The organism is Halosimplex carlsbadense 2-9-1 (assembly GCF_000337455.1).
GTDB classification, from domain to species: domain Archaea; phylum Halobacteriota; class Halobacteria; order Halobacteriales; family Haloarculaceae; genus Halosimplex; species Halosimplex carlsbadense.
The window spans coordinates 227,389-281,944 of the sequence record NZ_AOIU01000031.1 but is presented as its reverse complement, the minus strand read 5'-3'; the positions used below and the strand labels follow the sequence as shown (position 1 = coordinate 281,944).

58 protein-coding genes and 1 tRNA gene (2 of these 59 running past the window's edge) are annotated in these 54,556 nt (G+C 67.9%); 25 read left to right on the top strand and 34 right to left on the bottom strand.

The genetic code is table 11. The features are described 5' to 3' along the window. Together C475_RS13580 and C475_RS13575 are read right to left on the bottom strand one after the other, a co-directional pair. Positions 1-736 carry the 5' portion of an outer membrane protein assembly factor BamB family protein gene (locus C475_RS13580; RefSeq protein ID WP_049930592.1) on the bottom strand. It extends 566 nt beyond the left edge of the window, so only the first 736 of its 1,302 coding nucleotides appear in the window; it begins with the start codon at positions 734-736; its stop codon lies beyond the left edge, outside the window. Between the two features lie 165 nt (positions 737-901). Then, positions 902-2,431: an aldehyde dehydrogenase family protein gene (locus C475_RS13575; RefSeq protein ID WP_006884418.1), complete on the bottom strand. Its 1,530-nt coding sequence runs from the start codon at positions 2,429-2,431 to the stop codon at positions 902-904. 201 nt (positions 2,432-2,632) lie between these two features. Here C475_RS13575 and C475_RS13570 point away from each other — a divergent pair, with 201 nt between their 5' ends. Beyond that, positions 2,633-3,475, top strand: coding sequence for a hypothetical protein (locus C475_RS13570; protein WP_049930590.1), 843 nt, complete (start codon positions 2,633-2,635; stop codon positions 3,473-3,475). 40 nt (positions 3,476-3,515) lie between these two features. Here the strand turns inward: C475_RS13570 and C475_RS13565 are convergent, their stop codons facing one another. The 7 genes from C475_RS13565 to C475_RS13535 form a co-directional block, all read right to left on the bottom strand. Next, entirely contained in the window at positions 3,516-5,705 is a 2,190-nt protein-coding gene (locus tag C475_RS13565) for an AAA family ATPase (protein WP_006884416.1), read from the bottom strand. Positions 5,706-5,955: 250 nt separating this feature from the next. Beyond that, complete coding sequence (locus tag C475_RS13560) at positions 5,956-7,092, bottom strand: universal stress protein (RefSeq protein WP_049930587.1); 1,137 nt, start codon at positions 7,090-7,092, stop codon at positions 5,956-5,958. A 2-nt stretch (positions 7,093-7,094) separates the two neighbouring features. Further along, positions 7,095-7,760, bottom strand: a complete 666-nt coding sequence (locus tag C475_RS13555) for a potassium channel family protein (RefSeq protein ID WP_006884414.1) — start codon at positions 7,758-7,760, stop codon at positions 7,095-7,097. Between the two features lie 122 nt (positions 7,761-7,882). Further along, complete coding sequence (locus C475_RS13550) at positions 7,883-9,412, bottom strand: TrkH family potassium uptake protein (RefSeq protein WP_006884413.1); 1,530 nt, start codon at positions 9,410-9,412, stop codon at positions 7,883-7,885. Positions 9,413-9,527: 115 nt separating this feature from the next. Then, the gene (locus tag C475_RS13545; protein ID WP_006884412.1) at positions 9,528-10,214 is read right to left on the bottom strand and encodes a potassium channel family protein; all 687 of its coding nucleotides are present in this window, start codon (positions 10,212-10,214) and stop codon (positions 9,528-9,530) included. 55 nt (positions 10,215-10,269) lie between these two features. Next, positions 10,270-10,713: a universal stress protein gene (locus C475_RS13540; protein WP_006884411.1), complete on the bottom strand. Its 444-nt coding sequence runs from the start codon at positions 10,711-10,713 to the stop codon at positions 10,270-10,272. Position 10,714: 1 nt separating this feature from the next. Continuing rightward, on the bottom strand, positions 10,715-11,065 hold the full coding sequence (locus C475_RS13535) for a hypothetical protein (RefSeq protein ID WP_049930586.1): 351 nt from the start codon (positions 11,063-11,065) through the stop codon (positions 10,715-10,717). Between the two features lie 403 nt (positions 11,066-11,468). On the opposite strand from C475_RS13535, the gene C475_RS13530 reads away from it, so the two are divergent. Both C475_RS13530 and C475_RS25165 read left to right on the top strand, forming a co-directional pair. After that, a complete protein-coding gene (locus C475_RS13530) occupies positions 11,469-12,212 on the top strand; it encodes an Lrp/AsnC family transcriptional regulator (protein ID WP_006884408.1) in 744 nt (247 codons plus the stop codon). 124 nt (positions 12,213-12,336) lie between these two features. Next, positions 12,337-12,471 (top strand): DUF7128 family protein, encoded by a 135-nt coding sequence (locus tag C475_RS25165; RefSeq protein ID WP_006884407.1) that lies wholly within the window; start codon positions 12,337-12,339, stop codon positions 12,469-12,471. Between the two features lie 69 nt (positions 12,472-12,540). Here the strand turns inward: C475_RS25165 and C475_RS13520 are convergent, their stop codons facing one another. Then, on the bottom strand, positions 12,541-12,969 hold the full coding sequence (locus tag C475_RS13520) for a DUF5796 family protein (RefSeq protein ID WP_006884406.1): 429 nt from the start codon (positions 12,967-12,969) through the stop codon (positions 12,541-12,543). Between the two features lie 187 nt (positions 12,970-13,156). Here C475_RS13520 and C475_RS13515 point away from each other — a divergent pair, with 187 nt between their 5' ends. The 6 genes from C475_RS13515 (at position 13,157) to C475_RS13490 (ending at position 19,912) form a co-directional block, all read left to right on the top strand. Next, positions 13,157-14,011: a shikimate kinase gene (locus tag C475_RS13515; protein WP_006884405.1), complete on the top strand. Its 855-nt coding sequence runs from the start codon at positions 13,157-13,159 to the stop codon at positions 14,009-14,011. After that, positions 14,008-14,313 (top strand): chorismate mutase, encoded by a 306-nt coding sequence (locus C475_RS13510; protein WP_006884404.1) that lies wholly within the window; start codon positions 14,008-14,010, stop codon positions 14,311-14,313. Before C475_RS13515 ends, C475_RS13510 begins: the two co-directional genes overlap by 4 nt. 66 nt (positions 14,314-14,379) lie before the next feature. Continuing rightward, entirely contained in the window at positions 14,380-15,048 is a 669-nt protein-coding gene (locus C475_RS13505) for an SdpI family protein (protein WP_006884403.1), read from the top strand. An 85-nt stretch (positions 15,049-15,133) separates the two neighbouring features. Continuing rightward, positions 15,134-15,598: an Lrp/AsnC family transcriptional regulator gene (locus C475_RS13500; RefSeq protein ID WP_006884402.1), complete on the top strand. Its 465-nt coding sequence runs from the start codon at positions 15,134-15,136 to the stop codon at positions 15,596-15,598. Positions 15,599-16,023: 425 nt separating this feature from the next. Next, positions 16,024-17,508 carry a proton-conducting transporter transmembrane domain-containing protein gene (locus tag C475_RS13495; RefSeq protein WP_006884401.1) on the top strand — a complete coding sequence of 495 codons (1,485 nt, stop codon included), beginning with the start codon at positions 16,024-16,026 and terminating at the stop codon, positions 17,506-17,508. Next, positions 17,498-19,912, top strand: coding sequence for a DUF2309 domain-containing protein (locus C475_RS13490; protein ID WP_006884400.1), 2,415 nt, complete (start codon positions 17,498-17,500; stop codon positions 19,910-19,912). Before C475_RS13495 ends, C475_RS13490 begins: the two co-directional genes overlap by 11 nt. 33 nt (positions 19,913-19,945) lie before the next feature. Here C475_RS13490 and C475_RS13485 read toward each other — a convergent pair whose 3' ends face one another. The 4 genes from C475_RS13485 to surE all read right to left on the bottom strand — a co-directional run bounded on the left by C475_RS13485 (position 19,946) and on the right by surE (position 23,946). Continuing rightward, positions 19,946-20,626, bottom strand: coding sequence for a carbonic anhydrase (locus tag C475_RS13485; protein WP_006884399.1), 681 nt, complete (start codon positions 20,624-20,626; stop codon positions 19,946-19,948). A 142-nt stretch (positions 20,627-20,768) separates the two neighbouring features. Next, positions 20,769-21,584, bottom strand: coding sequence for an aminoglycoside N(3)-acetyltransferase (locus C475_RS13480; protein ID WP_006884398.1), 816 nt, complete (start codon positions 21,582-21,584; stop codon positions 20,769-20,771). Positions 21,585-21,659: 75 nt separating this feature from the next. Then, complete coding sequence (locus C475_RS13475) at positions 21,660-23,060, bottom strand: hypothetical protein (protein ID WP_049930583.1); 1,401 nt, start codon at positions 23,058-23,060, stop codon at positions 21,660-21,662. A gap of 91 nt (positions 23,061-23,151) precedes the next feature. Continuing rightward, complete coding sequence (gene surE, locus C475_RS13470) at positions 23,152-23,946, bottom strand: 5'/3'-nucleotidase SurE (RefSeq protein ID WP_006884396.1); 795 nt, start codon at positions 23,944-23,946, stop codon at positions 23,152-23,154. Positions 23,947-24,081: 135 nt separating this feature from the next. Between surE and C475_RS23900 the strand changes: the two genes are divergently transcribed. Then, positions 24,082-24,249 carry a hypothetical protein gene (locus C475_RS23900; RefSeq protein ID WP_204366170.1) on the top strand — a complete coding sequence of 56 codons (168 nt, stop codon included), beginning with the start codon at positions 24,082-24,084 and terminating at the stop codon, positions 24,247-24,249. 255 nt (positions 24,250-24,504) lie between these two features. On the opposite strand, the gene C475_RS13460 is transcribed toward C475_RS23900, so the two are convergent. Next, on the bottom strand, positions 24,505-25,986 hold the full coding sequence (locus C475_RS13460) for a small ribosomal subunit Rsm22 family protein (RefSeq protein ID WP_006884395.1): 1,482 nt from the start codon (positions 25,984-25,986) through the stop codon (positions 24,505-24,507). Further along, positions 25,983-26,765, bottom strand: a complete 783-nt coding sequence (locus C475_RS13455) for an NAD(P)-binding domain-containing protein (RefSeq protein ID WP_006884394.1) — start codon at positions 26,763-26,765, stop codon at positions 25,983-25,985. The genes C475_RS13460 and C475_RS13455 overlap by 4 nt, the downstream gene beginning before the upstream one ends. Before the next feature lie 117 nt (positions 26,766-26,882). Here C475_RS13455 and C475_RS13450 point away from each other — a divergent pair, with 117 nt between their 5' ends. Both C475_RS13450 and C475_RS13445 read left to right on the top strand, forming a co-directional pair. Continuing rightward, positions 26,883-27,662, top strand: a complete 780-nt coding sequence (locus C475_RS13450; RefSeq protein ID WP_006884393.1) for a fumarylacetoacetate hydrolase family protein — start codon at positions 26,883-26,885, stop codon at positions 27,660-27,662. A gap of 66 nt (positions 27,663-27,728) precedes the next feature. After that, positions 27,729-28,085 (top strand): hypothetical protein, encoded by a 357-nt coding sequence (locus tag C475_RS13445; RefSeq protein ID WP_006884392.1) that lies wholly within the window; start codon positions 27,729-27,731, stop codon positions 28,083-28,085. A 28-nt stretch (positions 28,086-28,113) separates the two neighbouring features. On the opposite strand, the gene C475_RS13440 is transcribed toward C475_RS13445, so the two are convergent. Further along, positions 28,114-29,475 carry an NAD(P)/FAD-dependent oxidoreductase gene (locus C475_RS13440; protein ID WP_006884391.1) on the bottom strand — a complete coding sequence of 454 codons (1,362 nt, stop codon included), beginning with the start codon at positions 29,473-29,475 and terminating at the stop codon, positions 28,114-28,116. 162 nt (positions 29,476-29,637) lie between these two features. On the opposite strand from C475_RS13440, the gene C475_RS13435 reads away from it, so the two are divergent. Beyond that, a complete protein-coding gene (locus tag C475_RS13435; RefSeq protein ID WP_049930579.1) occupies positions 29,638-30,090 on the top strand; it encodes an acyl-CoA thioesterase in 453 nt (150 codons plus the stop codon). 93 nt (positions 30,091-30,183) lie between these two features. Continuing rightward, complete coding sequence (locus tag C475_RS13430; RefSeq protein ID WP_006884389.1) at positions 30,184-30,645, top strand: hypothetical protein; 462 nt, start codon at positions 30,184-30,186, stop codon at positions 30,643-30,645. Positions 30,646-30,670: 25 nt separating this feature from the next. On the opposite strand, the gene C475_RS23165 is transcribed toward C475_RS13430, so the two are convergent. Then, the gene (locus C475_RS23165) at positions 30,671-30,814 is read right to left on the bottom strand and encodes a rubrerythrin-like domain-containing protein (protein WP_006884388.1); all 144 of its coding nucleotides are present in this window, start codon (positions 30,812-30,814) and stop codon (positions 30,671-30,673) included. Positions 30,815-30,904: 90 nt separating this feature from the next. Continuing rightward, complete coding sequence (locus C475_RS13425) at positions 30,905-31,480, bottom strand: YbhB/YbcL family Raf kinase inhibitor-like protein (RefSeq protein ID WP_006884387.1); 576 nt, start codon at positions 31,478-31,480, stop codon at positions 30,905-30,907. 90 nt (positions 31,481-31,570) lie between these two features. Here C475_RS13425 and C475_RS13420 point away from each other — a divergent pair, with 90 nt between their 5' ends. Further along, entirely contained in the window at positions 31,571-31,756 is a 186-nt protein-coding gene (locus C475_RS13420; protein ID WP_006884386.1) for an HEWD family protein, read from the top strand. Between the two features lie 31 nt (positions 31,757-31,787). Here C475_RS13420 and C475_RS13415 read toward each other — a convergent pair. Together C475_RS13415 and C475_RS13410 are read right to left on the bottom strand one after the other, a co-directional pair. Continuing rightward, positions 31,788-31,861, bottom strand: a tRNA-Thr gene (locus C475_RS13415). Between the two features lie 11 nt (positions 31,862-31,872). Then, the gene (locus C475_RS13410) at positions 31,873-32,355 is read right to left on the bottom strand and encodes a GNAT family N-acetyltransferase (protein ID WP_006884385.1); all 483 of its coding nucleotides are present in this window, start codon (positions 32,353-32,355) and stop codon (positions 31,873-31,875) included. A 236-nt stretch (positions 32,356-32,591) separates the two neighbouring features. On the opposite strand from C475_RS13410, the gene C475_RS13405 reads away from it, so the two are divergent. Genes C475_RS13405 through C475_RS13390 form a run of 4 tightly spaced genes read left to right on the top strand, consistent with a single transcriptional unit; the run spans position 32,592 to position 37,063 of the window. Next, complete coding sequence (locus C475_RS13405) at positions 32,592-33,866, top strand: branched-chain amino acid ABC transporter permease (RefSeq protein ID WP_006884384.1); 1,275 nt, start codon at positions 32,592-32,594, stop codon at positions 33,864-33,866. After that, on the top strand, positions 33,863-35,374 hold the full coding sequence (locus C475_RS13400; RefSeq protein ID WP_006884383.1) for a branched-chain amino acid ABC transporter permease: 1,512 nt from the start codon (positions 33,863-33,865) through the stop codon (positions 35,372-35,374). The genes C475_RS13405 and C475_RS13400 overlap by 4 nt, the downstream gene beginning before the upstream one ends. Beyond that, entirely contained in the window at positions 35,367-36,284 is a 918-nt protein-coding gene (locus C475_RS13395; protein ID WP_006884382.1) for an ABC transporter ATP-binding protein, read from the top strand. Before C475_RS13400 ends, C475_RS13395 begins: the two co-directional genes overlap by 8 nt. Further along, on the top strand, positions 36,281-37,063 hold the full coding sequence (locus C475_RS13390; RefSeq protein ID WP_006884381.1) for an ABC transporter ATP-binding protein: 783 nt from the start codon (positions 36,281-36,283) through the stop codon (positions 37,061-37,063). Before C475_RS13395 ends, C475_RS13390 begins: the two co-directional genes overlap by 4 nt. Positions 37,064-37,095: 32 nt before the next feature. On the opposite strand, the gene C475_RS13385 is transcribed toward C475_RS13390, so the two are convergent. The 4 genes from C475_RS13385 to C475_RS13370 form a co-directional block, all read right to left on the bottom strand. After that, positions 37,096-38,466, bottom strand: coding sequence for an ABC transporter substrate-binding protein (locus C475_RS13385; RefSeq protein ID WP_006884380.1), 1,371 nt, complete (start codon positions 38,464-38,466; stop codon positions 37,096-37,098). A gap of 231 nt (positions 38,467-38,697) precedes the next feature. Continuing rightward, positions 38,698-39,291: a CBS domain-containing protein gene (locus C475_RS13380; RefSeq protein ID WP_006884379.1), complete on the bottom strand. Its 594-nt coding sequence runs from the start codon at positions 39,289-39,291 to the stop codon at positions 38,698-38,700. A gap of 112 nt (positions 39,292-39,403) precedes the next feature. Continuing rightward, positions 39,404-40,192 (bottom strand): GTP cyclohydrolase III, encoded by a 789-nt coding sequence (locus tag C475_RS13375; protein ID WP_006884378.1) that lies wholly within the window; start codon positions 40,190-40,192, stop codon positions 39,404-39,406. Between the two features lie 58 nt (positions 40,193-40,250). Beyond that, positions 40,251-40,673, bottom strand: coding sequence for a DUF7344 domain-containing protein (locus C475_RS13370; protein WP_006884377.1), 423 nt, complete (start codon positions 40,671-40,673; stop codon positions 40,251-40,253). 176 nt (positions 40,674-40,849) lie between these two features. Between C475_RS13370 and glmU the strand changes: the two genes are divergently transcribed. The 4 genes from glmU (at position 40,850) to C475_RS13350 (ending at position 44,294) form a co-directional block, all read left to right on the top strand. After that, a complete protein-coding gene (gene glmU / locus C475_RS13365) occupies positions 40,850-42,034 on the top strand; it encodes a bifunctional sugar-1-phosphate nucleotidylyltransferase/acetyltransferase (RefSeq protein WP_006884376.1) in 1,185 nt (394 codons plus the stop codon). Between the two features lie 64 nt (positions 42,035-42,098). Continuing rightward, the gene (locus C475_RS13360) at positions 42,099-42,281 is read left to right on the top strand and encodes a DUF7576 family protein (RefSeq protein ID WP_006884375.1); all 183 of its coding nucleotides are present in this window, start codon (positions 42,099-42,101) and stop codon (positions 42,279-42,281) included. Positions 42,282-42,342: 61 nt separating this feature from the next. Further along, entirely contained in the window at positions 42,343-42,879 is a 537-nt protein-coding gene (locus C475_RS13355; RefSeq protein ID WP_049930577.1) for a response regulator transcription factor, read from the top strand. Between the two features lie 173 nt (positions 42,880-43,052). Further along, positions 43,053-44,294 (top strand): mandelate racemase/muconate lactonizing enzyme family protein, encoded by a 1,242-nt coding sequence (locus C475_RS13350; protein WP_006884373.1) that lies wholly within the window; start codon positions 43,053-43,055, stop codon positions 44,292-44,294. 111 nt (positions 44,295-44,405) lie between these two features. Here C475_RS13350 and C475_RS13345 read toward each other — a convergent pair whose 3' ends face one another. Next, positions 44,406-45,044: an NUDIX domain-containing protein gene (locus tag C475_RS13345; RefSeq protein WP_006884372.1), complete on the bottom strand. Its 639-nt coding sequence runs from the start codon at positions 45,042-45,044 to the stop codon at positions 44,406-44,408. 44 nt (positions 45,045-45,088) lie between these two features. Continuing rightward, the gene (locus C475_RS13340) at positions 45,089-45,952 is read right to left on the bottom strand and encodes a hypothetical protein (protein ID WP_006884371.1); all 864 of its coding nucleotides are present in this window, start codon (positions 45,950-45,952) and stop codon (positions 45,089-45,091) included. Between the two features lie 117 nt (positions 45,953-46,069). On the opposite strand from C475_RS13340, the gene C475_RS13335 reads away from it, so the two are divergent. Both C475_RS13335 and C475_RS13330 read left to right on the top strand, forming a co-directional pair. Beyond that, positions 46,070-46,810 (top strand): HFX_2341 family transcriptional regulator domain-containing protein, encoded by a 741-nt coding sequence (locus C475_RS13335; RefSeq protein ID WP_006884370.1) that lies wholly within the window; start codon positions 46,070-46,072, stop codon positions 46,808-46,810. A gap of 497 nt (positions 46,811-47,307) precedes the next feature. Further along, positions 47,308-48,171: an alpha/beta fold hydrolase gene (locus C475_RS13330; protein ID WP_049930575.1), complete on the top strand. Its 864-nt coding sequence runs from the start codon at positions 47,308-47,310 to the stop codon at positions 48,169-48,171. Between the two features lie 114 nt (positions 48,172-48,285). On the opposite strand, the gene gfo6 is transcribed toward C475_RS13330, so the two are convergent. The 7 genes from gfo6 to C475_RS13295 form a co-directional block, all read right to left on the bottom strand. Next, complete coding sequence (gfo6, locus tag C475_RS13325; protein ID WP_049930573.1) at positions 48,286-49,353, bottom strand: D-xylose 1-dehydrogenase Gfo6; 1,068 nt, start codon at positions 49,351-49,353, stop codon at positions 48,286-48,288. A gap of 126 nt (positions 49,354-49,479) precedes the next feature. Then, a complete protein-coding gene (locus tag C475_RS13320) occupies positions 49,480-50,496 on the bottom strand; it encodes a 3-oxoacyl-ACP synthase (protein WP_006884367.1) in 1,017 nt (338 codons plus the stop codon). Further along, positions 50,493-51,704 carry a branched-chain amino acid ABC transporter permease gene (locus tag C475_RS13315; protein ID WP_006884366.1) on the bottom strand — a complete coding sequence of 404 codons (1,212 nt, stop codon included), beginning with the start codon at positions 51,702-51,704 and terminating at the stop codon, positions 50,493-50,495. The genes C475_RS13320 and C475_RS13315 overlap by 4 nt, the downstream gene beginning before the upstream one ends. A gap of 79 nt (positions 51,705-51,783) precedes the next feature. After that, on the bottom strand, positions 51,784-52,785 hold the full coding sequence (locus C475_RS13310; RefSeq protein WP_049930636.1) for a branched-chain amino acid ABC transporter permease: 1,002 nt from the start codon (positions 52,783-52,785) through the stop codon (positions 51,784-51,786). An 80-nt stretch (positions 52,786-52,865) separates the two neighbouring features. Next, a complete protein-coding gene (locus tag C475_RS13305) occupies positions 52,866-53,564 on the bottom strand; it encodes an ABC transporter ATP-binding protein (protein ID WP_049930635.1) in 699 nt (232 codons plus the stop codon). A 31-nt stretch (positions 53,565-53,595) separates the two neighbouring features. Next, a complete protein-coding gene (locus C475_RS13300) occupies positions 53,596-54,414 on the bottom strand; it encodes an ABC transporter ATP-binding protein (protein WP_006884363.1) in 819 nt (272 codons plus the stop codon). Positions 54,415-54,416: 2 nt separating this feature from the next. Continuing rightward, positions 54,417-54,556: the 3' portion of an ABC transporter substrate-binding protein gene (locus C475_RS13295; protein ID WP_006884362.1), read on the bottom strand. The gene runs 1,333 nt beyond the window's last position; 140 of the gene's 1,473 nt are visible here — the last part of the coding sequence; its start codon lies beyond the right edge, outside the window — the gene reads right to left on this strand; the stop codon is at positions 54,417-54,419.

The window sequence follows — 54,556 nt, the reverse complement described above, 5'->3', positions numbered from 1 at the left end:
GAACGAAGACGCCGCCGTCGCCCACTGCCGCCGAAGCCGTTCGCGATCCCGGTTCAGCCACGTCGGTCTGCCACTCGACGGAGCCGGTGTCGGCGTCGAGCGCGGTCACCGCTCCGGTCTCGGCGGCGCCACCGATATACACCGTTCCGTCGCGGACCGTCGGGAGGGTCTCCGGCAGGCCGACGCTCGGTTTGAGCAACTGCCGACTCGGTGCGCGCCACTGGCGCTCGCCGGTCTCGGCGTCGAACGCGGTGACGCCGCGCCAGGCACGGCCGACCACGAACCGCGAGGCGACGAAGACGGTCCCGTCCGCGACCGTCGGGGACGTGAGCTCGCGCGGTCCGGGGTCGGCGCACCAGGCCAGCGTCCCGTCGGACCGGTTCAGCGCGTAGAGCCGGCGGTCGGAGACGTAACAGTACTCCCCCGAGACGACGGGTGCGGCGAAGCTCCCGACGCCAAGACTATTCGGTCCTGATCCGATATCCGTCCGCCAGTACTCGTCTCCAGTCCCCGTCTCGGACGTGCCCGAGACGTGTCCCGACATGCGATGGTCTGCGCGTGGATGCGGGAATGACCCCTCGACAGGTGCTTCGGTGGATCGGTCGCTTTCCTCGATGGTGCAGTCCTCGGGGTCGGGATTCCACTGCGTGGCGTACCGCATGGCGCCGTAGCCGCCGGCGCCGACAGCGCCGAGGCCGAGCGAAGCGAGGACCGACCGTCTGGATATCGAGGGCATCTATCCGCCGTTCAGGAACTAATAGGATAAGTGTCACGACAACGGACCGGAAATCGCGCGGTCCTCCGATCCGCCCGTCGCCTCGGACGGATTGCGCTCACTGTTTCCCACGACGACCGCTCGAATTCGGGCGGTCGATGTGGAACTGACTGAGAGCGATCCGTGTCAGTCCTCGTCGGTCGTGATGTCCGCCGAGAGGCCCTGTGCCATCTCGATCTCTTTCGAGTTGTTGAGCGTCCAGGCGGTGCGCTCGGTGACGGCTTCGATGACCTCGCGGGCGCTGGGGGCGCCCTTGCCCGACTTCTTCACGCCGCCGAAGGGGAGTTGGACCTCGGCGCCGATGGAGGGGAGGTTGCCGTAGGCGAGGCCGACCTCGGCGTGGTCGCGGTAGTAGTTGAGCTGGCGGTAGTCCTCGGAGACGATCGCGCCGGCGAGGCCGTAGTCGGTGTCGTTGTGGATCTCGACGGCGCGCTCAACGGCGCCCTCGTACTCGATCAGGGCGACGTGGGGACCGAACACCTCCTCGTGGATACACCGCAGGTCGGGGTCGTAGTCGACCTCGTAGACGAACGGGCCGACCCAGTGGCCGTCCTCGTGGCCCTCGGGGATCTCGGCGTCGTCCAGTTCCTCGCGGTCGACGAGGACGGTGGCACCTTCCTCGCGAGCGAGATCGTTGTACGTGCCGAACTTCTCCACCTGGCCCTCGTCGACGACGGGACCCATGAAGGTGTCCTCGTCGAGGGGGTCGCCGACGGCCACATCCGATGCGAGGTCGACGAACCGTTCCTTGAACTCGTCGTACACGTCGGTGTGGACGATGAGGCGCTCGCTGGAGACGCAGCGCTGGCCGGTCGTCTTGAACGAGGACATGACCGCCGAATGCAGGGCGATGTCCAGATCGGCTTCCTCGGTGACGACGATAGCGTTCTTGCCGCCCATCTCAAGGGCGGCGTCGCGGCCCGGGACGCCGCCGAGTTTCTCGTCGATCTTGTGGCCCACTTCGGCGGACCCAGTAAAGAGGACCGTCGAGACGCGTTCGTCCTCGACGATGGCGTTGCCGGCGTCGCCGAAGCCCTGGACGACGTTGAACACGCCCGGCGGGACCCCCGCGTCGATCATCATCTCCGAGATAATCTGGCCGCAGTAGGGGGTCTGCTCGGCGGGCTTCCAGACGACGGTGTTGCCCTCGACCAGGGCGACGGCCATGTGCCAGAACGGGATGGCGACCGGGAAGTTCCACGGCGTGATGCAGCCGACGACGCCCCGGGGTTTGCGCCGCATGTAAGCGTCCTTCGCGGCGATCTCGGAGGGGACCACGTCGCCGTGGGGGTGGCGGGCGTTGCCGGCGGCCCACTCGACCATGTGGGCGGCCTCGACCACGTCCGCGCGGCCCTCGCTGATCTCCTTGCCGCACTCGCGGGTGACGATCTCGCCGAGTTCGTCCGTGCGGTCCCGAAGTTCGTGGTACACCTCCCAGAGCACCTCCGCGCGGTCGATGTATGACAGCCGACGCCACTCCTCGAAGGCCTCCTCGGCCGCATCGACGGCTCGCTCCACGTCCGCCGGGGTCGCGCGGTAGAACTCCCCGAGCGTCTCGCCCGTCGCCGGATTCGCGCTCTCGAAGGTCTCCTCGCTCGATCCGGTCGTCCACTCGCCGTCGACGTAGTGCCTGAAGGGGTCCTCGGGCTGGCTCATACGTAACTGTTCGACCGCAACGGTCAAAAAGTCCCTGCGCCCCCACGAACTTCCGCCGCCGTACCGCTCGGCCGCGTCCCAGCGCTTCCCAACATCCCTCCGGCGCCGACCGCTGCCGAAGCCTCGCGATATCATCGCCGATACCTCACGGAAAAGTTTAATTATAGTTGATTATAAATACGGAGATGGGCAAGTAAACAGATGGCTACCGCAACAGGGCCGCCCGGGAGTGCGGAGGCCGACGACGGGGCCGATCCGCCCCGGGTGCGCGACGGCGACGGGCCGACCGTCGCGGTGTTCGACGACTCGACACGGTCGGCACTGTACCGACGATGGCTCCCCGACGCCATCGAGGTGGTCACCGTCCAGTCCATCGGAGAGGGACGCCGAGTCGTCGACGGTTCGACGGCGGTCGCGCTGGTGCGCCACGAGCTGTCGGAGTCCAAACGGGGCGCCGTAGCCGACCTGCTCGACGAGCAGTCGCCGCTCGTACGGACGGTACTCACCACGAGTCGGCACGAACCGGTCGCCGATCGGGTCCTCGACGAGAACGCCACGCTGTGCGAGCCGATCGACAGGGACTCGCTCCGGCAGGTCGTCAGTCGACAGGTCGCGATGGCCTCCTACGGCCGCCTGCTCGTCCAGTACTACGAGTGTACGACCCGGCTGTCGTCCAGGGAGGTCGAACTCCGCGGTGACAGCTGCGACGACGAGCGATACCAGCGTCTGGAGTCGCGCCGCGAGGACCTGGCCGCGGGGATCAAGACCCTCCAGAAGCGTCTCTCCGCAGAGGCCCTCCGCTCAGTTCTCTACGAGATCGCGCCCCCGGAGCAGGAACGAGTGGCCCGCGAGCGCGAACCGCCGACCAGCGGCAAGTACCGACCGGACGGCTGTCGGAGTTGCGGGCGGAACTGGAACGTCAACCCGGACGGATCGCCGGCCGGGTACCGGCGGCTCGGGGCGTTCGTCTGGGAGTGTACCGACTGCGGAACCCTCCACGACCGCTCGGACCCCGTGAACCAGCGGGTCGCGCGCCGCAGGTGACCGAACGGGACTCGCCGCTCCGCGGCCCCACGTCGGTGAGTCAGCCCGACGGCTCGATCCGCTCGATCGCGTATTCGAAGTCGTCGCGACCGATCACCACGTCGTCGGCCCGCTCGTTCGCCTCTTCGGGGTCGACGCCCGCGGCGACCTCGCTGATAGCTCGCATCGATGCCGCACGGACCAGTGACTCGATCTGTGCGCCCGACAGTCCCTCCGTCTCGACCGCGAGTTCGTCCAGATCCACGTCGTCGCCGATGGGCTTGCCCTCGGTGTGTACGTCGAGGATCGCGCGCCGACCCGCCTCGTCGGGGTTCGGGACCTCGACGTGCTGTTCGAGGCGACCGGGCCGCAGGAGCGCGTCGTCGAGCATGTCCCGGCGGTTCGTCGCCGCGATGACGACGACGTTCGGGTTCTCGGCGGCGCTGTCCATCTCCGTCAGCAGTTGCGAGACGACGCGTTCGGTCACCTCGTTGCCGTCCATCCGGCCGCCCGCGATGCCGTCGATCTCGTCGAAGAAGACGATCGCCGGCGCGGTCTGGCGGGCGCGGTCGAACACCTCCCGGACCGCCTTCTCGCTCTCGCCGACGTAGCGGTCCATCAGTTCCGGCCCCGCGACGCGGATGAAGTTGACGCCGCTCTCGCCCGCCACCGCGCGGGCGAGGAGGGTCTTCCCCGTTCCCGGCGGCCCGTGAAGCAAGACGCCCGAGGGCGGGTCGGTGTTGGTCGCGGTAAAGAGCGGGCCGTACTCCAGGGGCCACTCGACGGCCTGTTCGAGCGTCGATTTCGCCTCCGCGAGCCCGCCCACGTCGTCGAACGTGACCGTCGGTGACTCGGCGACGTACTCCCGCATCGCCGAGGGCTCGACCGTCCGTAACGCCGCTTCGAGATCTTCCCGCGTGACTTCGGGTTCGTCGCGCGTCCGCCGGAGCGCGTGCATCGCGGCCTCGGTCGTCAGCGTGTGCAGGTCTGCACCGACGAAGCCGTGCGTCCGAGAGGCCACCCGGTCCAGATCCACGTCCTCGGCCAGCGGCATCCCGCGAGTGTGCACGTCGAGGATCTCCCGGCGTCCGGTCTCGTCGGGGACGCCGATCTCGATCTCCCGGTCGAAGCGGCCGCCCCGCCGGAGCGCGGGGTCGATGCTGTCGACCCGATTCGTCGCGCCGATGACGATGACCTGTCCGCGGTCCTCCAGCCCGTCGAGCAGGGTGAGCAGCTGCGCGACGACGCGGTTCTCCATGTCGGAGTCCTCGTCGCGCTCGCCCGCGATGGCGTCGATCTCGTCGACGAAGATGATCGCCGGCGCGTTCGCCTCGGCGTGGTCGAACGCCTCGCGCAGTCGCTCCTCGCTCTCGCCCTTGTACTTCGAGACGACCTCCGGCCCGGAGATCACGTCGAAGTAGGCGTCGACCTCGTTGGCGACCGCGCGGGCGATGAGCGTCTTCCCCGTCCCCGGCGGCCCGTGCAGCAACACGCCTCGTGGCGGCGAAATGCCCAGACGAGTGAAGAGATCGGGGTTCGACAGCGGCAACTCGATCATCTCCCGGACCTGGTCGAGTTCGTCGTCCAGGCCGCCGATGTCCTCGTAGGAGACGCCCGTTCGGGAGGCCGACTCGTCGGGCGTCGACTCGGCGGCCGCACCGCTCGCGGTCGTTCCCGTCGAACCGCTTGACGCCCCGCTCGCTCCCGTCGCCCCGCCGGTCCCACCGGTGGATCCGCCGGTCGCGCCCCCGGTCGGCGTCCCGTCTATCGGCGGGAGTACCGTGATGTCCGTCTCGTCGGTGACCCGCACCGCGCCGGCGGGGTCGGTCCCGGAGACGGCGAAGGCGCCGACGCCGTCGATGTGGACCTGTTCGCCCTCGCGGAGCGGGCGGTCGAGGAGGGCGCGTCGGACCGCCGACTCCTGCTGTGCGTCGCCGAGCCCCACCGCCTGAGCCAGGCGGACGGTCAGACTGTCGGCCTCGCGGACGGAGGTCTGTTCGACGGTGACGGTGTCGCCGATGTTCACACCGGCGTTAGCTCTCGTGTCGGCGTCGATGCGGATGTAGGCGCCGTCGCCGCTCTCCGGCCAGGCCTTCGCGACGGTCGCCCGCTCGCCCTGGATGACGAGCGGGTCGCCGCTCAACACGCCCAGCGCGGCGCGGACCCGCTCGGGGACCCGCGCAATGCCGCGGCCGGCGTCGCGCTTGTTCGCACCTTCGACGGAGACCTCGATTGCGTCGCCGCTTCCCATACCTCCGCTATCGGGCCGATGCTCATTACGCTTCCCCACCGCTTTCGATCGGGAGTCGCACAGGGCGCGACCTCCGAGTCAGAAACGTGGGCGAACCACCTCGCCCGTCTTGTTCTGGCGTGACCGTCCCGCGCGAACGGCCCGAGAGTTCGCCGGCCCTTCAGCACTCGCGAGGAAACATCCACCGCGTCCTCTGGTCCGCGTAGAAAGCTCACTGTGACGACCCGACCATCGTTGAAACAGGGGTCTGTCAGGTGTCAGAATCACTATCGTCCGCCGTCGCTTCGATACCCTGTTTCCATCGATAGTACAGCGACCGCATCGTTCGATCGGAGTCACGTGACATGAGGACGGTTACCCCGTTCAGCTCTGAAAGCGTCTGCTGTACCGAGCCGAAGACTATCTCTTTCAGCCCGGATTTCTGCTCCGGGGCCCCGATCGAGACGAAATCGTACTCCTTCGCTCGCCGCACGATCTCGTCGGTCGTATCGGCGGCCGCCTTCAGTTCCGTTTCGGACCTCACATCGGGACCGAGGACGTGGTCAGCGAACGTCAGCAGGTCTTCACCGTCGGCTGTCTCTTCGGCAGCCGCATCGGGTGAAACGACGTGCAGAACGGTGACTGACGCATCGGCGTGGCGTGCCACGGCGCGCGCTGCTTCTGCAGCGAGAGCAGCGTGTGGTCCCGTCCCGACGGGGAGCAGTATCGAATCTATCGTCTCCGCTTCGGATTCGGCGAGAGGGGCGACAGTGTGCTCGTCGACAGCCGGAACGTAGAGCGTATTCTCTCCGCCCTCCGCGCCCATGTTTTCGACGAACACGTCACACGCTGCGTCAGCCAGGATCGTATCGATCGTGCTTCGGTTGAGTAGCCAGCCCTCGTCGAGTCCGGCCCCACGTAACAGCAGGACAGCCGTCTCGCTTCTCCCGTCGACGACGCCGAGAACGCCGCGCGTGACGTCCGTCACAGCGCGGACGCTCGCGGTAACCGGGACGTCTGGAGCGAGTTGCTGCGCCACATCGGCCATCTGCGCTAGCTGCGACCGCCGCTCTGCGATGGGCTCCACCGCGCCCGATTTCGTTGCGGCCGGTTCTTCCGTCTGAACGTGCTCTCGAACGGTTTCGAGTGCCGATTCGGGCACAGTCTCGACCCCGGCCAGGAGGACTCGACCGTCGTTGTCCGCTGCGAGTGCGACCGCCGTTCGGAGGAATCGCCGGACGTTGATCCCTGTATACGAATCGAGCAGCGTGCCGGTGACTGGAACGACGACGAGATACTCACGGTTCTGCATCACCGGACCGCTACGGACGTACGAATCGTCGTCCGAGTCGGGCGTATCGCGTGGAACGGTAATTCGAACATCCGATTGCCCGGAGTCGTTTGCCATCGTCACGTACTCCTGAAGATGTCTGTTATCTCTCTTCTCGCGCCATTCCCGGCGAAGATCGTCACGACATCGCCCTGCTTGATCTCGGTCTGACCCTGTGGGATGAGCAGTTCGTCGTTTCTGACGATCGCGACGACGATCGTCTCTTCGGGTAGTAGATCTTGCTTGTCCGCCTCTATCAGGGTGAGGCCTGCTATCGCAGCGCCGTCTTCGACCGTGGCCTCGAAGATCTCGGCGTCGCCGGCGATCGGCATGAAATCCTGAATCGCGGGGTGTTCGACGGCCCGATAGAGGTACTGACCGTTGAGTTGGTGGGGGCTTTCGACGATGTTCACGCCGAGGTCCTCGAACAGTTCCATGTGTGCGGGGTCGTTGATCGAACTCACGAGCGTCTCGACGCCGTACTGTTTCCCGAACATGGTGATCATGAGGTTCACCGAGTCGCTCTCAGTCGTCGATATCAGGGCGTCTGCTTCCTCGATACCGGCTTCGAGCAGGATGTCCTTCGACGCCGCGTCCGCGTTGATGACCAGGCAGTCGTAGGTCGCACTCACCTCCTCCGCGAGCTCCGTGTCGCGTTCGATGACGACGACTTCGTGGTCGTCCTGGGTTGCGAGGTCGATGACGGTACTTCCGGTGCGTCCGGCGCCGATGATGATTACGTACATTGGTGGTGGGATCGCGACTGAGACAGTTTGCTAGCGATACGGCCGACAGCGAACGGCAGGGTGTGGCGGGTCGGGGACATCGAGTATCGAATTCTCGGACTGCAGCTCGCAGACCATACGAGTCACCGCCTGAAGAGACTGTTAACCAGGACGAGGACGGGAATGATCTCCAGCCGCCCCATCCACATCTGGAGGATGAAGAGGACCTCGGCGACGACTGGCATACCCGGTCCGGTGATCCCCGACGAGAGTCCGACGGTCCCCTGTGCCGTCGCGACCTCGAAGATGCCGTCGGCGAGCGTGAAATCCCCCGGGAGGACCGCCAACAGCACGAACAGCGACAGCGCCAACAGGATGAGATACGTGAACGCGAAGGTGGTCGCGGCTCGGATCTCGTCGTTCGCCTCGTCGGCTTTGAATATCCGCTGTCCGATGCGGAGGTCGTCGACCGCGTGTCCGGGGAGAAACACCCGAGACACCTCCCAGCTGATCCCGCGGGCGATGATGTACCCGCGCAGGATCTTGATCCCGCCGACGGTCGCACCTGCGGAGCCACCGAGTAGCATCGCACCGAGGACGATGAACGTGACCGCCCCGCCATTCCAGTCACCGATCGCCGACGTCTGCCAGCCGGTGGTCGTCTGTGCGCTGATGAACTGGAAGAGCCCGTCACGGAACGCTTGACTCGTCGCCACGCGTCCGACGTACCCTATCGGGTCGCCGTTGTAGGGAACGCCGACCCATCGAGCGAGGAACGCCGTCAGGCCGACCACACCGACGACGAACATGCCGAACATCATCCTGACCTGGGGGTCCCGAGTGAACTCTCTGAGGTCCCGCTCGGAGAGCGCCCCGTAGTAGACCGGGATCGCGATCGCCCCCGTGATCATCCCCGGGATGTGGACGACCTCCATCGCGTACGAGCCGTAGCCGGCGATGGAATCGTCGAGTGTGCTGAATCCACCCGTCGACTGGCCGGTCATCGCGTGGTTGAGCGCGTCGAAGATCGTGGGCTCGATGCCGTACCCGGGCTGGACGAGGAAGGTCGCGGCTGCGAGATAGACGGCGACCAGGGCGGTGATCCCGACGTAAATCTTCCAGATCGCACGCGCGGTGCCCGCGATACTCGGCCGTAACTTCTCGTTTCGCGCTTCCGACTGGTACAGCGAGATCCCTGCGGTCCCGTGCGGTTGCCGGAGGATCGCCAGCGACAGGACGATCATCCCCGCGCCGCCGACCCACTGCGACTGAGAGCGGTACCAGAGGAACCCGTGGCCGACTGACGGTTCGCGGACGCTCATCGTCAGGCCCGTCGTCGTGTACGCGCTCATACTCTCGAAGAACGCGTGGAGCGGATTCTGGAAGTTGAGGAGACTCGATTGATAGCTCGCCCCCGCCGGCACGAGGGATTCGAGTACGGCCGATGGCGTGATGTAGGCCGCGATAACGAACGGGAGCGCACCGAACGCGGCCGTGGCGAGCCATCCGAGCGCCGCCACGATCATCGCGTGATAGCGTTGCGGTTCGGGGGCATCCTCACAGAGCCTGTACGCGGCCCCGCCAGCGAGGGCAGTGATCCCTGCAGCGATCAGGAACGCGAGCGCGCTGTAGAACTCCTGGTACAGCAGAGAGACGACCAGCGGGACCAGCATCAGCCCACCGACGAGAACTTGCAAGGCACCGATGTCTCTGATTACCGTCTTCGAGGCGGTCACGGAGTCGAGGCGGCCTGTAGTATTATTTGACATGTTACTTCTCGCTCATCATTCACGCTGCCTTATCTTCGTAATGCCCGAAGATGTCGGTAAGCTCCGGATCCGCTCCGGACCCGGAGTAGACCGTCAGTAGGTCGTTCGCCTCGATTCTCGTGTTCCCTCGGGGTGTCAGCGGCTTGTCTTCGCTCTCCCGGTCGATCGCGACGATGAGGACGTCATCTGACAGGATACCCCCGGTTCCCGCTTCAGTGAGTGTCTTACCAGCGATCGGAGCGTTCTCCGTGACCGTGATTTCGAACACCTCCGCTTCCTCACCGATTCGCATGTAATCGACGATCGCCGGTCTGGCGACCGCTCGGTAGAGGTACTCGGCGATGAGTTGCTGCGGGTTCTCGATCGTGTTCACCCCGATCTGACGGAACAGGGTCATGTGTTCCGGATTGTGGACGACCGAAACGATAGCGGGAATGTCGAGTTCCTGTGCGAGCAACGCGACCATGACGTTCGTCGCGTCCTGGTCGGTCGTCGAGACGATGCCGTCAGCCCGTCCAGCCCCGGCGTCTATGAGGGTCTCTTTCAGCGTGGCGTCCGCATCGAGCACCAGGCAGTCGTATTCGCTGGCGACCGCGTCGGCCCTCGCCGTGTCGTTCTCGATCACCACGACTTCGTTTCCGGACCGAGTCGCGATGTCTATCAGTGGCATTCCGATGTCCCCCGCGCCGACGATAACGATGTACATATGTATTGTATTCTGACAGCTTACTCTCTGTCGCGCGGTCGATACCCGGCCTTCCTCATCGTTCGCTCACCGCTCGGTCGCTGAGAACCAGACTCGGCACGTCGGTGTTGGTGACGAGATTGTGGGTCACGTCTCCAGCCAATAGTTTCCGCCAGCGGCTTCGGCCGCGGGGAGTGAACGCGATGGCAGTTGCATCGAACTCGTGAGCCGCGTCGATGACTGTTGCGGCGATATCGGTTCCGTAGCGGGTCTTCGTTTCGAGGGTGACCCCGGTATCGGAGAGCCCATCGGAGATGGCGGCGAACATCTCCTGCGCCCACTGTTCCCGCTGCTCCACGGAGGCCTTGTTGGGTGCTTCACCCGCTTTCTCGATAACGTGGACTGCGACCACCTCACAATCCGTTCCCTCGGCGTACGGGACGAGCGTAGCAGCCGTCGCTTCGGCGTCCCCGGAGTTTGCGACGGGAACGACGACCCGCTGGAAGAATGGCTTCGCCATCTCAGTCGTCCCCGCTGTTACCGTCGACTTTTCCGAGGTAGTGCCATCTGTATCGGCCCTTCTCGTCTTCGATATCGGGTTCCCATCTGACCCTGTAGGCGAACGGCCCGCGTGCCTCGCCAGTTTCATCCGAGCGTTCCACGACGACGATCGAGTACGCGCCGTGGTCTTCCGTGCGAACGAGTGCTTCCCCCTCTCGTGATTCGATCACGTCGGTGAGCGGCGGATGCTCCCGAAGGAGTTGCTGCGCGTAATGGATGATCTCACGGAGCTGACTGTCACTACTACCTTCGAGTGCAGTAGCGACCTCCGCAGGGACATCCTCGGGGGAGTCGATTTTGGTTGGAGTCATGGGTTGTCTTTGCTCACTGCCGCTTCCAGCCTGACCACGCGGAGCGCGAAGGCCGACGGGCCGACGCTTCCAGCGACGTGATCGCTGTCACGGAATCGTTCTACTCTGCTATAGGATTTGCGACAGACAATAAGTATTGGGTTTTGATTTCGTCTAGGGAATATATAGGACCTATATTTTTCCGAAGCGAAAATACAGTGCCCCGTCGAACAGGGGATGGCGTTAGATTGACGAATCGGCCGAACCCGACGAGTTCGATAGACCGTTGCAAATTGGCGAATCACTTCGGTCGAACGGATCTGGAGACACGGCAGAGATATCGTGCGAAACCAGCGTCTCTCGTCTGTGGAACGCCACTGGACGACAGGGAAGACCCTATATTAACCGTAATCATAGTTCCTGCATGGCCCACCACGTCGACGAGATCGACAAACGCATTCTGTATTATCTGGCACTGGACGCGCGGAACACGGCGACATCGGATATCGCCGACGAGATGGACGTGACGCCGGCGACGATTCGAAATCGGATCGACCAACTCGAGGCGGACGGGATCCTTCGAGGATATCTCGCCGACATCCAGTACAAATCTATCGACGGGTACATCACCTATCAGATCCGGTGTACGGCTCCGATCCCGGAACGTGCCCGACTCGCGCAGGCGGCCCGGGAAGTTTCCGGTGTGGTAACGGTTCGAGAGTTGATGTCGGGGTCTGCGAATCTGGTAGTCACGGTCGTCGGGGCAGACACTGCGGATATCAACCAGACCGCCAGCGAACTCGCGGATCTCGGATTGGAAATCGAGGGGGAGAACGTGATCGAAGACGAGTATCACGCTCCGTACAATCCGTTCGGGCCGGATACCGTTCCCAAAGGTCCGTCGTTGACGGACTTCATGAGCCTCGCCGGGGACGCGGAAGTCGCTCAGTTCACCGTCTCGGAGAGCGCCGAAGTCGCCGGGCTGACGATCGAACGAGCAGTTGCGGACGGACTGCTGGCCGACGAGATGTTGGTCGTCGGTATCGAACGGGAAGGTGACGTGCTCACGCCGAAAGGCGAGACGACGATTCGGCCGGGAGATGTCGTTTCTCTGTTCTCGAAAACGGGGTTAGAGAACGACGCGTTACAGGTGTTTGGTGCGCAGTGAGGAGGGGTGGACGAAAGCGGACCACTGCGGGGATCAGTGAGGCGAGAGGAAAGGTACGCACACGAAACGAGCAGGGTGCCCGACCGGAGAAACGCCTTTACCCTGTGCCGTCGCACACACTACCATGGTCGTGACTACCGAGCGCGACGAAATGACCTGGTACAAGTGCGAGGCGTGCGGGCTGATGTTCGACGACCAGTCCGACGCGCGCCAGCACGAGGACAACTGCGACGCCGAAGAACCGTCGTACATCCAGTAGGCCGGTCGCGACGCGAGGAACGGACCACCGGGAAAACGGTACGACGGGGGGACGACCGCCGGGGGACCGCTACGCGTTCTCGACGATCTCGAAGCTCCGCTCGCCCATCTCGTCCTCGACGAAGACGAACACGCGCCCGTTGACGACCGACAGGTCCGCCTCGACCTCCACCCGGTGGGCCGTCGAGCGGGCGGTGACGCCCTGGAAGAGCGGCTCCTCGTCGCCGTCCTCGACCATCACGCGGCCGACACCGGTGGTCTCCAGGATGTCGTCGTGTGTGTCCAGGTCGTTGACGTACAGCATGATACCCTGGGTCTCGGAGGCGTCGGTGACCAGCACGTGGACGTTCTTGCCGGGACCGGCGCGGACGCTGTCCTCGACGGCCGTCGGGACGCCGCGGTAGAAGGCCTCCCGCCCGTCGACGTATTCGACGGCGACCCCGTCCTCCGTCAGTTCGACCCCCAGCGTGTCCGGCGGCACGTCGTTGCGCGCGCTCATACCCGTGAGTTCCCGCCAGCGCCTCAAAAGCGTCGCGCTCCGGACCCGACGGCGAGTGGTCCCGCCGCTGGGCCTGGCGGGTCTCCGGCGAGTCGGCACACCCGGTTCGTTTCCCCGTCGACGTTCCGTCCGCTTCGGTCACAGGATTCCCACAGAGGTAAATACCGCCCGGGAAGACAGAGAGACGATGGAAGGACAGGCAGTCGCCCCCGCGGCGGGGACGGTGCTGAACGCCCTCGCGAACGGCAAGGGGTCGGCGTTCGCCATCGACGAGTACACGACCGCGACGGTCGAACTCGACGCAGGCGCCGACGGCGTGACCGGGGAGGTCGCCGAGGACCCCGACGCCGACACCGAGTTGATCGAGCGCTGCGTCGCCGCCGTCACCGACCGCTTCGGCGACGGTGAGGGCGGGTGGGTCCGCACCGAGAGCGAGGTGCCGATGGCATCCGGCCTGAAGAGTTCCAGCGCCGCCGCGAACGCGACCGTGCTGGCGACGCTGGACGCGCTCGACGCGGCCGAGGAGATATCCCGCGAGGACGCCTGTCGAATCGGTGTGCAGGCCGCTCGCGACGCGGGCGTGACGGTCACCGGCGCCTTCGACGACGCCAGCGCGAGCATGCTCGGCGGTGTCACCGTCACCGACAACGCCGACGACGAACTGCTCGCCCGCGAGGAACGCGACTGGGCGGTCCTCGTGTGGACGCCGCCCGAGCGCTCGTTCTCGGCGGACGCCGACGTCGACAGTTGCAAGCGGGTCGCGCCGATGGCCGACCTCGTGGCCGACCTCGCGCTCGACGGCGCGTTCGGCCGCGCGATGACGGTCAACGGGCTGGCCTTCTGCGCCGCGCTCGACTTCCCGACCGACCCGGTCGTCGAGGCGATGCCGGTCGTTCACGGCGTCTCGCTGTCGGGGACGGGGCCGAGCTTCACCGCCGTCGGCGACCGCGAGGCGCTGGAAGCGCTGCGCGACCGCTGGAGCGACCGCGAGGGTCGCACCTGGCTGACGACCACACAGACGGAGGGGACACGAATCTCATGAGCCAAGACGAATCCACGACACAGTACGCCGAGGAGATGAACCTGGACGAACTGCGCGACGAGATACAGTCGATCGACCGCGAGATCGTCGAACAGATAGCCCAGCGGACCTACGTCGCCGACACCATCGCCCAGGTCAAAGACGAACAGGGCCTCCCGACCACCGACGAGGAGCAGGAACAGGCCGTCATGGACCGCGCCGGCGAGAACGCCGAGCAGTTCGACGTGGACTCGAACCTCGTCAAGGCCATCTTCCGCCTGCTCATCGAGCTGAACAAAGTAGAGCAGCGCGAGAGTCGCTGACCCGGGCCCGGGGCGGCCGTCGAACCGACCTATCCATTCTTGAGGGACGCCGACGTATCAACGCGTATGAACACGACCCAACGCTTCGGTATCGCGGCCGCGCTCGTCGCGGTCTCGGCGCTCGTGAGCGTCCTCGCCGCGCCGTCGCTTCCGGACACGATCGTCACCAACTGGAACGCCGCCGGCGAACCCAACGGCACGATGTCGAAGACGGTGGCGCTCGCGCTGATACCGGGGCTGTCGGCCGTCCTCGTCGCGTTGTTCGCGGTACTGCCGCGTCTCGACCCCCTGGGTGAGAACGTCGCCGACTTCCGCGCGTACTACGACTGGTTCGTCGTGCTGTTCGCGGCGTTCATGACCCTCGTTCACGGCGGCGTGGTCGCGTTCAACCTCGGCTACGAGTTCGACTTCACGCTGCTGGTCCTCGCGGGGGTGGCGGGGCTGTTCTACTACGTCGGGGTCCTGTTGACCCACGCCGAACAGAACTGGTTCGTCGGCATCCGCACGCCGTGGACGCTCAGCGACCAGCGGGTGTGGGATCGGACCAACAGACTGGGCGGGCGACTGTTCAAGCTGACCGCCCTCGTCTCGCTGGCCGGCCTGCTCGCCGGCGACTACGCCGTCTACTTCCTGCTCGTGCCCGCGCTGGCGACCGCGGCCGTCACCGTCGTCTACTCCTACTATCTCTACGAGCGACTCGACGACGCCGGGGACGCGGCGCCGCCGGGCGCCTGAGGGGTCGCGGACGGTTCGCGGTGAGTCCAGTCGGACGGTGTCGGGGAGCCGAAGTTCCTTATGTCCACCGCGGGAACTCGGGGGTATGGCGGAGTACGAACTCGACGAGGTGGACCGGGAGATCCTCGCGGCGCTGCAGGAGGACGCGCGCAACCTCTCCTCCGGCGAGATCGCCGAGCGGACCGAGGCCTCGTCGAGCACCGTTCGCAAGCGTATCCAGCGGCTCGAATCCGAGGGTGTGATCAAGGGGTACAGCGCCGAAGTCGACTACCACAAATCCGGCTACCCGCTCCGGATGTTGCTGTTCTGTACCGCCCCGATCCCCGAGCGGGGCGAACTCATCGACGACATCCTCGACATCCCAAGCGTGGTCTCGGTTCAGGAGCTGGTCACCGGCGAGCAGAACCTCCTCGTGACGGCCGTCGGCGAGTCCGACGACGACATCACGCCGGTCGCACAGGAGTTGCTCGACATGGGCCTGACCGTCGCCGACGAGGTGCTCGTCCGCAGCCACGAGGCGACGCCGTTCGACGACTTCTCCTCGGGGTGAACGCCACCGAACACCCCCCTCGTTCGACGATCCGGATGTAGCAGACTGTTCGTTCAACCGGCTTCACGGTACCGAACTGTTCGACCGAACGGCCGACCGCGCCTCGACGCCGGTCCGTGTCGACACCCGGCTGATGCCGGTCGTTACACCGTCCTCCTGGCGACCGCAGCGCCCGACAGCGACCAGTAGAACCGCTCGTGAGAGGTCTCGCGGCCGGTCGACGAACCCCTGGGACCAGTCCGGTGTGAGAACCGCAGACAGTAACCATAATGTTCTTTAATTCAGTATTTTCCGGACGATTTGTGCGAACCGGTGGTTATAATAATCAGATTGTTCTATGGGGCTGTAACGACGACCGGTTCGATTGGGTCCTACCGCTGCGATCGGCGGGTCGGGGACGAAACGGACCGGTCGGGGACACGACGATGACCGGCCAAACGAACGCGAACGACGCCGCACCGCTCTCAGAGACAGTTTCGCAGTCGGCATCGTTCGTCCCCCGAGCGGCGACCGTTGCGGTCTGGGTCCTCTTCGTACTCAGTGCTGGCGTGCTCGCGCTGGTGGTCACGGGCGGGGAGTTGTCGGTCGGGACCCTCTTCGTCGTCGACGGACTGACCGCCGTGATGTGGGTCGTCGTCACCTTCTTCAGCGGCATCGTCCACAGCTACTCTCGCCGGTACATGGCGGGCGACGCCCGCGTCGAGGCCTTCTTCGCACGGATCTTCGCGTTCACGCTCGTCGTGGTGACGATGGCGGCGGCCGACCACGTCGCGCTGTTCGCGGGGGCGTGGCTGGCCATGGGGCTCGTCATGGCGTCGCTCGTCGGCCACGTCCGCGGCTGGCAGCAGGCGCGGGCCGCCGCAAGCGTCGCTCGCCGGCACTTCCTCGCCAGCAGCGGACTGCTCGCCGTCGGGTTGGCGGCGCTCGTCTGGGCGACGGGCGCAACTTCCATCACGGGCATCCTCGGGCAGGTCGAGACCATCCCCCGGTCGGTCGCGCTCGTCGCCGTCGGGAGCATCGTCCTCGCGGCGATGATCCAGTCGGCGCTGTTCCCGTTCCACACCTGGCTGCTGTCGTCGATGACCGCGCCCACGCCGGCTTCGGCGCTGATGCACGCCGGGTTCGTCAACGCGGGGGGCATCCTGTTGACCCGCTTCGCGCCGCTGCTCGCGGACGAGCCGGCCGTCATGTCCCTCGTCGTCGCCGTCGGCGCGCTGAGCGCCCTGCTCGGGCAGGCGCTGTTGCTCGTCCAGACGGACGTCAAGCGCAAACTCGGCGCCTCGACGATGGCGCAGATGGGGTTCATGATACTCCAGTGCGGGCTGGGCTTTTTTGCCGCCGCCATCGCCCACCTCGTCCTGCACGGCTTCTACAAGGCGTACCTGTTCCTGTCGTCGGGCGAGGCCGTCGAGCAGACCGCCCCGAAGGCGGCGAAAGACGACCGGTTGACGCTGGCCGGTGTCGCCGTCGGCCTCCTCACCGCGGTCGGCGGTGGCGCCCTGTTCGCCGTCCTCACCGGGAAGGGGACGGAACTGAACAGCGGGCTCGTCCTGGCGCTGGTGGTCGTCCTGACGACCATGCACGCGACGCGTGACGTGCTGCGGCGGTCGACGCTCTCGCCGGTCGTCAGGCTTCTCAGCGTCCCGCTGGTCGTCCTGACGGCTATCGGCGCCTACGGCCTGCTGTTCAACGCCGTTTCCGCCGTTATCGCGGACGCGCCGATGGCGGCGGCGCCGACCGAACTGACCGTCGTCCACGTCGCCGTCGCCGCCCTGTTCGTCCTGTCGTATCTGGCGACGGAACTGGGCTGGCATCGCTCCAGCGAGCGGCTCTACGTCGAGCTGGTGAACCGCTCGCAGCCGGACTCGAACACCATCCTCACCAGCACGGAGGACTACAATGACGCTTGAACGCGCTACCCTCGAAGACAGTATCGACCGCGCGGCCGAAGCAGTCGGTTCGGTCTGGCCGCTGCACTCGTTCGTCACGGCCAACCCCCTCGCGGGGTTCGAGGACCGGCCGTTCCACCGCGCGGTCGCCGACGCCGAGGAGCTGTTCGGCGGCCGCGGCTACCCCCATCCGTCGGTGTTCCGACAGGCCTGGGAGGCGGGCCGGATCGACCCGGACCTGCTGGGCGCGGAACTCGACGCCCACGGCGTCTCGGGCGACCCCGAGGCGCTGCTCGACGAGATGGCGACCGCCGAGTCCGAGCGCGAGACCCGCTCCGACGCCGACGACGCGACGGAGGCGGTCGACCGGATACTCTCGAAGTGGCTCGCCGCGTTCCTCGACCAGGGGCAGGCGCAGTGGTCGATGCCGGGCCGCGAGCGCGGGTTCTACGCCGCCTGGCGCGAGCTCGCGCCACACGATGGTGAGATACCCGGTTGCGACGACCCGTCGGACCTCCCCGAAACGCCAGTCGAGGCGCTCGAAGCCGTCCTCTCGGACTACCCGGAAGGTCGGTGGGAGAGCGTCTTCGAGCGCCACCTCGCCGCGCTTCCGGGGTGGACCGGCTTCGTCAAGCAGCGGGCCGACGGCCACGCCGGGCCGTGGCAGTCGAAGTACCCCGTCTCCCTGCTCGACTACCTCGCGGTTCGGCTGACCCTGGCCGACCTGCTCGGCGCGCCCGTCGACCCCGACGACGGCGGAGCGGTCGACGACCACAGCCACCCCGCAGCGGGCGACGGGCCCGACGAGACGCCGCTGGCCGAGGTCTGGCTGAGCGCCTGGGAGAAGAGCTACCGGAGCCAACTGCTCGACGGCGTCGACCGGTCGGTCACGGAGTCGTCGACCGACAGCGAGCGCCCGGCCGCCCAGCTCGTCTTCTGTATCGACACCCGCTCGGAGGTCGTCCGCCGCCACATCGAGGCCGCCGGGCCGTACGAGACCCACGGCTACGCGGGCTTTTTCGGCGTCCCCATGCGCTACGAGGGGCACGATTCGGACGCGGAGATCGACGCCTGCCCCCCCATCGTTGACCCCGAATACCGCGTCACCGAGCGGCCACACCACGATCATCAGGAGGCCGCTCACGACCGCTGGGCGGGGCTCGCGACCGCCGCTCGCAAGCACCTTAAGTCGCTGAAGACGAACGTCGCCGCCGCCTTTACGTTCGTCGAGGGCGGCGGGAGCGCCTACGGCGCGGCGATGGCGACCCGGACCCTGCTGCCGTCTGTCGTGGCCGACTTCTCCGACGCGGTCGACGACCGGGTCCCCTCGCCCGCGGAGTTCTGCGAGCCCACGCTCGACCGCCGCGGCGAACCGGAGAGTGACGCCCTGCCCCGCGGGATGACCCTCTCGGAGAAGGTCGAGTGCGCCGAGACGGCCTTCGAGCTGATGGGCTGGGAGGAGTTCGCCCGGCTGGTCGTCTTCGCGGGCCACGCCAGCGAGACCACGAACAACCCGTTCGATTCGAGCCTCGACTGCGGCGCCTGCGCCGGCAACCCCGGCGGCCCGAACGCCCGCGCCCTCGCCGCGATCTGTAACGACGACGAGGTCAGGGCCGAACTGCGCGAGCGCGGCTTCGAGATCCCCGAAGACACCGTCTTCCTCGCCGGCGAGCACAACACGACGACCGACGAGATCGATCTGTTCGACGGTCCGGTGCCCGAGAGCCACGAGGACGACCTCGAACGCCTCCGCGCGGACCTCGACGAGGCGCGGGCCGGCGCTACGGCCGAGCGCGCCGAGTCGATGCCCGGGAGCGACCCCGACGACGGCGTCCGCGAGACGAAGCGCCGGACGGCCGACTGGGCGGAGACCCGCCCCGAGTGGGGCCTGGCCGGCAACGCGTCGTTCGTCATCGGCCCGCGCGAACTGACCGCGGGCGAGGACCTCGACGGGCGCGCGTTCCTCCACTCCTACGACTGGGCGACCGACCCCGACGGGGAGGCGCTGGAGGCGATCGTGGCGGGGCCGCTCGTGGTCACCCAGTGGATCAACAGCCAGTACTACTTCGCGACGGTCGACAACGCCGTCTACGGGAGCGGCTCGAAGGTCACGCAGAACGCCCGCGGCAACGTCGGCGTCGTCCAGGGCAACGGCGGCGACCTGATGACCGGGCTCCCGCTCCAGTCGCTGAATGTCGACAGCGAGCAACCGTACCACCAGCCGCTCCGCCTCACGGCGGTCATCCACGCCCCGGTCGAGCGCGTCACCGATATCCTCGCCCGTCACGAGGAGGTCGCGAAACTGTTCGACAACGGCTGGATCTCGCTCTCGGTCGTCGACCCCGAGCAGGACAACGCCGCCGTCCACTACCAGGGCGACCTCGAGTGGGAGCGGGCCGACGCCGCGACGCCGCTCGTTCACTGACAGGCCCGGCGCCCGGCCGGGGTCCGGACCGGGTCAGTACTCCCAGACCCGGTCGATCCGGTCGGCCACCTCGGGGTGGGCATCGCGGAGCGCGTCGACGCGCCGGACGCCGCCGACGTTGACGACGTGTATCTCGCCGCGTTCGCCGCCGTAGACGTCCTGGAAGTCGTAGACCGCGCCGACCACGTCGAGGGCGTCGGGGACCCGCTCGCTCTCGACGAGCGAGGCGACCTGCTGGTCGACGTTGTACTCGACGAGGCGGTTGACCGCCTCGGCCGTGTCGAGTCCGTCGGGCAGCGCCGCGACCCCCGCTTCGAGGTGGGGCGCCAGCAGGCGCAGGGAGTGCTCGATGCCCGCCGGCTCGGAGCCCGCCTCGGCCAGCGCCCGGTAGGCGCCCGTCACGGCGCCGCAGCCGGTGTGGCCGACGACCACGGCGGTCTCGGTGCCCGTGTGGGCGATGGGGTACAGCACGTCGTCGGCGACCTCTTCGCCGGCCGCGCCGAGCTGGACGACGCGGTTGCCGATGTTGCCGACGGTGAAGAGGTGGCCCGGCTGCTCGTTGCCCCACATCTGGTCCTGCAGCACTCGCGAGTCCGAACAGCAGACGGTGACCGCCACCGGGTGTTGGGCGTCCTGTACGTCGTCGAAGCGGTCGGCGAACTGTTGTGCGTGACGGGCGTTCCCCGCCAGCAGGTCCACGACCGTCTCGTTCATACGACGACCCACTCGGGCCTGACGTATAGCTCTTCGACAGCGCGTAACAAACCCGCCACGGAGCCGCAGGAAGGCCCCGCCCGGCTGCCGCCGATAGCTCGGGCCCGGGCCCGCGTCGACGGCTGCGGGACGCCCTCGCCGGTCACGCGCGGTGGGTCTCGAACCAGTCGACGGCGAAGTCGACGAGCGCCGGCTGGTCGACCAGTCGTGCCTCGGCCGCGCCGACGGTCCCGCGGGTGACGGCCTCGGAGCGCTCGGCCTCGAACTCCGCGCCCAGTTCCGCGAAGTCCGAGGTGTCGGTCTCGATGTCCTCGTACTCGACGCGGAGGGCCTCGCCGTCTTCGAGCACGGGTGCCTCGTTCGTCACTCGCTCCTTCGGGAAGTCGGCGCGGTACTCGGCGAGGTGGATCGAGGTGTTCGTGTCGTGGCCGGTCCCGAGCATGAGCACGCGTCCGCCGCGGTCGTACACCGCCGCTAGCGGCGACGACTCGCCGAGCCCCTCGTCGTAGGCGTGGTCGGCGACGACCGCCTCGGTGTCCGCGCCCCACGCGGCGAAGGAGACGGTCGGGTGGCGGCTCCGGACGGTGTCCGGATAGCCGCGGAAGCACTCGGCGACCGCACCCATCCCGCGGGTGGGGGTGCTCTCGGGGCGGAACGGCGGCCGCTCGGCGCGGATCGTCTCGACCCAGTCGTCGGGGACCGGCGGGTTCGACCAGGCTTCGGGGTCGGTGTACTGCCCGGTGTAGGCCGGCATCACGAGCGTCCCGGAGTCGGTGACCGCCTCGCGGAGCGCGTCGACGACGGCCTGAGCGTCGCCGGCCACCCAGCCGAGCGCCGAGAGCGAGGCGTGGACGAGCAGCGTCTCGCCCGGTTCGACGCCGAGGCCGCGGAGGTCGTCGGCGAGTGTCGTAACCGTCGCCGGCTCGTCGACCCGGTCGACGGCGTCGCGTTCTCCCATGGGTCGGCTTCGAAAACTGCCGGGTTGAGTGTTTCGGGCCCGTGGCAACGAGCGACAGGGGGCGCCCCGCCGTCGTCAGCCGGCGACGGAGACGGTGACGTTGCCGGCCGTGCCCGATGCGCTCGCGTTCCCGACGAAGGACTGGGGGCCGGCGAAGACGACGGTCGTCCCGTCGCCGACGCGGGCGAGCCGGTAGACGGTGCCGTCGTCGGGCGGCTGGGCGGCCCGCCAGGACTCGAAGGCGGCGGCGAACTCGTCGGCCTCGGCGGGGTCGTCCCAGCGCAGCGCCCAGGCGAAGGCGACGCGACTGGCGTTGTCGGCGTGGCGCAGCCGCGCAATGCTGTCGGTCCCCCAGCCCGCCGCGGCGCTCGCAGCGGTCGAGCGGTTCAGGTCCGCCCGCAGCATCGTCCTGACGACGATCTCGCCCTGCGTGTCGGTGTGGTCGTGCGGGTAGCGCCACGCGCCGGTCCGGTTCAGCGAGAGCGTGAGGTTCCGTTCGGGCTCCTCACTGGGCGTGTAGCCGTGGATCAGCTGCTCGCCCGTCACCGGCGTGGGCGTCGACGGGTCGTACAGCCAGGAGACGTTGCGCGGGCTCTCGACCTGTGAGTGGATGTACCGGGCACCGAAGAGATAGCGGGCGCGGAACAGCCGCCGGCCCGCCGGACCGCGTTCGTACTGGCCGCGAAGCTCCCGGGTCTGGTTCCAGGAAGTGTTCAGGTACCCCTCGACGTACCGGTCGGTCACGTACACCGACGCGCCCTCGACGAGGCCGGCGGCGACCTGCTGGGAGTCGGCGTCGTCGACGAACTCACCGAAGCTCCCGGTGTCGACGGCGTCGCTGTGGAACTGCATCCAGTGGACGTACTCGTGGGCCAGCAGCGTCTTCTGCTGGGTCGCGTTGGCGTCTTTCGGCATCACCACGATGCGGTTCGGGGTCGCGCTGCCGTGGTAGACGCTGGTATCGATGAACCGGTCGCCGTAGCCGAACGTGTCGTAGAAGGGGCTGGCCGCCAGCCGGCTGTTGTACCGTTCCAGGTCCGGCATCTCCTCGCGGACGTAGACCGTCGGCGGCTCCACGTCCGTCCCGAGCAGCTCCTGCACGTCGGCGTAGACGGCGTCCTCGTCCACCGAGAGGTTCCCGCCTCTGAGCACGACGTTCGGACCCTCGTCGTCTGGTGCCGCGGTCGGCGTCGCCGTGGCGGTCGGTGTGAGCGAGGGCGCCGGTGTTTCCGTGTCACTCGGCGTCGCCGTCGGTGTCGGCGTCCGGGTAGCGGTCGGCGTGGGGGCTGCGGTCGGCGACGCAGTGGGCGTCACCGTCGCCGTCGGTGACGGCATCGCTGTCTGTGTGGCGGTCGGTTCGTCTGTCGATACGTCGGTCTCGGTGGGCGTTCCGGGTCCCTGACCGCCGAGCAGGCTCCCGCAGCCTGCCAGCAGCAGGAGGGCGGCGACGCCCACGGTAGCGACTGTCTGTCTCATCTGTGGGACCGCTGGAGGGCGGTTCGTTTGGAATGTCAATTGGAATGAAGGTAATCCTTTCGACCGGGGGGACCTGCTCGGTCGTCGAGAGCTACGCGGTCGGGTCGTACGTCTCGGCGAGCGCGTCGAGTTCGTCGTGGTGTTCGGTCGTGTGGGGCGCGGTCAGCGGCGAGACGCTCACCTTCCCGTCGACGACGGCCCGGCGGTCGCTCCCCTCCGGATCGGGGATGTCGCCCTCGGCCATCCGCTCCCAGATGCGGTCCTGAAGCTGGATGTCGCCGTTGTCCTCGCGGGTCGCGGTCATCTGGTACACCTCCGAGGGGTAGGTTACGGCCATCTCCGCCGGCCCCCACTCGGCGACGGGCGCGTTGACGTTCAGGTAGTCGGCGTCGTCGAACACGCCGGTTCCGCGAGCCCGCTCGACGAGGTACTCCGTCGCGCGCGCCGCTTCGGCGTAGCTCTCGGGGTTCATCTGCAGCTCGTCGAACGCCGCGTCCTCCCGGACGGGGATGTACATCGACACCGCGATGGCCGGCACGTCGAAAAACGTCGCCTCGACGGCCGCCGAGACGGTGCCCGACCGCCCGAGGACGTACGCCCCGAGGTTCGCCCCCTGATTGCAGCCGGCGACGACGATGTCCGCGTCCGGGACCAGCGACCCCAGCCCCGCGACCGTGCAGTCCGCTGGCGTTCCCTCGATCGCGTAGCCCAACTCGTGTTCGTGGACGGTCACGTCGTGGGAGAGCGAGCGGCCGACCGCGCTCTGGTCTTCCGCCGGCGCGACGACCGTCACGTCGCCCACGTCGCTCAGCGTATCGGAGAGCGCCCGGAGGCCGGCGCTCTCGATCCCGTCGTCGTTCGTCAGGAGGATCGACGGCTCGTCCATACCACCCCTGTCGGCGGTACCGGCAAAAGTACACCGACCGCTCGGAGTGGTTGTGATCGGCTTCGTCGATGGTGGGCGGTGAAAGCCCTCGACCCGCTCGCTAACAGTCTCGAAGACCGCCGGGGACAGCAAGCGATGAAAGCCCTCGACCCGCTCGCTAACAGTCTCGAAGACCGCCGGGGACAGCAAACGATGAAAGCCCTCGACCCGCTCGCTAGCAATCTCGAAGACCGCCGGGAACAACAGATGATGAAAGCCCTTGGGCCGCTCGCGGTCGCTGACCGGGATATCCTCGCGGCCTAGCGGCCGCTTCGGATAGTGCCCGCTCAGGCGACTAAACTGCACGCGAGCGCGCCTCGCCCTTTCAGTCCACCAGGGACAGCACAGCACCGCAACCACGACAGCAACCGCAGACGGCCACGACCCTCCCCAGCCGATTCGCTCGCCTCCGGCTCGCTCATCCCTCGCACGGCTACGTCGCGCGCACGAGAGCGCGCGACAGCGCGCGCCTCGGTACCGCCCACCAAAACCGGTACGTGCGCCGAACCGGTGGGACGCTCAAATGGGTACTCGGTCGACGACCGCTTCGCCGTCGATCACGAGGTTGACGGCTCCTTCGTCGTCGTTCCAGAGGACCAGAGCGTTCTCGACGGAGAGCACGTCGCCGTACTCGGCGGTCAGGAGATCGCTGTTGAGCATCGACTTGTCGGTGAGGACGGCGAAGTGGTCGACCTGCTGGCTGCCGTCGCCGACGCGGAAGAGCGGGTGGCCGTCGTCGGAGAGGTCGCGGCTCAGCTTCGCCAGGTAGTAGTTCACCCGCTCGGTCACCAGGTCCTCGCTGTCGGCCAGTTTCGCGACGCGAGAGTCGTCCGGCGTGAAGTCGACGCGCCGTCGGCCGTCCCGACGGAGGTATGTGTAGGCGTACTGCACGTCGGCGTTCTCGAACTCGCCGTCGCGGCGTTCCGGTCCCTCGATCCCCGACTCGCCGGGCTCGCCGTCGTCGAGCCGTCGCTGGAAGACGGGCACCTCGACGTCGGGCTTCACCTCGAACGACCAGCAGTCGTCGGCCGGCGACTGACCGGGCCAGAGCCGAACGTCCGGGCCGTAGATCGTCAGCGGCCCGCTGTCGGCGACGGCGCGCTCGACCGTTCGAAGGCCGATAGCGGTGTTGCGGTCTGCGGGCGCGAGTCCGACGATCGTGCCGTCCTCGGCCAGCGCGTCGGCGTAGCGCCGGATCACCGACTCGGGGTCGTCCAACTCGCTCAGGACGTTCGAGAACAGGATCAGGTCGAAGCCGCGGCGGTCGTCGCCGTCTGCGCCGTCTGCGTCGGTCGGCTCCGGGAGTGCCGTCTCCGGGTCGAACGCCTCGGCCGTCTCGCGGTGGACCGCGTGGTGGAAGTTCCGGCCGGTCTCGCCGAGCATGGCGTCGAGTACGTCGGCGGCCGCGCTCGGTTCGACGGCGTGGTAGTCCACGAGCGCGTCCGCCGGCACGAGGTCGTGCAGGCCGAGCGCGGGGCCGCCGACGCCCGCGCCCACGTCGAGGACGCGCAGTCGCTTCGGGACCAGCCCGTCGCGAGCCAGATCGGCGAGGACGTACTGCGCGACGGCGTAGTAGTCGGGGAGGTGATAGAGGCCGTAGGCCAGCGCCGTCTCCGCGTCGTACTCGACGGCGCGCTGTTCGAAGTAGTCCTCCTTGAACGAGCGGATCCGCTCGCGGAGGCGGTCGCCCGAGTCGCCGTCGGGCCAGCCCGGGCCGTACTCGGCGACGAGCCGGTCCTCCAGCACCCGACCGTACTCGACCGGGAACGCGTCGACGCCGTGGAACGAGACCGACAGCGACCCCTCCTCGACGGGTTCGAACGTGCCGTCCGCGCGCTCGACGAGCCCCAGGTCGACCGCCGACTCGCGGAGCACCTGTGCGACCGCGGCCGGGTGCGGCTGGCCGTCGACGTACTCGTGGATCTCTTCGGGGTCGATCGGCCTGACCTGCCGGAGGTACTTCGCGTTCGAGCGAACCGCTTCGCGCTGGTCGGCGTTCATCGCTCTTCACCCAGTGTCGTCGGCTCGCCGGCCTTCTCGTACAGCCCCTCGAAGGTATCGCGGTCGGCGTCGGCGATCCGCCGTGCCGCCTCGGCCACGCTCTCGGCGCCGTCGAAGGCGTCCTGGATGTCGGCGTAGACGCCCGGATCGTTGCCGGTCACCGTCTCCAGCACGTCGAACAGCGCCTCCGAGACCGGCGTCCCGAACTCGTCGGCGACGGGTTCGGCGGCGAGGCCGAAGGCGAGGACGGCCGCGTGAGCACGCCCCTGCACGGTCTCCATCGAACGATCGTGTTCCCGGGCGGTCGTCTCGAAGGGGTCGTTGCCGGCGTCGGCGAGCGCCGCGCGGACCTCGTCGGTCACGGGACCGGGGGCGTGCGCGACGACGGCGACGTTGCCCGGCGCGTTCGCGGCGGCGAACAGCGGGTGAAGACTCACCCGTTCCAGGTCCGGACCGGCCGCTTCCATCGCGTCGAGAGCGGGCCCCATCACGCCCGAGACGTCGACGAGCGCCCGGTCGGCCCGGTCGGCGTACGTCGGGACGACCGACTCGACGGCGGGGATCGGGACGGCGAAGCAGATAACGTCGAAGCGCTCGTCGACGTCGGTCGGGACGGCGCGGGCGTCCGTGCCCTCCGCCGAGAGACGGGTGGCGGCCTCGCGCGCGGCGCTCGGGTCGGTGTCGGTGAACGCGACGGCCGGCGGGTCGGGGGTCCCGGCGGCGACCGTCCGGGCGAACCACCGCCCCATCTCGCCGGCGCCGACCACGAGCAGGTTCATGCCGCCGGCTACTGTGGCCCGTCTCAAAAGCCGTTCGGTCACTCGACTCTCGGCCGAGGTGTGTCAACATGTATCGCTCTGAAAACGCTTATCAGTCCGCCCGCAGATATCCCGGCCATGAGACGCGTCCGCTTTCGCGATTCTGCCGGTAACGTCCGCGGCGGTCGGTGGACGGTCAGGGACGGGGAGGAGGTGGTCACCGCCGCGGCGGGCCCGTACGGACGCATCGCCTTCGGCGACGAGACGTTCGACCCCGACGAGGTGGACGTACTCGCCCCCTGCGAACCGACCAAGATCGTCTGCGTCGGCCGCAACTACGCCGATCACGCCGACGAGCGCGACGAGGAGATCCCCGACCGTCCGCTCCTCTTTCTCAAGACGCCCAACACCGTCGCGACCCACAACAGCACCGTCACGCTCCCCGCCGGCAAGGAGCGGATCGAACACGAGGCCGAACTCGGCGTCGTCATCGGCGAACAGTGTCGCAACGTCGACGCCGCCACCGCCGACGACGTGATCGCCGGCTACACCCCGTTCAACGACCTCTCGAATCGCGACGACCAGGACCGCGAGCAGAACTGGGTCCGCGGCAAGGCCTTCGACGGCGCCGCACCGATGGGCCCGGTCATCGCCACGCCCGAACACCTCGCCGACGACGCGACCATCGAGGCCCGCGTCAACGGCGAGGTCCGCCAATCGGAATCGATCGACAAGATGATCTTCTCCATCCCGGAACTCATCGAGGAGATCACGACCTACATGACCCTCGAACCGGGCGACGTGATCGCCACGGGCACCCCGGAGGGCGTCGGCCCGCTCTCGGACGGCGACGAGGTGGAGATCGAGATCGACGACGTAGGGACGCTGCGACACTCCGTGCGGTTCCCCGACGGGTAGCCGTCGGTTGCGAGTCGTCGCCGAGTCAGACAGAAAACACTTAGCGGACGATACGTTTCCACGGGTATGGAAACGAGGGTTCGAGTCGAGGTCTCCGTCGCTCTCCTCGTCTTCCTCGCCGCCGTCTCGGGCTGTCAGTCGGGCATCGATGCGGAACAGCGCGCGCTGGACGCCGAGGAACGGTACCTCTCGGCGGAGTTCGAGAACGCCTCCTGCGTCGAGAGCTGGGGGACTTCCAGTCCGATCGTCGAGGCGGAGAGTTCGGTCGTCAACCGAACCGACGGCGGCGTCTACGTCGAGGTGAGACACCCCTACTTCTACGGGACGAACAGTACTGAGGAAGACGGCGCTTCGGAGGCCGTCTACCGCGTCACCGCCGAGAACGAGACGCGGGTGAGCGGGGACAGCGTCGTGCCTTGCTGAAACCGGTGAAAACCCCCCAGTCGCGGGCCTACACTTCGTACTCGTCCTGTCGCAACTGCACGTACTTCCCGTCGCCGAAGCCTCGTTTCGTCCACCGGTAGTCGGCGACGAGCTTCAGCGCGGTCGTGCCCGACTTCAGCGCGCCGCCCCAGTCGTAGCCGCCCCGGTGTTTCATCGCCCGGGTCGCGGCGAAGATGCGGTCCCAGTCGGCCGGCTCCCAGCCGCGGACGACCTCCGCGAAGGTGACGTTTCGCAGAATCTCCTCGCCGATGGCCTTCTTCCAGCGGCCGTTGTACCGCAGCAGCTGGTCGTTGGCGGCGAGTTCGCCGGCGATCTTGCCCGTGCGGACGGCCACGTGGTCGCCGCCCTCGTGGAACGCCGACGTGGTGCCCATCGCGCCGCCGACGACGGCGATCCCCGCGCTCGTCGGCGAGTCGATCGGCCGCGTCGATGAGATCGGATAGGCTTCGGTCCCGCCCCGTTTGCCCCGGTCCTCGACGAGCGGGAAGTCGTCGAGGTCGTAGCCCGGATACTCCCGTTCGAGCAGTCGCTCGAGGTAGGTCGCCCCGGCCGGGATCCCCTCGTCGTCGGGGTCGAGCAGCGCGTACGATTCGGGATTCGCCACGTCGGCGAGATCCATCCCGATAGGCATCGTCAGGCCGACGCGGGCGACGTTGTCGTCGTTCGGGAAGATCCACGGGTAGGCGGTGTGGCCCGGGATGACGCCCCACCAGAACTTGATGTGGGCGGGGTCGAACAGCTCCTCGGGGACGCGCCGGTGTTCCTGATAGGCGATGTGGTTCGCCTGGTCGGGCGAGAGGTAATCGGAGACGCTCCGACTCCCGGGCAGGAACTGGTCGAGGACGCCGGTCGTGACCGTCCGCTGGGGGCCGTCGGCGAGGATCAGGTAGTCGGCCCCGATCTGCTCGCCGTCGGCGAGAGTGAGCGTGTGGCGCGGGTCGCCCGACAGGTCGGTGTCGACGGATTTGACGCTCGTGCCGACCTCGTATCGGCCGCCGGCGTTCTCGGCGTGGTCGCGGAGCCAGTCGTCGAACTTCGCGCGGTGGAAGGCGAAGCCGAAGTGGTCGTACGACGAGTCGATACCGGTCGATTCGAGCGTGACCGACTCACTCGGCCCGATGAACTCGGCGCCGTCGAGGACGCTCAAAATCACGTCGTCGGGGAGCTCCTCGGCCGGGATGTCCATGATCTCCAGCCAGTAGTCGAGCATCCCGGCGGCGTCCGTCGAGTCGGGGCCGAGTCGCTCTCGGTCCGCTCTGGGGACGCCCTTCTCGACGACGACGGCGTCGGCCCCCTCGTCGGCGGCCGCCCACGCCGCAGCCGTGCCGGCAGGGCCGCCGCCCACGATCGCAACGTCTGCGCGGTTCATACGCCTACCCCTGCCTCGCCGAAGTATAAATCCCCCTGGGTTCCGGGCGACGTGAGGCGCTCCCGAAGGCGAGTGCCAGCGGTGAACGACACGTCCGCGGACCTCCAAGCCCGAACTGCCCGAACGGTCAGCCATATCAGCCAGCCCGTCCAACCGCCGTCGATGCCAGACCTGATGGACACGTTCCTGGAGAATCGCTACATGGTCCAGCCGAACCACGCCAACTCCCTGGGGACCACCCACGGCGGGAACGTGCTCAAGTGGATGGACGAGGTGGGCGCCATGGCGGCCATGCGCTTCGCCGGCCGCGACTGCGTCACCGCCCGGATGGACCAGGTCGACTTCCTCCAGCCCATCCCCGTCGGCGAGACCGCCCTCGTCGAGGCCTACGTCTACGAGACCGGGCGTTCGAGTGTGCGGGTCCGCCTGCGGGTCTTCCGGGAGAACCCCCGCTCGGGCGAGCGCGAACTCACCACCGAATCGTACTCCGTCTACGTCGCCATCGACGACGACAGCGACCCCGTCGAAGTGCCCGAACTCACCGTCGCCACCGAGGAGGGCGAACGGCTCCGCACCGACGCCATCGACGGCGACAACAAGGAGAGTTCGTCCTGAACCGGCGGACACGACCGGTCGGCGGTCGGCCCTCGGTCGGCCGCCGCGACGGGTACACGTGGACTTATCCGCCGACCGCTCCTATCTCGGACCATGCCTCTCGACGCCGACCCGCCGGAGCCGCCGGAACTGGAGACCATCGACCCCAACGAGTACGAGGACGCGCAGGTCGTCGACGACACCGACTACCGCCGCGACGAGATCGAACAGTACCTCCGGGACGGCGCCTGGGACCGCGCGTTCGAGACATGGGCCGAAGACACGGGGATGAGCGCCGAGGACTACGCCATCGTCGTCGACCTCGACCTGATGGAACGGTTCGACTTCTTCTGGGATTCGTACGCCGAGCGCGTCGGCTACCACGCGCCCGGGCTCCCGGAGGACTGGAAACAGATGGACATCCACCCCGATCTCGACTCCTGGGGCACCGTCTCGGCGATCAACGCCGGCCTGACCGAACTCGGGCAGGAGGTCTGCGACGTGCTCAAAGACGACTACATCGAGTGGGAAACCGAGTACGAGGCGCCCGACGACCTCCCCGACTTCGGCGAGTAGCCCGCCGAGCGTCGCCCGCGCGCGGTCACTCTCGCGGCACTGCCACGTTCTTCACGCGCCCGCCACACTCCGGACAGGCTCCCAGCGTCTCCTCTGTCGTCACTCTGTGCAGACACTCCACGCACTCGTACCGCGATTTCGTCGCTGTGTACGGATCTTCGCTGTACATGTGATATACGTGGACGTGTGTCACGAAAAGCGTTGCTTCAAGGATCTTCTAGGGATAATAGTTCCGACCGAGTTCCGGATCGTCAATCGATCAGCGCTCGAACGTGGCGACGAACGGATACCGGTCGATGACGTGGCCGTCGAGCGCCGAGTCGAGTTCTCCGCGGTCCGCACCGGCCGCCAGTTCCAGCGACGTATCGACGGCGTACGTGGTGAACTGGTAGGTGTGAGCGGCGTCGCCCTCGGGCGGCAACGGACCGCGGTACCCGACCTCGCCGAAGTCGTTGGTCCCCTGTCGTGCGCCGCCGAGCGAGTCGACCGTTCCGGACTGGGGGATACCCTCCGGAATCTCGTCGGTGTCGGCCGGGACGTTCCAGATCAGCCAGTGCAGAAATTCGTTCGCGTCCGGGTCGTCGAGGACGATGGCCAACGTCTCGGCCTTCGCAGGCACGTTCTCGACGGTCATCGGCGGGGAGACGTCGTCGCCGACACCGGTGTACTTCCGGGGGATCGTCCCCTCGTCCTCGAAGCCACTGGGCCGAACGACGAGCGGTTCGTACCCGCCGGATCCGTCGTCCTCGGTCGCCGTCCGCTCGTCGGGTCCGGAGCCACAGCCCGCGACCACCGCCGCCCCGCCCGCGGCCAGCAGTCGCCGTCTCGAAAGCATGGCCGTCGCTACGCCCGGTCGCCCTTTCAGCCTGGGGGTCGCCGATCCGAGCCCGCGAGATTAATTACCCCCCGTGAGAGAGGGTGATGTATGACAACTATCGTCCCCCCACGAGAACGAGAGTGCGAGCGCTGCGGTCGAACCGACGTCTGGAACGACGATTCGGGCACCTGGGCCGTCGTCGAGCGCGACGGCGAACGGCTTTCGGGCGATCCCTTCTGTCTCCACGAATGGGACATCAACGGCGCGTACAATCCGCTCGAAGAGGGCGCCTGAGCGGCCGGCGTCGGCGTAGAAACCGCATCGAAGCCAGGGCAGGGATTTGAACCCCGGGAATCTCGATTACAAGTCGAGTGCTTGAACCGCCCAAGCTCCCCTGGCGCAGGTAGGCGTTACTGGCCCTCCTTTGAGTGGGTATCGGTTTCCAGCGATCGCTCCAGCTGGACGCGGTGGGTGTCGTAGCCGTGGCGCCGGTAGAACCGACGGGCGGCGAGGTTGTCCGCCATCGCCTCCAGCGTGACGGCGTCCGCCCCCAGTTCGCCGAGCCGGCGCTCGGCGGTTTCCAGCAGCTCCGAGCCGATGCCCTGGTCGCGCCGTTCGGGGACGACGTAGAGGTTCTCGACGATGCCCTGGGTCACGTCCATCTCGTAGCTGCCGCGGTCGAGCGTGAACATGACGAACCCGACGATCTCGCCGTCGTCGGTAGCGACGACGAGGCGGTCGGTGACGGCGTGGCGGGCGAGTTCGTCGGCGACCGACCCCCGGTTGCGCTCGGCGAGGACGTGCGAGTCGTGCTGGGTCTGTTCGTCGGCGAGGTCGACCCACAGGTCGGTGACGCGTTCGGCCTGGGCCACCGTGGCGAGTTCGATCTCCATCCGGTGGCCGGTGTGACACCCGGCACGGACTAAGCCTTTCGGCCGGCGGCGTCGAAGAGCTTTACCCCCTCGGCGTCTCCACTGCCTGTAAGGTATGTTTTCAAACCACACGATTCGGTGCCGGGGGTCGGGTCGGAGGCGGTGCGTGGGGTGGTCGAACCGCCAGCGCGAGCGCGGGACGGCTCGTCGCCGGTGTCGAACTGCCGCGGCACAGGCCCGTGCGCCACCGTGGAGCCATGGCGACCGCTGACCGCGTCGCCGACCTCCGACTGGAGGTCGCAGAGCGACCGAAGACGGCGCTGTTCGGGCTGTTCGTCCTCGGTCTCTGCGTCGACCTCCTGCTGAAGATCTTCGGGGTCGAGGTGGCGATCGGGTCGGTCAAGCTCTTCGGGGGGACGCTCGCCGCGAGCCGGCTGATCACGCTCGTCTGGAACGGCGTGGTCGTCGGCCTGGGGATCGGACTGGCCGGGATCGGCCTCTCGATGACCTACAGCATCCTGAGCTTCGCGAACTTCGCCCACGGTGACTACATCACGACCGGCGCGTTCGCCGGCTGGGCCGTCGCGTGGCTGCTCGCGGGCCTCGGGTCGGGCCTCCTCGACGGCAACGTCCTCTTCCTCGGGACGCTCGGGTTCGGTCCCGACGGCCCGAGCGCGGCGGACCTGTCGGTCAACGCCCTGTCGAACCCGCTGGCGGTGTTCGCCGGGCTCGTCGTCGCGGTGGTCGCGACGATCGCCGTCTCGCTCGCCCTGGACCGGGTCGTCTTCCGGCCCATGCGCGACCAGAGCGGGATCGCCGTCCTGATCGCGAGCATCGGCGTCGCGCTCGCGCTGCGGTACCTGATCGTCTTCTTCTTCGGGCCGACCAACCGCGGGCTGACCGCCGGCGGGTCGAAACTGATCCTCGCCGGCGTGAGCGGGAAACTCGCGCTGGCGACCGAGCGGTCGACGATCGTCCTCGCCGCCAACGACAACGTCCCGAGCGACGCCTTCTACGTCGAACTCCCGGGGCTGGACTTCGGGAGCTACACCGCCGAGATCCTCTCGGTCACGAGCGCCGAGGCGACGCTGGTCGTCACGTCGCTGGCGCTGATGGTCGCGTTGCACCTCGCGCTCCAGCGGACGAAACTCGGCAAGGCCATGCGCGCGATGGCCGACAACGAGGACCTGGCCCGGGTCACCGGTATCCCGACCGAGCGCGTCGTTCGCGCGACCTGGGTCATCGGCGGCGGCCTCGCCGGCGCCGCCGGCTTCCTGATGGCGCTCGAACGCGGGACGCTGTCGTACAACCTCGGCTGGGTGCTGCTCCTCCTGATTTTCGCCGCGGTCATCCTCGGCGGGATCGGGTCGATATACGGCGCGATGGTCGGCGGCCTGCTCATCGGGCTCACCCAGTCCGTCTCGCTGGTGTGGATCCCGTCGTCGTTCTCGACGGCGGCGGCGTTCGCGATCATGATCCTCGTGCTGGTGATCCGGCCTGACGGCCTGTTCGGGGGGGTGACGACCGCATGAGCGGGTCGGAGGGCGCGTCCGCGACGGGCGAGAGCGTCCTCGACCGCCTCGCCGCGGAGCTGCGGGAGGGCGACGCCGGCCTGATCGTCCTGGTGATGGGCGGCATCTACGTGCTGTTCACGATCTTCGCCGTCCTCGGGCCGCCCCAGGGCCTCGGCGGCGTCGTCGCCGCACTGCAGGCGGTCACCTTCTGGACGGCGCTGTACGCGATGCTCGTCCTCGCGCTGAACCTCCACTGGGGCTACGCCGGCCTGTTCAACATCGGCGTCGCGGGGTTCATGGCAGTCGGCGTCTACACGTTCGCCGCGATCACGGCCCCGACCGGCGGGACGCCGCCGGGCCTGGGCCTCCCGTTGTGGGTCGGTATCGTCGGCGGTATGCTGATGGCCGCGGTCGCCGGCGCCGTGATCGCGCTCCCCGCGCTCCGGCTCCGAGCGGACTACCTCGCGATCGTCACCGTCGCGTTCTCGGAGATCGTCCGCCTCACGCTGCTGTCGACGACGTTTCAGCAGTTCACGCTGTTCGCGAACGTTCCCGTCCTCCCGTCGATTCCGCTCGGCACCGGCGCCGGCCGCGGGATCAACATCCCGATCAACCCGACGATCCCGATCAAATCGCTGTTCTACACGAACCCGGGCAACCCCGCCAGTGGGAGCCGGACCGCGCTCGGGGACGCCGTCATCTCGGCGTTCGGCGCCGTCGGCGTCCGGGAGACCGTCGTCATTTCGCTCGCCTACACCCTCGTCCTGATCGCCTTCGTCGCGCTGTTCTACTGGCTGCTGCGCCGGATCGGCAACTCGCCGTTCGGCCGGGTCCTGAAGGCCATCCGCGAGGACGAGCTCGTCGCCAACTCGCTGGGCAAGGACACCCGGCTGTTCAAAGTGAAGGTGTTCATGGTCGGCTGCGCGCTGATGGGCCTGGGCGGGATCCTCTGGGAGACCCAGAAGGGGTACACCGACCCCACGGCGACGACGTTCATGCCGATCCAGACCTTCTACATTTTCATCGCGCTGATGATCGGCGGCGCCGGCTCGAACACCGGGAGCGTCCTCGGGGGCGCGCTGTTCGCCAGCCTCCTCTTCCAGGGTCCCCAGCGCGTCGCCGGGATCTTCACGAAGTACTTCGTCAGCGGCGACGCGCCGACCACGATCGCCGGCGCCCTCGCGCCGATCGGATCGCTCGATTTCGGCCCGCTGTTCGCCTACACGCTCCAGAACGTCCCGCCGCTGCGGTTCGTCCTCCTCGGCGTCGTCCTGATCGTCCTGATGCAGCGGCGGCCGAGTGGCCTGCTCGGCCACCGCAAGGAGGTCGCCGCGAGCGTCCCCCTCTCGGACCACGGCGGCAGGCCCGGACGGGACCGACCGCGAGCGGCGGCCGACGGCGGTCTCGCGAGCGACGCGAGCGATACCTCGTCGGAGTCGTGCTCCGACGGCGGCGACCCAGCCGACGAGGGCGGAGCCACAGACGGCCCGGACCGGTCCCCGGAGGGAGGTGAGGGCGATGAGTGACGACGCGCCGACCGCCGAGACGGCCGAGACGACCGAACAGCCCGCCGCGACAACTTCGGACCCCGTCGAGACCGCCGCGGACGTCGACGACGCCGAATCGACGACGCCCGCCGGCACCGAGCGCGACGGGCTCGACCCGGCCGACGCCTCGCTGGTCGTCGACGGCCTCTCGAAGCGCTTCGGCGGCATCGACGCCGTCGACGGGGTTTCCTTCGCCGTCGAGCGGGGGACGTTGACCGGGCTCATCGGCCCGAACGGTGCGGGCAAGTCGACGACGTTCGACCTGATAACCGGCGTCCACGACCCCGACGGCGGACGGGTCACCTTCGAGGGGCGGGAGATCACCGGTGCCCGGACGGCCGCGGTCGCGAACGAGGGGCTCGTGCGGACGTTCCAGATCGCCCGCGAACTGGAGGAGATGACCGTGCTGGAGAACCTGATGCTCGCGCCGCGGGGCCAGTCGGGCGAGAAGCTGGTCGACGCGGTCGCACCTGTCCTCCGCGGGCGAGTCCGCGAGGAGGAGCGCGAGCTTCGCGAGCGGGTGTGGGACACCCTGGAGCTGTTCGAGATCGACCACCTCGCCGAGGAGTACGCGGGCAACCTCAGCGGCGGCCAGCGGAAACTGCTCGAACTCGCCCGGGCGCTGATGGTCGACCCGTCGATGATGCTGCTGGACGAACCGTTCGCCGGCGTCAACCCGACGCTGGAGGAGAAGCTGCTCGACCGCGTCCACGAGCTGCGCGAGGACGGACTGACCTTCCTGCTGGTCGAACACGACATGGACCTCATCATGGAACACTGCGAACACGTCATCGTCATGCACCAGGGCCAGGTCCTCGCGGAGGGGCCGCCCGCGGACATCAGATCGAACGAACGCGTCGTCGACGCCTACCTGGGGGAGGACCTGTGAGCGACGCCGAGCGGTCCGGCGCGACCGGGGTCGACGCGACCGAGGCCGACGCGGATTCGGCGTCGGCCCCCGCGGACCCGCTGCTCTCGGTCCGGGGCCTCGACGCGGGGTACGGCGACCTGCAGATCCTGACGGACGTGGATCTGGACGTGGGCGACGGCGAGTACGTCACCATCGTCGGCCCGAACGGCGCGGGCAAGTCGACGGTGATGAAGTCCGTGTTCGGCCTCACCCGGGTGTTCGACGGGTCGATCACGTTCGATGGTGGGGACATCACCGATGAGGCGCCGGAGTCGATGGTCCACCACGGCCTCGGGTACGTGCCCCAGAACGAGAACGTCTTCGCGGGCCTGTCGGTCCGCGAGAACCTGGAGATGGGCGCGTACATCCGCGAGGAGTTCCCCGACGACGCGCTGGCGGCCGTCTACGACCGCTTCCCGATTCTTCAGGAGCGCGAGGAACAGCGCGCGGGGACGCTGTCGGGCGGCCAACAGCAGATGCTCGCGATGGGGCGGGCGCTGATGCTCGACCCCGACCTGCTCCTGCTCGACGAGCCCTCCGCGGGGCTCGCTCCGGATCTCGTCGACGACCTGTTCGACCGCATCGACGCCATCAACGAGGCCGGGACGGCGATACTGATGGTCGAACAGAACGCCACGGAGGCGCTGCGCCGGTGCGACCGCGGCTACGTCCTCGTGCAGGGCAAGAACCGCTTCGTCGACTCGGGCGAGGCGCTGCTTTCCGACGAGAGCGTGCGCCAGCAGTTCCTCGGCGGGTGAGCGGGCTCGAAAACGGTGAATTCGGCCCCGAGCTAGGCAGAGTATTCGATGTTCTCGATGACCTCGAAGCCGCCCTCCTGGTAGCGGTAGAACTGGTAGGTGGCGGCGGCGATGTCGCCCACGTCGTCGAACTCGACGGCGCTGGAGGCGCCCTGGTAGTTGACCTCGGTGCCGCTGGCGGCCATCTCCAGGCCCTCGGCGAGGTTCTCCGGCGTGACCTCCTCGCCGCCCTCGTTGGCGACGGCGTTCATCTGGTCGCGGATCGCTTCGCCGTCGTTCTCGCCCGCGGCGGCGTTGGCCAGCGCCAGTACCGCGACGGCGTCGAACGACTGGCCGGTGAACGGGCTCTCCGAGGGATCGCTGTCGTAGGCCTCCTGGTAGAGCGAGTCGAACGTGTCCCGACCCGGACCGGTCGAGGTCGGGGCCGTGCCCCAGACGTTGCGCATGGAGTTGCCGACGTTGCCCGGCAGACTCCCGCTCTGGAGACCGTCCGGGACGATGACGTCGCAGAAGTCCTGCGAGTAGTCGTTGTAGAAGTCGCGGAAGATCCGGACGCCGCTGTCGGGGTAGCCGACGATCATCAACAGGTCCGGCTGGTCCTGTAGCGCGGAACTCAGCTGGGATGTGTACGACGAGGCGCCAGGCTCGAAACTGACTTCCTGCTGAACGGTCCCGCCCGCGTCCTCCCAGGCGGAGACGTAGGCGTCGGCCAGCCCCTGTCCGTAGTCGTTGTTCAGCGCGAGCGTCGCCGTCGTCGACGCCTCCAGGCGCTCGCGGCCGATCTGGGTCATCACCTCGGACTGCAGCGCGTCCGTCGGCGTCGTCCGGTAGAGGTAGCCGTTGTCCTCCAGGTCCGTGATCGCCGGCGACGTGCTCGCGGGCGAGCACTCGACGACGCCGTTCGGGATCGCCACGTTGTTGGCCGTCTGGATGGTCACCGTCGAGGACAGCGCACCGGCGATCATCGGGTAGCCCGCCGAGACGAGCGACTCGGCGCCGGAGATTCCCGTGTTCGGGTCCGTCGCCGTGTCCTCGAACTGGTAGTCGACTGTGAACGTGTCGCTCTCCTCGTCCATGTAGTCGGCCGCCAGCTCGGCTCCCTGCCGGATCGGCGGGCCCAGATCCGAGAGCTGGCCGGTCACGCCCATCAGGATCCCCAGCCGGATGGTCCGGGACTCGACGGCGCCACCGTCCCCACCCGCGTCCGTCTCCGTGTCCGTGTCGCCGTCCCCGGACTCGTCGGTCGGGGTGGCGGTCGACATGTCCTCACCGTCACCACCGTCGCCACCGCTGTCTTCCTCCGTCGGCGTGTCCTCCCCCGCCTGCGCACACCCGGCCAACCCCGCGACGCCCGCGACACCGAGCCCCTTGAGTATCTTCCGTCGACGTATCTTGCGAGACATCTTACCACGTTCCTTGTCAACCAGTCACTATAAAGGTGTCCCAAAAACTGTCACGTTCTCATCGCAATAGGAACGACGGGACGCGCCCGCACAGCTTTCGAGAATCCGTCAGAACAGCCCGGCCGATCCGATGGGCAGAATCGTGACAGATTCGGTCCATGTAATGGGCGCTTACTCGCCGACGGCTCCGCACGCCGGTGACCGCGGCAGTTTCGTCGGTGTGTGGCGGCGTCAGATGTCCCGACAGTCCGGACAGAGCAGCTGTCCGTTGAACGGTGAGAGCTCCCGCGAGAGCGACCCGCAGGCCTCGCACAGCGACTGGTCCTCGAACCGCGACCCGCCGCTCCGGCGCGTCTCCGCGGGCTCGGCGTCCGGGTTCCCCCGGCCTTCGGTGACCCCGGCGACCGCTCGCTCGCGCTCGGCCATCGCGGCACCGTTGGCCGTCCGAGCGAGCGGCGAGGCGGTCAACAGGTCCCGTTCGGTCAGCACGCCGAGCGGTTCGTCCCCGTCGGAGACGAGGGCCCGCTGGGTCGACCCCACGGACAGCTCGTCGGCCGCCTCGGCGATGGTCATCTCCGGCGAGACGGTCGGCAGCGCGTCGGTCATCGCTTCGGACACGCTGGGCGAGTCCTCACCGGCATCGACGAACGCCGCGAGCGCGTCCCGTTCGGTGACGACCCCGACCGGGTCGCTCCCCCGCAGGACGACGGCGCTGTCTGTCCCCTCTTCCAGCATCAACTCGGCCGTCTCCTCGAGGTCGTCCGCCTCGCTGACCCCGACGAACTCGCGGTCCATCACCTCCCGGACGCTCGCGTCTGGTTCCATGTGCGGACGTTTACCACACTGCGTCTAAAAGCTATCTGCACCACGCTTAAGACGGCGCGCGCCGTATTTTGCGGGGCAGAAACTATCCAGCGAGACGGGTCGAACGGGCCGTTCACGCCGAGGGGTCGGCTTCACCGGTCGTCCAGTCGACGTGTACGTCCTCACCGGTCGCGCGGCACTCTTCGAGGGCGTGTTTGGCCGCCATCCCCGCGTCCTGGGCGACGCGCCCGCGGCCGACGCCGACCTTGAGTTCCACGTCGACCGCGTCGCGGACGTGGTCGACCGCGTCCTGATACTCGGCGGCGTCCATGTCGGAGCAGACGGCGATGACGTTGTCGCCGCCGACGAAGAAAGACAACGAGTCGTAGGCCCGGCGCATGTAGCGCATGAGTTCGGCGTAGCCCTGCTCGATCCGAATGAACGTATCGAACTCGTTGAGCTGGTCGGTGTACTTGCCCGTCGCGTCGTTCACGTCGAAGTGGGCGATCTGCAGGTCCTCCTCGGTCCGGAACTCATCGTCGATGGTACGGCCCCGAAGGATCTCCCGGCGGGACTTGTCCTGGGCGCTCCCGGCCTCCTGGAGCGCCTCCGTCGCGGTGCCGAGCGCCTCCGCGGGCGTCGTCCCGGTGGCGACGCTGAGGCTCATCGTGACGGGGTAGCGGTTGGCGACCGACTCCTGGATGAGCGCGTGGTCGTCCTCGTCGAGTCCGTTCGTGACGGCGATCATGTTGTCGAACCGCGAGAAGAAGACGTAGCCGCCGCGGTTGCCGATCAGTTGCGAGAGGTCGGCGTACAGCCGCGATTGCAGCGTCTGAAGGTCGACCTCCCGCCGGGGCTCGGGCGTGACCGTCCAGGGACCGTAGTTGTCGATCTGGACGTGCGTTACCTGCGTGTTCGTCACAGTACCCGGCGGTTAGGAAGCTGCCTGTTTTGTTCTTTCCGTTCGGTCTGCTCCCGATTCACTCCAGTGTCGGGGGGTCATCGACCCGGTCGCCGCCGTCGTCGCCGAGCAGTCTCGGGTCGTCGCTCGCCAGTTCCACCGTCCCGACCAGCGAGTTGTAGCTGACCACCCCCGTCGCGATCAGTTTCGGCAGGTGACGCTGGAACAGGTCCTCGCGGACTCGTTCGACGACGTCGACGGGGACGTCTCCGGGGCTCTTGCCCCGGTCGGCGGCGACGACGAGCCGCGCCAGGTCCGACACCGGGATCGGTCCGTCGCAGTCGTCGAGGCGGGCGAGCACTCGACGGCGCCGGTCGCTCGCGCGCAGGTCCGCGACGACCGACGCGGGAAGGCGAGCGTCCGACCCGTCCGCTGACTCGCTCCCCTCGGTCGGCGGTCTCCGTTCGTTTGTTCCCCCCTCGGTGTCGTCGGATCGTGGCATTGGCCTTCGGTTAGGACGCTACGTGGCGCCCGCTCTTGTATGTGTCGCGGTATCACAACTCATGATATATCTCCGAGCCGAAGCGGCCGAATACGTCGTCGGTGGGTCGAGATGCGGTGTGTCACCGGATCCCGTTGCGGTACCACTATGAGTCGTCCGGGCGACCGGTGTCGTACATGCAAGTCGTCCTGCTGACGGCCGGGGAGGGAACCCGGATGCGTCCCCTGACGGAGTCGCTGCCCAAGCCGATGCTGCCGGTCGCCGACCGACCGCTGGTCGCCCACGGCGCCGACGCGGCCGTCGACGCGGGCGCCTCGGAGCTGATCCTCGTGGTGGGCTACGAGGCCGACGCGGTCAGGGCGTACTTCGGCGAGGAGTATCGCGGCGTCCCCGTCGAATACGCCGTCCAGGCGGAGCAACTCGGAACCGCCCACGCCGTCGACTGCGCGAGGGAGTACCTCGACGGCCCGTTCGCCGTCCTCAACGGCGACGACCTCTACGACCGCGCGAGCGTCGACGCCCTCCTCTCGGCCGACGGCCCGGCGGTCGGCACCTACCGCGTCGACGACCCGACCAGCTACGGCGTCTTCGAGGTGGGCGACGGGGTCGTCACCGGCATCGTCGAGAAACCGACCGACCCGCCGACGGACCTGGTCAACGTCGGGGCCTATCGCTTCCCCGCCGAGGCCCGCGAGTGGCTCGACGTGCCGGTGAGCGAACGCGGCGAACACGAGATCACGGACGTGCTCTCGAAAGTCATCGACGAGCACTCGGTCCGGACCGTCGAGGTCGAGCGCTGGCTTGGCTGCGGTCGTCCCTGGGAACTGCTGGAGGCCAACGAGTGGAAGATCGCCGAACTCGACCGCGACGTGCGCGGGGCGGTCCACGAGTCGGCCGACCTGCGCGGTGACGTGGTCGTCGAGGAGGGGGCGACCGTCGACGCCGGCGTCGTCGTCGAGGGACCGGCGCTGATCCGCGAGGGCGCACGAGTCGGCCCGAACGCCTACGTCCGCGGCGCGACGCTGCTGGCCGAGAATACCCACGTCGGCAACGCCGTCGAAGTGAAAAACAGCGTCGTCATGGCGGGGACGCACGTCCCGCACCACAACTACGTCGGCGACAGCGTGCTGGGCCGGGACGTGAACTTCGGCGCGGGGACGAAAGTGGCGAACCTCCGCCACGACGGCGGCGACGTGCGCGTCACCGTCAAGGGCGAGCGCGTCTCGACCGGCCGCCGGAAGTTCGGCGTCGTCGCCGGTGACGGGGCCAAGACCGGGATCAACACGAGCCTCAACCCCGGTGTGAAACTCTCGGCGGGCGCGACCAGCGCGCCCGGCGAGTCGGTCACCCGCGACCGCTGACCGGGGGGTCGGGCCGGCGTCGATGTATGCGGTTAAGTGGGTCCGTACATACGACTCGGACACGATGGTGGATCCCACGTCCGATCTCAACGAAGACGTATCCGAGGAGGAGGCGCCGACGTGCGCCGTCTGCGGCGCGGCGCTGGTACAGGACCCCGACCACAGGGTCGTCACGCGCGTCGACGACGGCCAGGTGGAGACGACACACTTCTGTAGCGACGCCCACCGCGAGGAGTGGGCCGGTTGACGACGGGACGTGTCAGATTCTATTATAAAACCCTAAATCGGGTACCCGCCAACTGCGATACATGGTCCAAGGGGGGGTAGCGACCGTGCTGGTCGTCGACGACGACGAGGCAGTCGCGGACGTGTACGCGAGTCAACTCAGCGAATCCTACGACGTATCGACCGCGTACGACGGGGAGTCGGCGCTCGAACAGGTGACCGCGGACGTGGACGTGGTGTTGCTCGACCGACGGATGCACGGCCTCTCGGGACGGGAGGTCCTCGAACGCATCAGGGGGAGAGACATCGACTGCGGGGTGGTGATGGTCACCGCGGTCGACCCCGGCTTCGACATCGTCGACATGGGCTTCGACGACTACCTGCTCAAACCGGTCGAGGGCGCGCAACTGCAGTCCGTGGTCGCCGAGGCCGTCAACCGACTCGACAAGCGTGCCGTCGTCCGGGAGTATCACGCCCTCTCGGCGAAAGTCGCCACGCTGCGCGTCGAGAAGAACCCGGCCGAACTCGAGAGCAGCGAGGAGTACCAGCGACTGCGCGCCCGCCTCGAAGACCTCGAAGCCCGGATCGAGGACGGCGCCGACGCCGAGTCGGACGGCTGACACGGCAGCCGGCACGTCCGCGAGCGCGTCCGGCGGTGAGCCCGTCTCCCAGCGGCGACCCGACGGGCGAGCCGTTCCGGAGGGGCGACTGGATAGCCGATCCGTTCCGGAGAGCCGAACAGATACGCGGCGATTCCTCCACACTTTAGTAGAGGCCACAAGTAGCCGCCGGCATGGCACGAGACTACAGAGACCTCCACGATCCGAACGCCGAGTACACGATGCGGGAACTGTCGGCCGAGACGATGGGCGCCTCGGCCAAGCGCGGCGGCGGCCGAGACGTGGAGATAACGGACGTACAGACGACGATGGTCGACGGGAACTTCCCGTGGACGCTGGTGCGGGTCTACACCGACGCGGGCCTCGTCGGCACCGGTGAGGCCTACTGGGGCGCGGGCATCCCCGAGCTGATCGAGCGGATGGCGCCGTTCCTCATCGGCGAAAACCCGCTGGACATCGACCGCCTGTACGAACACCTGATCCAGAAGATGTCCGGCGAGGGCTCCGTCGAGGGCGTCACCGTCTCGGCCATCTCCGGTATCGAGGTCGCGTTGCACGACCTGGCGGGCAAGATCATCGAGGTGCCCGCCTACCAGTTGCTCGGCGGGAAGTACCGCGACCACATGCGCGTCTACTGCGACTGTCACACCGAGGAGGAGGCCGACCCCGACGCCTGCGCCGACGAGGCCGAACGCGTCGTCGAGGAACTCGGCTACGACGCGCTGAAGTTCGACCTCGACGTGCCCTCGGGCCACGAGAAGGACCGCGCCAACCGCCACCTCCGCCCGGGCGAGATCCGCCACAAGGCCGAGATCGTCGAGAAAGTCACCGAGCGCGTCAAGGATCGGGCGGACGTGGCCTTCGACTGTCACTGGACGTTCTCGGGCAACTCCGCCGAGCGGCTGGCCGAGGCCATCGACGACTACGACGTGTGGTGGCTCGAAGACCCCGTCCCGCCGGAGAACCTCGAAGTTCAGGAGAAGGTGACCGACTCGACGACGACGCCGATCACCGTCGGCGAGAACCGCTACCGGGTCACCGAACACCGGCGACTCATCGAGGAACAGGCCGTCGACATCGTCGCGCCGGACATGCCGAAGATCGGCGGCATGCGCGAGACGCGGAAGATCGCCGACGTGGCCAACCAGTACTACGTCCCCGTCGCCATGCACAACGTCTCCTCGCCCGTCGGAACGATCGCCAGCGCCCACGTCGGCGCGAGCGTCCCGAACTCCCTGGCCGTCGAGTACCACTCCTACGAACTCGACTGGTGGGAAGACCTCGTCGAAGAGGACGGCCTCATCGAGGACGGCTACATGAAAGTCCCCGAGGAGAACGGCCTGGGCGTCACCCTGGATCTGGACACCGTCGAGGACCACATGGTGAAAGGCGAGACGCTGTTCGACGAAGCGTAAGGTTCGTCGAACCGGCGAATCTTCGATTCGACTCGTTCGACGAAGCGGACGCGAAGCCGACTGACGACGCTTTGCAGACGGCGAGCGGCCGGGAAATTCCGGCGCGCCGAATCAGTCGAGGAAGTACTGCACGAGTGCGTGGTGGCCCGGTGCCACCTCGTCGGGGACCGCAGCGAACCAGTCGAGGTTGGGGTTCGAGGCGATCGGGCCGGCACCGGGGCCGCCGGGTCCGCCGGCGCCGGCGGGCGGCCCACCGGGTCCCGCGGGCGGTCCCTCGCCCTCCGGGGAGTCCTCGTCGTCGGGACCGACGCCCGGTGGCGGGCCGCCGCCGGGGCCCACGCCGCCCGGACCGCCCATCGCCGGGATCAGCGAGGCGGTGAACGCGACCGTGTAGCCGACGACGCTCTCGTCGCCGTCCTCGGTCCGCGTCTCCGTGCGGATCACCAGTTCGGGTTGCTCGACCTGAACGGGGAAACTCAGCTCGTCCTCGGCCCAGCGGTCGGCGGCGACCGCCCAGTCCTCGTCGGCGCCGACCGGCCCGTTCGGGAGCGTCCACCCGTCGACCCACTCGGAGTCGACCAGCAGGAGACGGCCCTGTTCGTCGGTCACCGCGACGACGACGAGGCCGCTCTGGTTCTCGGCGCCCTCGGCCGCCTGCTCGAACGCCTCGCTGTCGACGACCTGCTCCTGCTCGCGGAAGTCGACACCCGGTTCCTCGCGGAGCGACTCCGGGTCCCTGATACTGACCATGTCTCTACTCAGAGGGGTCCGGTTGTAAAGTGTGGCGTCATCTCTCACACCTCGGCGACTTCGAAGTCGTACCCGACTCGCTCGCGGACGGTTTCGACCCCCTCAACCGCGCGGCGGAACTCGGTCCCGTCTCCGAACGCGACCCGGTGCGGCGGGGACTCGGACGCTCCGAGGCGGTCGGCGGTCCAGGCGAACGCCCGCAGAACCGTGCGGAGCGCCCGGTTCGGTTCGTCTCTCACCCGCTCGCCGACGGACTCCCAGTCGACGACGATTTCGCGGCGGTCGCGGTCGACCGCGACGCGCCGGACGTGGGCGAGCGAGGCGCCCGAGCCGGCTTCGAAGCGGAGCGTCCGATGGGTCAGCTCCCCACCGTCGCCCCACGTCGCGACCGGTCCCGTGGGGACGACGGCGCAGGGCAGATCGGTGAGTCGCTCGCGCGCACGCTCGACCAGCTCGGGACGCTCGCCCGCAGCTAGTTCGAACCGAGCGTGATGCGGGATCGACCGGTAGATCGGCCGTCCGTCGTGGCGGACCTCGATTCGTTGCACGTCCCAGACCCGCCAGCGCGCCTCGCCGAGCGGGCCGTCCACCTCGGGGTCCGCGACCGTCAGGGCGCGCACCAGCGCGTCGGCGTCCCCGGGGAGTGTCGCTCGCCAGATCGGGTTCGCGCCGTCGCTCGCGTCGGCGGGTAGTCGGTCGAGTTCCGCGTCGAGCACTCGCTGGGTGTGGGGACTCCGATCGTTCACGTCGTCGGTCGACATCGTCAGGCGCGCCTCGTCGCCGAACTCGCAGGCGACGGCGACCAGGCGTGTGTCGGCGGCGACCTCGTCGGCCCGGTCGCCGGTGGAGGCGACCTCGTGGGTCGGCGACCACTCGTCACGCCCCCGCGGCTCCCCATCCGTCGTCATCGCCCGTGGATACCGACGCCGGCTCGAAATGTCTTCGGGCGCCAGGGGAGCGCATCACGGTCGTCCGGCCGTTCGGCCACCGAAACGTTCTCGTCGGGAGCGGCCGCGCTCTCGGGCATGCGAACCATCGACGAAGTCCACATCGTGCCGCTGGGGTACGAGCACGACCGGATCCTCCGGCCCGTCCGCAAGCACGACGCGGACACCGTCTACCTCCTCGCCGACGACGGCGAACGCACGCCGCTGACCCCCTACCAGGAGGCGCTCGTCGAGGAACTGGAGAGCGACGGTCGGACTATCCGCTTTCGCGAGACGACTCTCTCGGACCTGTACGACGTACTCGCGGTCGTCACGACGGTCGCCGCCGACCACGAGGGGGACGTGGTCCGGGTCAACGTCTCCAGCGGCGGCAAGCTCGCCGCCATCGGGAGCGCCATCGCCTGCATGGCCACCGACGCCACCGCCTACTACGTCCGCGCCGAGGAACACGTCCCCGACCTGGCGGAGAACCCCCGGACCCGCGGGATGCGCGGCGACGTAGTCCTCCCATCCTACCCCATCGAAGCCGTCTCGCGCGACCAGGTCGCGATGCTCGCTTACCTCGAAGAGCGCAACACCGACAGCTACACCGCCAAGAAGTCCGACCTCATCGAACACGCCGAGTCGGAGGCGCTCTCCTTTATCGCCGACGCCGACCCGGCCAACGACAAGGCGAAGTTCGCCCTGCTCAACGCCAACATCATCGACCCGCTCGTCGACGACAGCTACATCGAGGTCGAACGCGTCGGCCGTCAGAAACAGATCCTGCTGACCGAGACGGGCCAGAACGTCCTCCACGCCTTCCGGCACAAGCTCTGACCCGCCGCGTCGCTGTCCGTTACTTGGTACGGATACCAGATACAGTATCTGTGGTACAGCGAGTAACGATAGTATGGATGGTATCAATACAATAGATGGTACAGAGATAGAAACTACAATCCCGTCCTGCCTACCAGTAGATGCGCGCAGTTCGGTGGGTGCGACGGCCCTCGCGTCGCCCTGTCAGGTCCCCACCCGCTGACGCTTCGGCCCTCCCCACGCCGCCCCCGACTGCGCCGCTGCCGTATCGCCCGCTAACCGATCCACCTGTGCCTCTGACACGGGGGCGACCGCCCTCCACCTCGGTCGCCCCGCTCCTGCTTCGAGTTCGACTCGTCTCCGCGTGTTTGGTTTCCGTAAAGGGCCCTCGACGACGGTCGTTCCCCTGCAGTCGCGGCGAATCGTCCGTTCTGTTCGGATGCATATTCAGCCGCCGGAAAGCGAGAATCATGTCGCCAGTGGGCACTTTTAGATACAAGCTGTTGGTAGAGTGTCTAATGACCCTCTATCGTTCATCAGGGGGGAGACGAGCGCTGGAAAAAGTCTACACGGCGGCTGTGGAGGCCCTCGATATCGAAGTCGATGAACGATACGTCGAGACGCGGCATGGCCAGACCCACGTTCTATCCGCGGGGCCAGAGAATGGAGCGCCCGTCGTCGTCTTCCACGGCGGCAACGCTACGAATCCACTAACGTTGGCCTGGTATAGCGAACTCGCCGATAGCTATCGACTGATCGCCCCGGACACCATCGGACAACCGGGATATAGTGCCGAAACACGGGTCGATCCCACCGGAGATGCGTACGGTGAGTGGGTTGTCGATCTCCTCGATGCCCTTGACGTCCAGACTGCACGGATGATCGGCACCTCCTACGGCGGTGGTATCATCCTTCGGGTAGCTTCAGTCGCACCCGAGAGAATCGATAGCGCTGTGCTGGTCGTGCCAGCAGGGTTCGGGACTGGGCCACTTGTCAATATGCTAAAAGTCGGTCTTCCGGCGATACTGTATCGCTTCCTCGGGGCCGAATGGCTGTTAGAGCGAAGTCTCACCGCGATGATCACCCGATCCGATCCGGGTCCCGTCGTTCGAGATACGGTCTCCGCGTCGCTCCGATATGTAAACCTCGAACGGGAATTTCCAAGCGCCACTGCTGGCGAACTCGGCGGATTTACCGCACCAGTCGCGCTGTTCGTCGCTGAGAACGATCCCTTTTTCCCACCCGAGGCGGTCGTCCCTCGGGCCCGTTCCCGCCTGCCCAACCTCGTGAAGACCGAGATACTGGACGGGGAGAAGCACATCCTCTCACCGGAGGCTCAAGAGAGGGTGACTACTTCGATCCCCTCGTTTTTCAACGAGTAAACAGTTGCTGCACACGAGCTTGTATTGAGCATTCGCGCGAACGCAGTGAGCGCGAGTCCCACGAACCTGCGAGCGGGCCGCCGACGGCGACCTCCTCGCCAAATAGATGGTTGGTTACAGCTCGACGCGCTCGCCGGACTCGGCGGCCTCGTAGATGGCGTCGATGGCGCGCTGGTCGACGATGCCGTGATCGCCGTCGCCGTGGATGTCCGTGCCGGTCAGCAGGTGGTCGCCGAAGTACTCCAGCGAGCGGCGGGTCTCCTCGATCCCGTCGAACTCGGTGGTGATCGTCGTCTCCCCGCGGGTGATCGTCAGCTCGCGGTCGCCCGAGAGGAAGGCGTCTTCGAGGAGGAGTTCGCCCTCGGTGCCGATGATCCGGAGATTGCTGGTCTCCTGGGTGTTCTGACTGGCGGTGCAGGCGGCGACGACGCCGTCGGGGAACTCGACGGTGAAGGCGGCTCGCTCGTCGGGCACCTCGTCGAAGGCCTCGTGGCCCGACCAGTCCGTCGCGGTGACGGCGACGGGGTCCTCGTCGATGACGAACCGGGTGGTGTTGACGGAGTAGACGCCCAGGTCGGTGACGGAGGCGCCGGGACCGGCCATGTCGGGGTTGAGCCGCCACTGGTCGTAGTTGTCGTTGATGTCCAGCAGGGGCTGGGACATGTTGCCGTGGACCATCGCCACGTCGCCGATGAAGCCCGCGTCGACGAGCTCGCGCATCATGCGGACGGCGGGCTGGACGTGCATCCGGTACTCGACGCCCAGGGTCACGTCCTCGGCGGCCTCGACCAGTTGCTCGGCGCGCTCGGTGCTGGCTTCGAGGGGCTTCTCGCAGAGGATGTCCTTGTCGAACTCGGCGGCCGCTTCGACGTAGGGGAGGTGCAGGGCGTTCGGTGTCGCGACGTAGACGGCGTCGTAGGCGTCGGTCGCTTCGCCCTCGGTGAACTCGTCGTAGGTGAGCCCGTGCTCGATGGACTCGTGCTCGTCGGCGACGCCCTCGGCCTTCTCGGTCGTCGAGGAGACGACGACGGTCGTCTCCAGGTGGTCGAGGACCTCGGTGGCGGGGATGGCGAACTCCATGGTCCACCAGCCGAGGCCGACCATCGCGAACCGCACTTTGCCCTCGTCCGCCTGGGGCCAGTCGCGCGCCGTGAAGTCGTCCATGTACTCCTGTAGATCCATGGACGAGTGCGCGCACGCGACCGGCATAAGTGATGCGAAGCCGGCCGATATCCGCCGTACGAGCGGTTCGCGTTCGGCACGTTCGGACGTTCGAGGTCGGCGTTCGGAGTTGGTGTTCGGACCGCCTCAGCCGCGCCACTCCAGGACCGTCGCCGCCCAGGTGTAGCCGGTCCCCGCGGCGAGAAAGACGACGGTATCGCCGGTCGAGAGCCACCCGCGCGACCGGGCCTCGTCGGTCGCCAGCGCCTGGTCGACGCTCTGGACGTGCCCGTAGTCGTCGAGGTAGTACTGCTCGTCCTCGTCGAGCCCGAGTTCGTCGCAGAGGTACGCGTGGAACGACCGCTTCATGTGAGTTATCGCCGCGAAGTCGAGGGCCGCCCGGTCGAGCCCCGACCGATCCAGGGCGGTGTCGGCGACATCCAGAAAGTTCGCGAGGCTCACATCGCCCAGTCGCTCTTTCATCGATTCGTGGTCGGGCACCCGCAGCGAGTGCATGTCGGCGTCGACGGTCTCGCGGCTCGGGGGGTGGCGGGTGCCGCCCGCCGGCATCACCACGTCCCGGGAGAACGAACCGTCGGTCAGCGCGGCGCTCTCGCGGACGGTCGCGAGCGCGCGGTCCGGCGCGTCGCGTTCGAGGACCATCGCCGAGGCACCGCTGCCGAAGTTGAACGTGAAGGAGGTGTCGGGGTCGTCGTAGTCGACCAGGTCCTCCTCGCGGCTGGCCGCGACGAGCAGCACCCGGTCGAGGGCGTCGGCTTCGAGTTGGGCCTTCGTCTCGCGGATCGCGATCGGCGCGCCGGCGCAGAGCGCGTAGCTCTCGGCGGCGTAGGCGTCGGTCGCGCCGATCCGCTCGGCCACGTCGGCGGCGAGGCTCCAGACGACGTAGTCCTTGAACTCGCTCCCGTGGTAACGGACGGCGTCCAGGTTCTCGGCGTCGCAGTCGGCGTCGGCCAGTGCCTCCTCGGCGGCCGCGACACAGAGGTCGCTTGGCTGTTCGTCCCCGTTCCGACAGACGTGCTTGCGCCGGATGCCCATCTTCTCGACGACCACCTCGCGGGGGATCCCCGAGCGTTCGGCGATGTCGGCGCCACCGACGGTCTCCTCGGGCAGCGCCGTCCCGATACCCGTGAGGTGGACTGTCATCGCTCACCCCACAGTTTCGCGGGCAAGCGCTCGGCGACGGGGCCGCCGAGGTAGCTTCGCAGCGTCCCGACGAGGCCGCTGGGGACGTAGAGGACGAACAGGACGAACACGATACCGACGTAGAGGCTGGCGTGGCCGTTCAGCGCGGCGCCGATGAACCCCTCGACGGTGAGGCCGCCCACGAGGTCCGCCGTGAGCATCCCCTCGGGGAGCGTCTCCCGGAGGAACGGGAGCAGGCCGCCGCCCTGGCCGGTGTTCGAGAGGAACTCCCGGATGGAGTGGTCGAACAGGTGGCCGTACAGCGGGCCGGCGAGCGTGCCGAACCCGCCGATGATGCTCGCCAGCAGCGCGTCGCCGGTCGTCAGGAAGTAGAACGTGCGCTCGGGCGTGACCGACCGGGCGAAGCCGGCGTACAGCGCGCCCGCGACGCCGCCGAAGAAGCCGCTGATAACGAACGCGCCGAGCTTGTAGCGGAACGTGTCGTAGCCGATCGCGGCCGCCCGTTCCTCGTTCTCGCGGATGGCGATCATCACCCGCCCGAACGGGGAGTGGATCACCCGTTGCATCGCGAAGTAGGAGACCAGCGCGACTAGCCCGACCATGTAGAACGAGACGGTGTAGGTGCCGAGTTCGTGGCCCAGCAGGGTCACCGTGTCGCCGGAGAACGTCCCGATTGCGAGGTTCAGCTGGTCGACGAAGGGGATCCCGATCTCGAAGCCTTCGGGGTGGGCCGACCCGACGGCGGGGCCGTCGCGAGGATTGCTCGCCACGTAGTCCCAGCCGCGGACGAACACGTACAGCACCTGCGCGAACCCGAGGGTGATCATCGCGAAGTACACCCCCGAAAGCCGGAAGGAGACGAGGCCGATGACGACCGCCAGCAGCCCGGCGACGACGGCCGCGACGAGCAGCGAAACCATGAACGGTGTCCCCGCCGGCAGGAAGGGGACCTTGCCGTTGGCGATCAGGATGACGGCGTAGGCGCCGGTGCCGTAGAAGGCGGCGTGGCCGAAGGAGAGATAGCCGGTGTAGCCGCTGATGAAGTCGAACGACATGGCGAACAGCGCGAAGTACAGCACCGCGACCATCGAGTCGACGCGCGGCAGGACGGCGACCGAGAAGTCGTGGATCAGCGAGGGGAAGACCGGGAACGGAAACGTCGTCAGCAGGTGGTAGACGCCGGGGTAGGCGACCAGCGCGAGGATCACGGCCAGGTGGACCTGCTGGCTGCGGAGGTGTTCGACGGGCCAGGCGAACTCGCGGTCGCCGACCCACTGAGTGACGGAGCTAATGGCCCCCCACCTCCTCGACGCCGAACAGCCCCTGCGGTTTGACGATCAGCATCCCGACGAGGATGAGGAAGACGGTGATCTCGGGCAGCCACGTCCAGGTGACGACGACGTTCTGGAACCACCAGGTCGTCGTGGCGTCGGCCATCCCGACGATGAGCGCGCCGGCGACGGTCCCGCGGAAGGTGCCCAGGCCGCCGATGATGACGACGACGAACGCCGGCAGCAGCGTCTCGGCCGCCAGCGGGACGTTCGCGCCCCAGACGGGGTCCCACATCAGCAAGGCGCCCGCGGCGCCGGCCACGCCGGCACCGAGCGCGAACACGACGGTGAACACCCGGCGCACGTCGATACCCAGCGCCTCGGCCATCTCCGCGTCCTCGCTGCCGGCGCGGATGTACAGCCCGTAGCGGGTCCGGGTCAGGAACGCCCAGATGCCGAGGACGGTCGCCGCGCCGAGCGCGATCTCGAACAGCGCCAGGCCGCGCACGGAGAGCGGCCCGATCGACTGCTCGGCCGAGAGGATAGCGGGTCGCGTCCCGAGCGCCGCCCGCCACTCCGAGATGGGCTGGAGCCCGTAGAACAGCACGACGATCCGGACGATCTCCTCCAGCACGAGCGTCAGGCCGAACGTCAGGAGGATCTGGTAGATCGGCGGTCGGTCGTACAGCTGGCGGATGAGTCCGACCTCCAAGACGGTGCCCAGCAGTGCGAGCGCGAGGAAGACGGCGACGAGCGCGACGAAAAAGAGCGCGAGGCGGGTCCACGCGCCCGTGGCGCTCCCGACGAGCGTGACCATGACGAGCCCGGCGAGGTAGGCGCCGATCATCGTCAGCGAGCCGTGGGCGAAGTTCAGCACGCCCATCAGTCCGAAGATGAGCGTCAGGCCGCTGGCGATCATCACGTAGATGGCCGACTTCGCCAACCCCTCGACGGCGACGCTGGCGAGCGTGTCCGGGCCGAGGAACTGCCGGAGCCCCTCGCCGAAGCCGAGTTGCATCGCGGTGGCTCCGAGGTCGGACAGCGCCGGAGTCACCGCGGACCCGGCCGCCCCGCCGGCCGTCGCGACTGCGCTTGCGGTCATGCGGAGAGATACCTCCTGAGGCGTTCGTCGTCGGCGGACACGTCGGCGGTGTCGCCGTCGTCGACGACCTGCCCTTTGTCGAGGACGTAGAACCGGTCGGCGAGATCCAGCGCCAGCGGGAGGTTCTGCTCGACGAGTAGCAGCGTGGTCTCGGTCGCGGCGTCGGCCAGCGCCTCGGCCACGTCGGCGACGATCTGGGGGGCCAGTCCCTCGCTGGGCTCGTCGACCAGTAGGAGGTCGTTGTCGCCGACGAGGCCGCGCGCCAGCGCGAGCATCTGCTGTTGACCGCCCGAGAGCGTCCCCGCCTCCTGATCCCGGCGCTCTTCGAGGATCGGGAACGTGTCGTAGACGGTCGCGACCCGTTGGCCCGTGTCGGCGCCGTCGGGCACCGCGACGCGGACGTTCTCGGCGACGGTGAGCTGCGAGAATATCCGCCGGTCTTCGGGGATCCAGCCCACGCCGCGCTCGGCCACCTCGTGGGGTTCGAGGCCGACGAGCTCGTCGCCGCGGTAGGTGATCGTCCCCTCGCGCGGCGGCGTCAGCTGGAGGATCGACCGCAGCGTCGTCGTCTTGCCGACGCCGTTGCGCCCGACCAGCGCGACGACCTCGCCCGCCTCGACCGAGAGCGTGACGCCCTCCAGCACGTGGCTCTCGCCGTAGTAGGTCTCCACGTCTTCGAGTTCGAGGAGGGTCACCGCGGCCACCTCCGGGGCGATCGCGGCGCGCTCACGCGATTCCTCCCGTGTCGTCTCGGTCGGGGGCGGTCCCGTCTCCGCGGCGGTCGAGGTCACCGGGTTCGTAGCCGCCGAGATACGCCTCCTGGACGGCGGGGTCCGCGCGGACCGATTCGGGGTCGCCGTCGGCGATGACCGCGCCCTGGTTGAGGACGACCACGCGGTCGGAGACTTCCATGACGATGTCCATGTTGTGTTCGACCAGCAGGACGGCGTGGTCTTCGGCCACGTCCTCGATGAGCGCGACGATGTCGTCGACGCTCTCGGAGGAGACGCCGGCGTTCGGTTCGTCGAGCAGGAGCACGTCGGGGTCGCCCGCCAGCGCGACGGCGACCTCCAGCTGGCGGCTGGCGCCGTGGCTGAGGTTCTCCGCGAGGTCCTCGGCCCGGCCCGCCAGCCCCACCCGGTCGAGGATGTCCCTGGCTTCCTCGACGTACTCGTCGTAGGCGTCGACGTTGCGCCAGAACGTCGCGGCGTCGTCGCCGGCGGCCTGGGCCGCGATCCGGACGTTCTCCAGCACCGACAGCGTCGGGAAGACGTTCGTGATCTGGTACGAGCGGTGGACGCCCAGCGCCGCCGTCTCGTCGGGCGAGGCGTCGGTCACGTCGACCCAGCCGTCGCTCCCGCCCCGGTCCAGTTCGATCGTCCCGCGGGTGGGTTCGAGCGCGCCGGTCAACAGGTCGAAGAACGTCGTCTTCCCGGCGCCGTTGGGGCCGATGAGCGAGCACAGCTCGTCGCCGAGTTCGAAGTCCACCCCGTCGACGGCGGTGAGGCCGCCGAACTCCTTCGTGAGGCCGTGCGTCCGCAACATGCTCACAGCGAGCAGTTCATGTCCGGGCTGTCGGCCGGGATGGTCGCGTTCTCCCCGGAGATGCGGGCCTGGGGTTCGCCGGGCATGATCGAGGCGCCCCAGGTGTCGGCGTACTCGTCGCTCGTCGGGACCGGACTCGCGA

What these genes read in the sequence shown, in the direction of transcription:
- C475_RS13505 (WP_006884403.1), top strand. Translation starts at nt 14,380, where the DNA reads ATGAACACGACCCAACGCTTCGGTATCGCGGCCGCGCTCGTCGCGGTC.
- C475_RS13485 (WP_006884399.1), bottom strand. Translation starts at nt 20,626, where the DNA reads ATGAACGAGACGGTCGTGGACCTGCTGGCGGGGAACGCCCGTCACGCA.
- C475_RS13335 (WP_006884370.1), top strand. Translation starts at nt 46,070, where the DNA reads ATGCGAACCATCGACGAAGTCCACATCGTGCCGCTGGGGTACGAGCAC.
- C475_RS13435 (WP_049930579.1), top strand. Translation starts at nt 29,638, where the DNA reads ATGCCAGACCTGATGGACACGTTCCTGGAGAATCGCTACATGGTCCAG.
- C475_RS13440 (WP_006884391.1), bottom strand. Translation starts at nt 29,475, where the DNA reads ATGAACCGCGCAGACGTTGCGATCGTGGGCGGCGGCCCTGCCGGCACG.
- C475_RS13455 (WP_006884394.1), bottom strand. Translation starts at nt 26,765, where the DNA reads ATGAACCTGCTCGTGGTCGGCGCCGGCGAGATGGGGCGGTGGTTCGCC.
- C475_RS13530 (WP_006884408.1), top strand. Translation starts at nt 11,469, where the DNA reads ATGGCCCACCACGTCGACGAGATCGACAAACGCATTCTGTATTATCTG.
- C475_RS13405 (WP_006884384.1), top strand. Translation starts at nt 32,592, where the DNA reads ATGGCGACCGCTGACCGCGTCGCCGACCTCCGACTGGAGGTCGCAGAG.
- C475_RS13355 (WP_049930577.1), top strand. Translation starts at nt 42,343, where the DNA reads ATGGTCCAAGGGGGGGTAGCGACCGTGCTGGTCGTCGACGACGACGAG.
- C475_RS13360 (WP_006884375.1), top strand. Translation starts at nt 42,099, where the DNA reads ATGGTGGATCCCACGTCCGATCTCAACGAAGACGTATCCGAGGAGGAG.
- C475_RS13510 (WP_006884404.1), top strand. Translation starts at nt 14,008, where the DNA reads ATGAGCCAAGACGAATCCACGACACAGTACGCCGAGGAGATGAACCTG.
- C475_RS13350 (WP_006884373.1), top strand. Translation starts at nt 43,053, where the DNA reads ATGGCACGAGACTACAGAGACCTCCACGATCCGAACGCCGAGTACACG.
- C475_RS13565 (WP_006884416.1), bottom strand. Translation starts at nt 5,705, where the DNA reads ATGGGAAGCGGCGACGCAATCGAGGTCTCCGTCGAAGGTGCGAACAAG.
- C475_RS13500 (WP_006884402.1), top strand. Translation starts at nt 15,134, where the DNA reads ATGGCGGAGTACGAACTCGACGAGGTGGACCGGGAGATCCTCGCGGCG.
- C475_RS13380 (WP_006884379.1), bottom strand. Translation starts at nt 39,291, where the DNA reads ATGGAACCAGACGCGAGCGTCCGGGAGGTGATGGACCGCGAGTTCGTC.
- C475_RS13310 (WP_049930636.1), bottom strand. Translation starts at nt 52,785, where the DNA reads ATGCAACTCGGCTTCGGCGAGGGGCTCCGGCAGTTCCTCGGCCCGGAC.
- C475_RS13445 (WP_006884392.1), top strand. Translation starts at nt 27,729, where the DNA reads ATGGAAACGAGGGTTCGAGTCGAGGTCTCCGTCGCTCTCCTCGTCTTC.
- gfo6 (WP_049930573.1), bottom strand. Translation starts at nt 49,353, where the DNA reads ATGGATCTACAGGAGTACATGGACGACTTCACGGCGCGCGACTGGCCC.
- C475_RS13515 (WP_006884405.1), top strand. Translation starts at nt 13,157, where the DNA reads ATGGAAGGACAGGCAGTCGCCCCCGCGGCGGGGACGGTGCTGAACGCC.
- C475_RS13385 (WP_006884380.1), bottom strand. Translation starts at nt 38,466, where the DNA reads ATGTCTCGCAAGATACGTCGACGGAAGATACTCAAGGGGCTCGGTGTC.
- C475_RS13545 (WP_006884412.1), bottom strand. Translation starts at nt 10,214, where the DNA reads ATGTACATCGTTATCGTCGGCGCGGGGGACATCGGAATGCCACTGATA.
- C475_RS13400 (WP_006884383.1), top strand. Translation starts at nt 33,863, where the DNA reads ATGAGCGGGTCGGAGGGCGCGTCCGCGACGGGCGAGAGCGTCCTCGAC.
- C475_RS13425 (WP_006884387.1), bottom strand. Translation starts at nt 31,480, where the DNA reads ATGCTTTCGAGACGGCGACTGCTGGCCGCGGGCGGGGCGGCGGTGGTC.
- C475_RS13475 (WP_049930583.1), bottom strand. Translation starts at nt 23,060, where the DNA reads ATGAGACAGACAGTCGCTACCGTGGGCGTCGCCGCCCTCCTGCTGCTG.
- C475_RS13550 (WP_006884413.1), bottom strand. Translation starts at nt 9,412, where the DNA reads ATGCTGGTCCCGCTGGTCGTCTCTCTGCTGTACCAGGAGTTCTACAGC.
- C475_RS13520 (WP_006884406.1), bottom strand. Translation starts at nt 12,969, where the DNA reads ATGAGCGCGCGCAACGACGTGCCGCCGGACACGCTGGGGGTCGAACTG.
- C475_RS13555 (WP_006884414.1), bottom strand. Translation starts at nt 7,760, where the DNA reads ATGTACGTAATCATCATCGGCGCCGGACGCACCGGAAGTACCGTCATC.
- C475_RS13560 (WP_049930587.1), bottom strand. Translation starts at nt 7,092, where the DNA reads ATGGCAAACGACTCCGGGCAATCGGATGTTCGAATTACCGTTCCACGC.
- C475_RS23165 (WP_006884388.1), bottom strand. Translation starts at nt 30,814, where the DNA reads ATGTACAGCGAAGATCCGTACACAGCGACGAAATCGCGGTACGAGTGC.
- C475_RS13480 (WP_006884398.1), bottom strand. Translation starts at nt 21,584, where the DNA reads ATGGGAGAACGCGACGCCGTCGACCGGGTCGACGAGCCGGCGACGGTT.
- C475_RS13460 (WP_006884395.1), bottom strand. Translation starts at nt 25,986, where the DNA reads ATGAACGCCGACCAGCGCGAAGCGGTTCGCTCGAACGCGAAGTACCTC.
- C475_RS13495 (WP_006884401.1), top strand. Translation starts at nt 16,024, where the DNA reads ATGACCGGCCAAACGAACGCGAACGACGCCGCACCGCTCTCAGAGACA.
- C475_RS13535 (WP_049930586.1), bottom strand. Translation starts at nt 11,065, where the DNA reads ATGACTCCAACCAAAATCGACTCCCCCGAGGATGTCCCTGCGGAGGTC.
- glmU (WP_006884376.1), top strand. Translation starts at nt 40,850, where the DNA reads ATGCAAGTCGTCCTGCTGACGGCCGGGGAGGGAACCCGGATGCGTCCC.
- C475_RS13340 (WP_006884371.1), bottom strand. Translation starts at nt 45,952, where the DNA reads ATGACGACGGATGGGGAGCCGCGGGGGCGTGACGAGTGGTCGCCGACC.
- C475_RS13570 (WP_049930590.1), top strand. Translation starts at nt 2,633, where the DNA reads ATGGCTACCGCAACAGGGCCGCCCGGGAGTGCGGAGGCCGACGACGGG.
- surE (WP_006884396.1), bottom strand. Translation starts at nt 23,946, where the DNA reads ATGGACGAGCCGTCGATCCTCCTGACGAACGACGACGGGATCGAGAGC.
- C475_RS13345 (WP_006884372.1), bottom strand. Translation starts at nt 45,044, where the DNA reads ATGGTCAGTATCAGGGACCCGGAGTCGCTCCGCGAGGAACCGGGTGTC.
- C475_RS13490 (WP_006884400.1), top strand. Translation starts at nt 17,498, where the DNA reads ATGACGCTTGAACGCGCTACCCTCGAAGACAGTATCGACCGCGCGGCC.
- C475_RS13330 (WP_049930575.1), top strand. Translation starts at nt 47,308, where the DNA reads ATGACCCTCTATCGTTCATCAGGGGGGAGACGAGCGCTGGAAAAAGTC.
- C475_RS13395 (WP_006884382.1), top strand. Translation starts at nt 35,367, where the DNA reads ATGAGTGACGACGCGCCGACCGCCGAGACGGCCGAGACGACCGAACAG.
- C475_RS13410 (WP_006884385.1), bottom strand. Translation starts at nt 32,355, where the DNA reads ATGGAGATCGAACTCGCCACGGTGGCCCAGGCCGAACGCGTCACCGAC.
- C475_RS13320 (WP_006884367.1), bottom strand. Translation starts at nt 50,496, where the DNA reads ATGACAGTCCACCTCACGGGTATCGGGACGGCGCTGCCCGAGGAGACC.
- C475_RS13420 (WP_006884386.1), top strand. Translation starts at nt 31,571, where the DNA reads ATGACAACTATCGTCCCCCCACGAGAACGAGAGTGCGAGCGCTGCGGT.
- C475_RS23900 (WP_204366170.1), top strand. Translation starts at nt 24,082, where the DNA reads ATGAAAGCCCTCGACCCGCTCGCTAACAGTCTCGAAGACCGCCGGGGA.
- C475_RS13430 (WP_006884389.1), top strand. Translation starts at nt 30,184, where the DNA reads ATGCCTCTCGACGCCGACCCGCCGGAGCCGCCGGAACTGGAGACCATC.
- C475_RS13450 (WP_006884393.1), top strand. Translation starts at nt 26,883, where the DNA reads ATGAGACGCGTCCGCTTTCGCGATTCTGCCGGTAACGTCCGCGGCGGT.
- C475_RS13370 (WP_006884377.1), bottom strand. Translation starts at nt 40,673, where the DNA reads ATGCCACGATCCGACGACACCGAGGGGGGAACAAACGAACGGAGACCG.
- C475_RS13540 (WP_006884411.1), bottom strand. Translation starts at nt 10,713, where the DNA reads ATGGCGAAGCCATTCTTCCAGCGGGTCGTCGTTCCCGTCGCAAACTCC.
- C475_RS13575 (WP_006884418.1), bottom strand. Translation starts at nt 2,431, where the DNA reads ATGAGCCAGCCCGAGGACCCCTTCAGGCACTACGTCGACGGCGAGTGG.
- C475_RS25165 (WP_006884407.1), top strand. Translation starts at nt 12,337, where the DNA reads ATGGTCGTGACTACCGAGCGCGACGAAATGACCTGGTACAAGTGCGAG.
- C475_RS13300 (WP_006884363.1), bottom strand. Translation starts at nt 54,414, where the DNA reads ATGTTGCGGACGCACGGCCTCACGAAGGAGTTCGGCGGCCTCACCGCC.